Genomic DNA, 57,671 nt, shown 5'->3' on the forward strand with positions numbered 1-57,671 from the left:
ACCGGGCGTGCCCGCGCAGCCACGAGGCCATCGTCTTCTGCCCGTCGTGCTCCGCGGCGCCGGTGACCTCGCACTCCCGCACCACCCGCGCGACCAACCGGTTCTGCGCCACCAGCAGCACCCGCAGTTCCTCGAGCAGCTGCGGCCCGAACCGCCCCGACAGGTCCTCGTCGGCCAGCTCGTCCAGCGCAGCCGACAAGCGGCTCACCGCCCCGGATCCACCAGTCGAACGCATGTACGAATGATACCGCTGATCACCGTAGTCCGCAGCATGAATCCCCAGGTCAGGTGCTCGTCCACAACGCCCGTGACCGGGTTGACAGCTGAGGAGGGCGGCCCCATCGCGGGCCACGCCACGTCGGCCAGCTCACGGTGGGCAGCAGCTACCGACCGGGAACACATCCGGCCGCGAACGGGCTGATGGGTAGCGTGGCAGGCGTGAAGAAGGTGGCGGTGCTCGACTACGGGTCGGGCAACCTGCGGTCGGCCGAGCGTGCGCTGGCGCGGGTCGGTGCCGACGTGACGGTGACCTCCGACATGCAGACGGCCCTGGACGCCGACGGGCTCGTCGTCCCCGGTGTGGGTGCGTTCGCGGCCTGCATGACGGGGCTGGACGCCGTCCAGGGGCGCCGGATCATCGGCCGCCGCCTCGCCGGTGGCCGACCGGTGCTGGGCATCTGCGTCGGCATGCAGATCCTTTTCGAGCGCGGCGTCGAGCACGGTGTCGACGCCGAGGGCTGCGGTGAGTGGCCGGGCGTCGTGGAGCAGCTCGAGGCGCCGGTGCTGCCGCACATGGGCTGGAACTCGGTGCAGGCCGCCCCGGGCAGCACCCTGTTCGCCGGCATCGAGGACGAGCGCTTCTACTTCGTGCACTCCTACGGCGTGCGGGAGTTCACCCTCGGGGAGGACGGCGGCTCGTCGCCGCTCGCGAAGCCCAAGGTGACCTGGGCCGAGCACGGCGACCGGTTCGTGGCCGGGGTCGAGAACGCCGCGCTGTCGGCCACCCAGTTCCACCCGGAGAAGAGCGGCGACGCCGGCGCCCAGCTGCTGACCAACTGGCTCGGCACCCTGCGCTGAGCGGACCGCTCACCAGCGGCCGCGGTGCACCACCTCGTCCACCCCGCGCCGGCCGCGTCGCAGCGACGGCGACCTCCGGTCGTCCGTGCCGGGATAGCCGACGGACACGCAGCCGACCGGCCGGTACTCCGCCGGGATCCCGAACGCGGCCCGGACGGCGTCCAGCCGCTCGACCGGCACGCCGAAGAAGCACGCCCCCAGGCCCTCGTCGACCGCGGTGAGCAGCATCAGCAGGCTGGCCATCCCCGCGTCGACGTCCCAGTAGGGCACCGGCCAGCGGGCCTCGTCCCGGTCGGTCCACCCCTTGTCGGGCTCGGCGTAGCGCTCCAGGTAGGCGCTCTTGTTCGCCAGCGGCAGGATCAGCAGCGGCGCGCGGCGCATCCGGGTCAGCCAGGCGTCCGGGGCGCCCTCGCCGGCGGTCGCGGCCCAGAAGCTGTCCCGCTCCTCCGCGGTCTCCAGGACGACGAACGCCCAGCCCTGGCTGAAGCCGGCGGAGGGGGCGCGGATCGCGTGCTCGAGCAGCCGCTCCCGCACCTCGGGCGGCACGGGCCGGTCCGGGTCGTAGTCCCGGACCATGCGACGACGGCGGACGACCTCGGCGAACTCCACGCCCCCAGCCTGCCGCACCGGGGCGGTGGTCAGGCCGCCCGCCCGAGCCGGGCCAGCACACGGGTCGCGCGGTCGGCGTCCGCGGGGACGTCCAGGGCGGGCCGGCAGATGCCGTCCATGTGCAGGGCGGGGCCGAAGCCGTCCGCGCCGGCCTCGACCCGGTCCAGCTCCTCGTCGGTGAGCGCGGCGTCGGCCCCCACGGCGCGGGCGACGTCCCAGCGGTGCACGACCATGTCCCAGACGTAGAACCGCTCGAAGGTGGCGCCGACCGTGGTGGGCCCGAAGAAGCCGTCGAACCCGCGGGCGAGCACGGCGTCGTCGGACACCGCGCCGGCCACCCGCTCCGCGTGCGCCCGCCACGCGGCGGCCGGGTCGGCGGCTAGGTCCGGGGCCTCGCCCAGGTCGACGCCGTGCGTGGCGAGGAAGTCCCGCTGGGTCTCGATCACGTGCCCGACGACGTCGGCGGCGGTCCAGCCCTCGCAGGGAGACGGGCGGGTCCAGCCGGCCGGGGGGACGGTGTCGAGCAGGGCGGTGAGGGAGCGGTCGGCGGCCTGGAAGTCCGCAGCGGGAGAAGTCATGCCCCGGATCGTAGGGAGGTGCGGCAGGCTCGGTCTTGATGAAACCCGACAGCTCCCGGCCGATGGACCACATCGAGCGCGCGCACCTGGTGGAGCCCGGCGACGCCTCGCACGTCATCCACCGCTATCCCGCGGCGCCGGAGTTCGAGGGCCTGCTGCAGCGGTTCTGGATCCCGGTGTGGTCGGTGCCGCCCGGCCGAGAGGCGCCGCAGCGGGTGCTCCAGTACCCGGTCGCGCTGCTCGTCGTCGCCGGCGACTACGCCCGGTTCTACGGCGTCGTCTCCGGGCTGTCGACCACCACCCTGACCGGCGAGGGCTGGGCGGTGGGCGTGATGTGCGCGCCCGCGGCGGGCGCCCTGGTCGCCGGCGGGCCGATGAGCGGGTACACCGACCGGTACGTCGACGTCGCCGAGGTCCTGGGCGCCGAGGGCGAGCGGCTCGCTACCCGGGTCCGCGCCGCCATGGCCCGGGACGCGCACGACCCGGAGGCCCACGCCGCCGCGATGGCCGCCTTCGGCGACGCGCTGCGGCCGTTCCTCCCGGTCGACGACGACGGCCGGCTGGTCAACGAGGTGGTCGCCTTCGTGGAGGGCGACCGCGAGGTGGTCCGGGTCGCGCAGGTGTGCGAGCGCTTCGGCCTCGCCGAGCGGGCGCTGCAGCGGCTGGTGCACCGCCGGCTCGGGCTGACGCCGAAGTGGCTCATCCAGCGCCGCCGGCTGCAGGAGGCGGCCGAGCGGCTGCGTGGGAAGCCGGCCAGCATCGGCGAGGTGGCGGCGGTGCTCGGCTACGCCGACCAGGCGCACTTCACCCGCGACTTCGCCCGCGTGACCACCATGACGCCGGGGCAGTTCGCCGGCCGGCACGCCCGGGGGAGCTGACGCCGATCGCCGGAGGGCCCGTCCCTAGGCTGTCGGGGTGCCGAAGCTGCAGCTGCTCCCCGCCGTCGACGTCGCCGACGGGCAGGCCGTCCGTCTCGTCCAAGGGGAGGCCGGGAGCGAGACCTCCTACGGCGACCCGCTCGACGCCGCGATGCAGTGGCAGCGCGACGGCGCCGAGTGGGTGCACCTGGTCGACCTCGACGCCGCCTTCGGCCGCGGCAGCAACCGCGAGCTGCTGGCCCGCGTGGTCGGCGAGCTCGACGTCGACGTGGAGCTCTCCGGTGGCATCCGGGACGACGAGTCGCTGGCCGCGGCGCTGGCCACCGGCTGCCGTCGGGTCAACCTGGGCACCGCGGCGCTGGAGTCGCCCGAGTGGTGCGCGCGGGCGATCGCCGAGCACGGCGACCGGATCGCCGTCGGCCTCGACGTGCGCGGCACGCGGCTGGCCGCGCGCGGCTGGACCCAGGAGGGCGGCGAGCTCTACGAGACCCTCGCCCGCCTGGACGCCGAGGGCTGCGCCCGCTACGTGGTCACCGACATCACCAAGGACGGCACGCTGCGCGGGCCCAACCTCGACCTGCTCCGCGAGGTGTGCGCCGCCACCCCGCGCCCGGTGATCGCCTCCGGCGGCGTCAGCTCGCTGGCGGACATCCGCGCGCTGGCCGGCCTCACCGCGATCGGCGTCGAGGGCTCGATCGTGGGCAAGGCGCTCTACGCCGGCCAGTTCACGCTGCCGGAGGCTTTGGCGCTCACGGAGCAGTTGGCATGACGGTGCTGAACCTGGGCTCGGCCAACCCCTGGGAGCCGGTGGTCGGCTACAGCCGGATCGTCGTCCGCGGCGACACCGCCTGGGTCAGCGGGACGACGGCGATGGTCGACGGCGTCGTGACCTCCCCCGGAGACGCGGCGGCCCAGACCCGGCAGGTCCTGGCCACGATCGGGGCGTCGCTGCAGCGGGCCGGGTTCGGACTCGCCGACGTCGTCCGCACTCGGATGTACGTCACCGACATCAGCCGCTGGGAGGAGATCGGCCGGGTCCACGGCGAGGTCTTCGGCGACATCCGGCCGGCGTCGACGATGGTGGAGGTGTCGGCGCTCATCGACCCCGGGCTGCTGGTCGAGATCGAGGTCGACGCGGTGCGCGGGGTGCCGGCGTGAGTCTCGCCGTGCGTGTCATCCCCTGTCTGGACGTCGACGCCGGCCGGGTGGTCAAGGGCGTCAACTTCGTCGACCTGCGCGACGCCGGTGACCCGGTGGAGATGGCGCGCGTCTACGACGCCGAAGGCGCCGACGAGCTGACCTTCCTCGACATCACCGCGAGCTCCGGCAACCGGGCCACCACCTACGACGTGGTCAGCCGCACCGCGGAGAGCGTGTTCATCCCGCTCACCGTGGGCGGCGGCGTGCGCAGCCCCGACGACGTCGACCGGCTGCTGCGGGCCGGTGCGGACAAGGTCGCGGTCAACACCGCCGCGGTGGCCCGGCCCGAGCTGATCGCCGAGATCGCCGACCGCTTCGGCAACCAGGTGCTGGTGCTCTCCCTCGATGCCCGCCGCTGCCGGGACGGCGCGGAGACGGAGTCCGGCTTCGAGATCACCACGCACGGCGGGCGCCGCGGCACCGGCCTGGACGCCGTGGAGTGGTGCATCCGGGCCGCCCAACTCGGCGCCGGGGAGATCCTGCTGAACTCGATGGACGCCGACGGCACCCGCGCCGGCTTCGACACCGACCTGATCGCGCAGGTGCGGCGCGAGGTCTCGGTGCCGCTGATCGCCAGCGGGGGAGCGGGCGCGGTCGAGCACTTCCCGCCGGCGGTCGAGGCCGGCGCCGACGCGGTGCTCGCCGCGAGCGTCTTCCACTTCGGCGCGCTGCGGATCGGCGACGTGAAGGGCGCTCTCGCCGGCGCCGGCTACCCCGTGCGCCGGGAGGCCGACCACCCCGTGGGCGGCTAGCGCGGTGCAGCTGGAGCAGGGGGAACCGGCGGCCGGGCCGTGGCGGGTCGTGCCGCTCGGGGAGCTGGTCGAGCAGCTGCACGCCGCCGGGGACGTGTCCGGCCGGCCCCGCATCGTGGCGATCGACGGCCGCGGTGGAGCCGGCAAGAGCACTCTGGTGCAGCGTCTTCTGGCGCACGTGCCGAGGTCAGCCGTGGTGCACACCGACGACGTCGCCTGGCACCACTCCTTCTTCGACTGGGCCGGGGTGCTGGCCGAGCACGTGCTGGAGCCGCTCCGCCGGGGTGCGGGCGTCGACTTCCGCCCGCCGTCATGGGTGGAGCGGGGCCGTCCCGGCTCCGTCGTGGTGCCCGCCGGCCTGGAGACCGTGTGGGTCGAGGGCACCGGTGTGCTGCGGAGCGGGCTGGCGCCGCTGCTCGACGCGTCGGTGTGGGTCCAGGTCGACCGGCGGGACGCCGGACGCCGGCTGCTGGATCGGGACGGCGACTCGCCCGAGCAGCAGCGGCACGTCGAGGAGTGGCTGCGCGAGGAACACCCGTTCCTGCTGCGGGAGCAGCCGTGGAGCTCCGCCACGCTGGTGCTGGCGGGGAGCCCGGTCGTCGGGCACGTGCCCGACACCCACGTGGTGCTCGCACCACCCGTCGCGCCCTAGCGCGGTGAACCGCCGATCCAGGTGGCGGGAGCGCTCCCCGGCTCGGGGACGTAGGCGACGATGTGCAGGTCGGGGTGGTCCGACGGCACCAGGCGGTGGTGCTCGAAGTCCAGCACGCCGGCCGTCGGGTGCACGAACCGCCGCCGTCGGGAGGTGAAGCCCTCGACGGTCAGGTCCGCCCACTGCTCGCGGAACTCCGCGCTGGCCTCGCTGAGCCGGGCGATCAGCGCCGAGTGCGCGGCCGAGCCCAGCCGTGCGCCGGACTCCGCGCGGAACTCGGCCACGAAGTGCCGGCTGTCCGCCGTCCAGTCCGGGAGCATGTCGCGCAGGTGCGGATCGGTGAAGACCAGCCAGAGCAGGTTCCGGTCGGCCGGGTCCAGCGTGGTGATGCGCGAGTACAGCGCGGCGTAGGCGGCGTTCCAGCCGACGATGGTCCAGTCCGCGGCCACGGCGAAGGCCGGGAACGGCAGGCTGTTGAGCAGCCGCTGGGTGGACGGCGGCGCGACCTCCTGTACCTGGTCGGCGGCGTCCGGCGGTCGGGGGGAGTAGCCGCCGAGGGACAGCAGGTACGCCGCCTCGGACGCCGTCAGACGCAGCACGCGACCGAGCGCCTCGAGCACCTGCCGGGAGGGGTTGACGTCCCGCCCCTGCTCCAGCCAGGTGAGCCAGGTGACGCTGACCCCGGCAAGGGTCGAAACCTCCTCGCGGCGCAGGCCGCTGGTCCGCGCGCGTGGGGGAGTGGGCAGACCGAAGTCCTGCCGCGTCAGCGCCTGACGCCGGTTGCGCAGGAAGGTGCCCAGCTCCGTCCGCCGGGCCTGCTGGCTCACGGCCCCGAACCTAGTACCGCCGCTACTAGCAGTGGCAGCGTCTACCGCGCCGGCCGCCCCGGGTGGCTGACTGGTCCGCATGCCACCGCTGCGCTCCCGGACCGTCACCGCCGGCAGGAACATGGCCGGCGCCCGCGCGCTCCTGCGTGCCGCCGGCGTCGCGGCCGGCGACCTGGGCAAGCCGATCGTCGCCGTCGCGAACAGCTTCACCGAGTTCGTGCCCGGCCACACCCACCTGCAGCCGGTCGGCCGGATCGTCTCCGAGGCGATCTCCGCCGCGGGGGGCGTGCCCCGTGAGTTCAACACGATCGCCGTCGACGACGGCATCGCGATGGGACACGGCGGCATGCTCTACTCGCTGCCCTCGCGGGACCTGATCGCCGACTCGGTCGAGTACATGGTCCAGGCCCACTGCGCCGACGCGCTCGTCTGCATCTCCAACTGCGACAAGATCACCCCCGGCATGCTCATGGCCGCGCTGCGCCTGGACATCCCGACGGTCTTCGTCTCCGGCGGGCCCATGGAGGGCGGGACGGCCACCCTCGTCGACGGCACCGTGCGCACCGGCCTGAACCTGATCTCGGCCATCGCCGACTCCGCGAGCCCCGCGGTCTCCGACGAGGACCTCGGCCGGATCGAGGAGAACGCCTGCCCGACCTGCGGCTCGTGCTCGGGCATGTTCACCGCCAACTCGATGAACTGCCTGACCGAGGCCCTCGGTCTCGCCCTGCCGGGCAACGGCACCACCCTGGCGACGCACACCGCCCGCCGCGAGCTCTACGAGGCTGCCGGCACCACGGTCATGGAGCTGGTCCGCGCCCACTACGAGCGGGACGACGCCGCGGTGCTGCCGCGCGCGATCGCCGGCGTCGCCGCGTTCGAGAACGCCGTGGCGATGGACGTCGCGATGGGCGGCTCGTCGAACACGGTCCTGCACCTGCTCGCCGCCGCTTCCGAGGCCGAGCTGGACTTCACCCTCGACGACGTCGACCGGATCTCCCGCCGCACGCCCTGCCTGGCGAAGGTGGCGCCGAATGGCCCGTACCTGGTCGAGGACGTGCACCGCGCGGGCGGCATCCCCGCCATCCTCGGCGAGCTCGACCGGGCCGGGCTGCTGCGCCGCGACGTCCGCACGGTGCACTCCCCGGACCTGCGCAGCTGGCTGGACGACTGGGACGTCCGTGGCGGGCGGGCGACCCCCGAGGCGGTCGAGCTGTTCCACGCGGCGCCGGGCTGCCGGCGGTCGGCCACGGCGTTCTCCCAGTCCGAGCGCTGGGCGAGCCTCGACCTGGACGCGCAGCACGGCTGCATCCGCTCGGTCGCGGCCGCGTACAGCGCCGACGGCGGCCTGGCGGTGCTGCGCGGCAACCTGTCTCCCGACGGCTGCGTGGTCAAGACCGCCGGCGTCGACGAGTCGATCCTGCGGTTCAGCGGTCCGGCGGTGGTCGTGGAGTCGCAGGAGGAGGCGGTCGACGCCATCCTCGGCGGCCGCGTGCGGGCCGGTGCGGTCGTGGTGGTCCGCTACGAGGGACCGCGGGGCGGGCCGGGTATGCAGGAGATGCTCTACCCGACGTCGTTCCTGAAGGGTCGGGGCCTGGGCGCGGCCTGTGCGCTGGTCACCGACGGGCGCTTCTCGGGCGGCACGTCCGGCCTGTCGATCGGGCACGTCTCGCCGGAGGCGGCCGCGGGCGGCGTCATCGCCCTGGTCGAGGACGGCGACACCGTCGCGATCGACATCCCGGCGCGCAGCATCACCCTCGAGGTGACCGAGGCGGAGCTGACCACCCGGCGGGCTGCCCTGGAGGCTGCGGGCGGGTACCGGCCCCGGGACCGGCAGCGGGTGGTGTCCACGGCGCTGCGCGCCTACGCAGCCTTCGCCCAGTCGGCGGACAAGGGCGCCGTCCGCCTCGTTCCCTAGACCGTGGGCCGAAGCTGTGCCGCGCTCGGCAACGGTGGCCCTGAAGGCGGCTTTAGGGACAGTCGCGACCTGGCAATGCACGCGGACTGTAGGACCGCACGGACGCCGAAGCGGCGACCTTGACGTTGACCCTGTCGCGGTCGAACCCGGTGCACGGGTCCGCCGCCAAGGGCCCCGCGGAACGTCGCAGTGGCTGGTGGTTGGCGATAGCGCAGTCGGATAGTGGGCGGGAACGTCGCTGAGGCGCCGGCGGGGAGACGCTATGCACTGAGGTTGCACTCATAGGCCTGCGGTTATTGGCGACCCGCGAGCTTGGCGCCGATGAGCAATCGTACGCCCGAGGTGCGGCGCGGACTGCTTCGCGTCTTGCAGAGCAGGCACCCGCGAGGTGGCGATGCCTACGTGCGGAAGCCGGATTCGTTGTGGTTCGACGAGTCGTGCGGTTGCGGAAGTCTTGTTCCCCGCGTCCTCGGCCGCGGACGTCCAACGGCGAAGGGGGCTTTGACCGATGAGCTCTTAAGGAGGCGATTCATGCGGGATGGGTAGACAATCTGGAGTTCGAGGTAACGCCCTCTCCACCGCACCGTCCTAGACCAAAGAGGTGTCGCGGGCGTACGGCGTTCGGCGGCTCCCGTGGTTAACCAGCGTCCGGGCCCGACCGCGGGAGGCCGGGCGGCAAGTCGGGAACGACGATGTTGCGCACCGGGTCGGGTCTGAGGGACGGCGCGCGTCTCATTGGCCTGTTGTTGTCGGAATCGCGTTAGACGCCTGGTAAGCCACACCAGCGAAGAGATCTCCACGCTGAGCAACACCCCAGCGACTCCGGCTTTCGCTGCCCGAGTATCAGCGGCACCTGCCTGGTCGGCCAGTGCCCAGGCGCTCGCACTCGTTCCCGCCTCGGATGTCTCCACGCCGAGCGGTTCCATGCCTCTGGCATTCACACCACCGGAGGAGGCAAGGATGCTCGGTGGCGAGTCCCCTGGGATGACGAAACGCTGATTCACGATGACGTACTCCTGACCTATCTGGCCCTCCATCTCTCCACAAGCGATGTCTTGAGCATCGGTCGCCAGGTCCGCCGCGCTTTCACAGGGAGTGAGCGGTAGATATGCAGGAGTGGCAAGGGAAAAATCCGCTTCATCATCCGAGCTGTAGTAGCTATTAACGCGCGCGAACTTGACGCTTGAGTAGCCATCGGAGTCTTCCTCGAAGACTTGGGAGGTGTGCCCCCCGATTGAAACGACGGACTTCGCCAGGGACCCCTCCGCCACCTCGGCAAGGATATGTAGCGACCCTTCATCACTAACCGCATATGTCTCCGCCTGGGGGACGAAATACGCGGCGAGCGGATCCGACGCATCCACTTCGTCCGCAAGTGTCGCCGCGACGACATCGGCCAGGTCCACAGGCGCGGACCACGTCGTGCTCTCGTTGTCGTCTCGAACGACAAGGTCCCATATCGTGCCTGGCATGACTCTAACGTTCATAGCAATGTCTGTGCCACCATCATCGCCACGTTGAAAGGTCACATCAAGTCGCGGGCTTTGAGCTTCCCTTACCGGAGTGGCCGACGATTCCCAATCCGGAGGAAGTGTAGCGGCAAAGTAGATCCGCAGATTGTTCGCAGGTAGAGTCGGCCGGTGAGAAACGAACAGTGATGCGGTCCATGCGACCGCAACGATCAGAAGACCAATTGCAAGCGCCTCTGCGAGGGGGTTTGACGACACCACACGCCTGCGTTCACCGGGCATAGTGACCCCACGCTTCCACTACGCCGCGCGAGTGTCGGATGCCGGCCGCTGACGCGATGCGGGCCCCCCGAAGGCCTGCGGGCGCCAGACCGAGGCAGTGGGTCGAGTTACGCACCGAAGTTCCCGCCCCTTCTTCGAGACGTTGCTGGTCGGGCACCAGCCGGGCCCCGCCTCAAACATGTCGGCGGGTGTCCCATTGTGGGCCGCTCAGGGACGGAGACGGGTGCGGGCTGACACCCTTCTCCTTCGACACCGACCTCATCGCGCAGGTGCGCCGCGAGGTCTCGGTGCCGCTGATCACCAGCGGGGGAGCGGCCGCGGTCGAGGACTTCCCGCCCGCGGTCGAGGCCGGCGCGGACGCGGTGCTGGCGGCGAGCTTCTTCCACTTCGGCGCGCTGCGGATCGGCGACGTGAAGGGCGCTCTCGCCGGCACGAGCTACCCCTGCGCCGGGAGGCCGACCACCCGCTTCTCCGACCGGGCGCCTCAGCCGGCCGCCGGCCGTCGCGTGGCCAGCACCGTGCTCGCGCCCAGCACGAACAGCGACATGCCGGTCTGCACCCAGGTCCACCAGCCCACCGGCGTGTGACCGGCGAGCGGGCAGAGGATGGTCATCACGGCCATGCACCCGGCCGCCGCGATGCCGAACCGGGCCGCGTACCGGCTGCCCCGCCACAGCGCCGCGACGGCCAGCACGATCGTGACCACGGCCGCGATGTCGAAGGGCAGTTGCCAGAGCGGATAGGCCATGTCGTGGGCCGGCATCGGCTCCACGAGCGGGCAGGTCAGCCAGGCGAGGGCGAAGGCCCCCGCGAGCACCTGCTCGAGGGCCCGTCCGGGGCGCCCGTCCGGGGCAGTGCGCGCAACCGCCGTCCACCCGGCCCGGGGTACCGGCCCGTAGGGGGAGGGGACCGGCGCCGCGGCGTCGGTCGGCGGCGCGGGCCGGACCGGTTCGACCGGCGAGCTGCCGGCGAGGGGGACGGGGTCGGCGACGGACATGCGGTGCACCGTAGCCGGGCCACCGGACCCGAGCGTGTCGTTTTCGCGCGCGGTCACCCGCGCGGCGGGCAAGCCCTGAGGCCGGACGCCGGTGCGACGTCACGCAGGGGCGCCGAGCGGCGGGTGGTCGAGCACGCGTGGCCGGTACTCGACCAGCTGGATGCCGCCGTCGAAGGTGCGGTGGTCGATCATCTCGAGGGCGACGTCGGGGTAGCCGTCGTAGATGCGTTCCTCACCCGTGGCCCCGGTGATCACCGGGAACATCCCGACCCGGAAGCGGTCTACGAGCCCGGCGCGCAGCAGGGACCGGCACAGGCTGAGACTGCCGATCGTGCTCAGGAGCCCCTCGCCGTCCTCCTTCAGGGCGCGGACCGCGTCGACGGCGTCACCGCGGACGAGGGTGCAGTTGGCCCACGTCAGCGGCTCCTCGAGCGAGGAGGAGAACACCACCTTCGGGGCCTGGGTGAGCTCGTCGACGGACGCCTCCTCCTCGGGCCGGAACTCCTCCTGGCCGGGAGGCACCTCGCCGGCGGCGAAGCCCGACATCAGGCGGTAGGTGTTCGCTCCCATCAGGTACGTGGCCGCCGGCTGCTCGCCGAGCCAGGCGAGGTAGTCGGGCTCTCCAGGCCCCAGAACCCAGGCCAGCCCTCTCCCGATGCGTAGCCGTCGAGCGAGGTGATGAAGTCGACGAGAAGCTCCGACATGGCGCTGTCCTTTCCTCCGGTGTCAGGAGGTCGGACCGGCCGGGTGCCGCGAACTCATCGGCGCCGCCCGCTCGGGGACACCGCGCGGAGCGTCAGCCGGTGCGGGGCCGCCATGGCTGGTGCGTGTGCGCGAGCCAGACCATCTCCGGTTCGAGCCCGCGGATCATCAGCTGGCCCTCCGTCCGCGGCTCGTCGAGTTCGCCGAACCACACCGCCGCGTCGCCGGCGACGACGACCGGGCGCCCGCCGGTCTCGACGACGACCACCTGGGTGCCGGGCGTGTGGCCCGGTGCCGGAACGAGCCGGAGCCCGGGAAGGAGCTCGAGCTCGCCGTCGACCGGCACGTACCGCACCCCGGGCGCCTCCAGCCACTCGCGGATCGTGTAGTCGTCCTGGCTGCGCGCGTCGTCGAGCTCCCGACGCTGGACGTAGACGGGCCTGCCGGCGAAGAGGTGGTTCCCGCCGCAGTGGTCGGCGTGCAGATGGGTGTTGACGACCATGTCGATCCCGGCGGGGTCGACGTCCTGCTCGCTCCACGGGCGGAGGCGGGGACGCATGTCGGCGAGCAGCGGGTGCAGCTCCTTGATGCCGGTGTCGACCAGCACGCGCGCCTCGGGATGGTCGATGACGTGCACGTAGACCGGCATCACCTCGCCCTCGACGAGCAGGTCGGCGACCTGGACCGGCGTGACCGTGATGGACGGGAGCGCGTTCATGGGTGTCCAGACGGCCCGAGCAGTCCCGACTCATCGATCCGGTCAGGGAGCGCCCGGCGGCGAGGAGATCTCCACCCGTGCCACGTCACGCCGGCCCGCGGCCCACAGCATCAGCTCCAGCGGCTCGCCGGAGACGGTGCGCCCGCCGTCGCCGAGCCGCTTCTCCTCGCCGGGCACGTCGCTGCGGCGCAGCACCAGGCCGCGCCGACCGGCGGCGCGGCGGGCGTAGAGGCCGAGCCCCGCCCACAGCTGGTCCTGCTCGTCGCGGCGCAGCTCGCGCGGCTCCCAGCCGGGCTGGGCGCGGCGGACGTCCTCGTGGTGGATGGCGAACTCGGAGACGTTGAACGCCTTCGAGGCGGCCGGCAGCGTCATCGGCGACCACGACGGCGGCCCGCTGCGCACCTGGCCGACCACCTCCGCGTAGGGCGTCGATCCGCGCAGCCGGTCCTCCAGCCGGTGCGACCACCAGGCCAGCCGCGCACCGCCGGGCAGCATCTCCAGGCCGTAGCCGGGGAGGGCGTCGGGGCGCCGGTCGCGCACGGCCAGGTGCGCGGCGAGGTGGGCGGTGGTCCACCCCGCGCAGCAGGTCGGCGCGTCGGGCCCGAGCTCGTCGAGGAGATCGGCGAGCGCCGCGCGCTCGCGGTCCGGGAGAGGGAGGGAAGAGGCGCTCACCTCGCGTAGTTACCGAGGAAGCCCCGCGGGCGAAACCCGACCGGGCCTCTCCGGGCCCGATCGCTTAGCCCGTCTAACGACCCCGTGGCATGCTGGTCGCAGCTACGAACCCCGAGGAGCCCCGTGTCCCGCCGCCGAGACGCCGTCGTGCGCCGCGGGCTCCGCCACATCGGCCGGGCCGTGCGCGAGCAGCCGCGCATGTTCACCCTCGCGTTCCTCGCCAGCAGCCTCTACGGGGGCATGACGGTGGCCAGCGCGTACGTCATCGGTGAGGTCACCGACCGGGTGCTGCTGCCGGCGTTCGACGAGGGTGCCACGACCACGGCCGCGCTCACCCTGGCCTCGGTCGCCATCCTCGGCGTCGCCCTGCTGAAGATCGTCGGCATCCTGGGCCGCCGGCTGTTCGCCGGCATCATGAGCTACCGGCTGCAGGCGGAGTACCGCCGGCGCGTCACCGGGCAGTACCTCCGGCTCCCGCTGTCCTGGCACCAGCGCCACCCGACCGGGCAGCTGCTCTCCAACGCCAACTCCGACGTCGAGTCGGCCTGGTTCTTCGTCGCGCCGCTGCCCTTCGCCTGCGGCGCGCTGGTGATGATCGCGATCACCAGCGTGGCGCTCGTGCTCACCGATCCGCTGCTGGCGCTGGTCGGCCTGGTCGTCTTCCCGCTCGTGTTCGGCGCCAACATCGTCTACTCGCAGGTGATGAGCCCGCGGATGCAGCGGGCGCAGCAGCTGCGGGCCGAGGTCAGCGAGATCGCACACGAGAGCTTCGACGCCGCCCTCGTGGTCAAGACGCTGGGCCGTGAGGACACCGAGACCGAGCGCTTCACCGAGCGGGCTGAGGAGCTGCGCGACGGGCTGATCGCCGTCGGCCGGGTCCGCGGGATGTTTGACCCGCTGATGGAGGCCCTGCCCAACCTGGGCACGCTCGCCGTCCTGCTCATCGGCGCCGGCCGGGTCGCCGACGGCGCCGTCGACGCCGGCGACCTGGTCTCCATCGCCTACCTGTTCACCCTGCTCGCGCTGCCGATCCGGGCCATCGGCTGGGTGCTGGCCGACCTGCCGCGGGCCCTGGCCGGCTTCGACCGGGTCACCCCGGTGCTCGAGGCGACCGGCGAGACCCCGTACGGGCCCGATGCCGCCGTCGCCGCTGCCGGGGGCGCCGGGATCGGCGTGCGCGACGTCGGCTTCACCTTCGACGGGGTGTCCCGCCCGACCCTGCACCAGGTCACCTTCGACGTGCCGGCCGGCCGCACCGTGGCCGTGGTCGGGCCCACCGGCTCGGGCAAGTCCACCCTGGCCGGGCTGCTGGTGCGCCTGGTCGACCCCGCCGACGGGAGCGTGCTGCTCGACGGCGTCGACCTGCGCCGGCTGCGCGAGGGCGAGACGAGCGCCCAGGCGGCGTTCGTCGCGCAGAGCGCCTTCCTCTTCGACGACACCGTCCGCGGCAACGTCACCCTGGGCGCGCCGTTCTCCGACGACGAGGTGCAGGCGGCGCTGCGCGTGGCCGCCGCCGACGAGTTCGTCGGGGCGCTGCCCGAGGGCCTCGACACCCGCGTGGGGGAGCGCGGCGCCTCGCTGTCCGGCGGCCAGCGGCAGCGGCTGGCGCTGGCCCGCGCCGTGGTCCGCCGTCCCCGCCTGCTCGTGCTGGACGACGCCACGAGCGCCGTCGACCCCGCCGTCGAGGCCCGCATCCTCGACGCCCTGCGCGGCAGCGAGACGCCGACGACGGTCGTGGTGGTCGCCTACCGGCAGGCCACCATCGCCCTCGCCGACGAGGTGGTCTGGCTGGCCGACGGGCGGGCCGTCGCCCGGGGCACCCACGACGAGCTGCTCGCCCAGGTGTCCGGCTACGCGGCGCTGGTGCGCGCCTACTCCGAGGCCGAGGTGGCCGCGTGACCGGGTCGGCCCAGCACACCGCGCCGGCCCAGCGCACCGAGGGGGCGCTGGCGACCCTGCGCCGCGGGCTGCGGATGATGCCCGAGTTCCGGCGCGGGTTGCCGGTCACCTTCGCCCTGGCCCTGGTCGCGACCGCCGGCCGGGTGGTCGTCCCCATCGCCGTGCAGCAGGTCATCGACCGCGGGCTGACCCCCGGCGGGGCCGACCTGGAGCTGGTCACCTGGCTGATCGCCGGCTGCGCGCTGGTCGTGGTGCTTACGGCCGTCGCCGTCTACCGGATGAACGTGCGGCTGTTCCGGACGACGGAGACCGCGCTGGCCAACCTGCGCGCCCGCGCCTTCCGGCACGTGCACGACCTCTCGGTGCTGCACCAGCAGGGCGAGCGCCGTGGCTCCCTGGTCTCCCGGGTCACCAGCGACGTCGACCAGCTGTCGGTGTTCATGCAGTGGGGCGGCGTGCTCGGCCTCGTGAGCGTGGGACAGCTGTTCGTCGCCACCGTGGTCATGTTCGTCTACTCCTGGCAGCTGACCCTGCTGGTGCTCGTCTGCTTCGTGCCGCTGGTGTTCGCCGTCCGCTGGTTCGCCCAGCGGCTGGTGCGGGTCTACGGCGTGGTGCGGGAGCGGGTCGGCGACGTGCTGGCCGCGGTCGCCGAGTCGGTGGTCGGGGCTCCCACGGTGCGTGCCTACGGCGTGCGCGGGCGCACCGCCGCCCGGCTCGACGCCGCCATCGACCGGCACTACCGCGCCCAGGTCGAGGCCCAGAAGGTCACCGCCGCCGTCTTCGTCAGCGGCGAGTTCGTCGCGGCGCTGGCCAACGCGGCCGTGGTCGTCGTCGGGGTGCTGCTCGGCCTGGCCGGTGACATCACCGCCGGCACCCTGGTGGCCTTCCTGTTCCTGGTCACCCTCTTCGTGGCCCCGGTGCAGACCGCCAGCGAGGTGCTCAACGAGGCGCAGAACGCCGTCGCCGGCTTCCGCCGGGTGCTCGACGTGGTCGACACCGAGCCCGACGTCCGCGACCCCGCCGTCGCGACCCCCGGCCGGGTGCGGGCACTGCCGGAGGGGCCGCTCGGCGTCCGCTTCGAGGCGGTCACCTTCCGCTACGCACCCGGCGCCCGGGCGGCGCTGGACGGCGTCGACCTCACCATCGCGCCGCGCACGCGGGTGGCGATCGTGGGGGAGACCGGCTCGGGGAAAACGACGTTCGCCAAGCTGGTCACCCGGCTCATGGACCCGGTCGAAGGCACCGTGCTGCTCGGCTCCGACGCGGGCGGGTGGGTGCCGCTGGCCGACGTCGCCTTCGCCTCGCTGCGTGCGCGGGTGGTGATGGTGCCGCAGGACGGCTTCCTGTTCGACGCGACCGTCGCCGAGAACGTCCGGTACGGCCGGCCCGGCATGACCGACGCCGACGTCGTCGCCGCCTTCGACGACCTGGGGCTGGGGGACTGGCTGGCGGGGCTCCCCGAGGGGGCGGCCACCGCGGTCGGCCAGCGCGGCGAGTCGCTCTCGGCGGGCGAGCGGCAGCTGGTGGCCGTCGCCCGCGCCTACGTCGCGGACCCCGACCTGCTGGTGCTCGACGAGGCGACCAGCGCCGTCGACCCGGCCACCGAGCAGCGGCTGACCCGGGCGCTGGACCGGCTGACCGACGGGCGGACGACGCTGACCATCGCGCACCGGCTCTCCACCGCCGAGCGGGCCGACGAGGTGCTGGTCGTCGACGCCGGGCACGTGGTGCAGCGCGGTACGCACGCGGAGCTGGTCGACGCCGAGGGCCCCTACGCGCGGCTGCACGCCTCGTGGCGCCGCTCCTCGGCCGGCGAGCCCGAGCCGGTCATCGGCTGAGTTCCCGGGCCAGGCGAGCGGACGTCTCGGCCGTCGGCGGAGGGACTGACGGGTGCCGCGGCCGGAAGCGACCGCGTGCCCCCTTCACCGCGGTCGTCTACTGCACCCTCTGGGCGGTGCCGGCCTTGGCGAGCAGGGTCCGCAGCAGGTGCCGTTCGTCGGCGTCGAGAGCCACCATCACGGGGGAGGACTCGAGCATGGCCGCCTGCAGGGCGTCCCTGGTGCGCCTGCCGGCGTCGGTGAGTTCGAGCAGCTTGACGCGCCGGTCGCCCTCGCGGGTGGCTCGTGCGACCAGGCCGCGCCCCTCCAGCCGGTCGGCGATGCCCGTGACGTAGGAGGCGTCGCAGCGCAGGTGCTCCGCGAGGGAACGCATGGGAGCGGCCGCCTCCAGGGCCAGCAGCGCCCGCGCCTGTGCCGTCGTCAGCTCGAACGAGGCGGCGGCCGCCTCGAAGTTCGCGCGGGTCAGCTCGGTCACGTGCATGAGCAGGGCGGCGGTGTCCCGGGCCTCACCTGCCGGATGCCCGGTCGTCGCGTCCCGCGCAGTGCCCATGATCGCAGAGTACTCGACTCGGGAAACACTTGACGATGTCAAGCAACCGGTGGAGGCTTCCGACTGTTTAGCCAGTCAAGCTTCCAGGAGGCGAAGATGGTTCCCAACGCTCCCTCGGCAGACGAAGGCGACGCAGCGGTCGCACCCCCACCCCGGGGTGTCCACCGGCCGCCGGCTGGTCACGATCCGGCGCGTCCCCCGGGCGGCCCGGCCGCCACGGCTGCTGCTCCCTTGTCCGCCGCCGAGCTGGGCTTCCTCCGATCCGGGCGACTGCTGGGGCGCCTGGCCACCAGCGACGTCCACGGCCAGCCGCACGTGGTGCCGGTGGGCTGGCGCTACGACGAGCGGCTCGGCACGTTCGAGATCTCCGGCCGGGACTTCGCCGCCACCCGGAAGTACCGCAACGTCGTTGCCAACCCCAGGGCGGCGCTGGTCATCGACGACGTCCTGCCCCCGTGGCGCCCGCGCTGCGTCCACGTGCAGGGCCCCGCGCAGGCGGTCCCCGCCGACCTCGCCACCGGCGCCGAGGCCCTGATCCGGCTGACCCCCGCCAAGGTCACCTCCTGGGGGCTGGACGAGGAGGGGGCCTGACCGTCGGTTCCTGCGCGCGCCACCCCCTCGCCACCTCCCCGATCAAGGAGAACACCCATGGCTCCTCGCGTCGCCGTCATCTACTATTCCGCCACCGGGCACACCCACCGCCTTGCCGAGGCGCTGGCCGCGGGAGCGGCCGAGGCCGGGGCCGAGGTCCGCCTGCGCCGGGTGCGCGAGCTGGCCCCCCAGGCCGCGATCGCCGGCAACCCCGCCTGGCAGGAACACGTCGCGGCGGCCTCCGCCGTGCCGGAGGCCGCGCTGGAGGACCTGGAGTGGGCCGAAGGCCTGGCCTTCGGTTCGCCGACCCGGTACGGGATGATCGCCGCCCAGCTCAAGCAGTTCCTGGACATGACCGGCCCGCTGTGGCAGCAGGGCGAGCTCGCCGACAAGGTCGTCACCTCCTTCACCGGCGCCTCGACCGCTCATGGCGGCCACGAGACGACCCTGCTGTCGCTGAGCGCGGTCTACGCCCACTGGGGTGCGGTGATCGTCCCCCTCGGCTACACCGACCCGGCGGTGTTCGCCACCGGCAACCCCTACGGCTCGACCTGGCTGTCCGGCCGCGGGGAAGGGCCCGATCCGCTCACCCTGCGGGTCGCCGCGCACCAGGGGGCGCGCCTGGCGCGCTGGGCCGGCCGGGCCGTGCTCGACCCGGCGCCGGCCGATGCCCGAGCCGGTGCCTGAGCGGGCGAGCGGGCGCCGCCCGGCGACCACCACCGTGGTCGGGCACCAGCAAGGGGGCGACCGGGCGGACCCGGGGGGCTGGCCGCTGGTGGCCGCCGCGGGGCTGGCGGTGTTCATGGCCATGCTCGACACCTACGTCGTCACCGTGGCACTGCCCAGCATCGGCGGGTCCTTCGGCGTGGGACCCGCAGGGCTCCAGTGGGTCGTCCTCGCCTACTTCCTGCCGATGGCGGCACTGGCGCTGCCCACCGGCAGGTGGCTGGACGGCGCCGGGCACCGGGCGGCCTTCCTGCTCGCGGTGGGCGGCTTCGCCGCGGCCAGCCTCGCGTGCGCGCTGACCGGCTCGCTGGGTGTGCTGCTGATCGCCCGTGCGGCTCAGGGCGTCTTCGCCGCGATGCTCACCGCGCTGACCCCGGTGCTGGTCACCGTCGCGGTCCGTCCGGAGGTGCGCGGCCGGGCCATGAGCGTCGTCGCCACGCTCGGTCCGCTCGGGGCGTTGAGCGGGCCGGCGCTGGGCGGCTGGCTGACCGAGGCGGCCGGCTGGCGCGCGTTGTTCCTGATCAACGTGCCGATCGGCGCGGTGCTGGCGGTGCTCGCGGTGCGCGCGCTCCCGGCCGGGGCCCGGCTGCGGTGGCCCGGTCGGAGCTGGGTGGCTGAAGCGGTGCTGCTCGGCGGGGCGGTCCTCGCGGTGGTCGGCGCACTGACCCTGACCGTGCAGGCCGGAGCCGGATGGCTCGCGCTGACCGTGATCGCGGTGCCGCTGCTGGGGCTGTGGCGTCGCCTGCCCACCAGCGCCGCGCTGCTCGCCGTGGCCCGGGCCAGGCCGGTGCGTGGTGGTGTCCTCGCGCTGGCTCTGGCGTCCACCGGCACCAGCGCTGTGGTGTACCTCGTCCCCTTCTTCCTCACTCGCCAGGCCGGTACCTCGCCGGGCGGCATCGGCCTCGCCCTGGCGGCGCTGCCGCTGGCCATGGTGGTGCTGGGTCCCCTCGGCGGCCTCCTCGCCGACCGGGTGGGCGCCCACCGCGTCGCACTGGCCGGCGCTGTCGTCGTCGTCGCCGGGCTCGTCCTCCTCCTACCGCTGTCGACCGCCTGGGGCGCCGCGGACCTGGCCTGGCGCCTGGCGGTCGTCGGGGCCGGCATGGCGGTGTTCGTCGGTCCCAACCAGACGCGGATCATGAGCGCGGCCCCGCCGTCGTCGCTGGCCACCGCCGGCGGCGCCTCCGGGCTGGCCCGCAGCCTCGGGTTCGGCCTCGGGCCCGCGTTGGTCACCGCCGCCTGGGCCGGCGCGGGCTACACCCCGGCCGGCATGCGCCTGGCCGTCGTGCTGACCGCTGCCGCCGCGCTGGGCGCCGTCGTCGCGCTGGCCCTCACCGGTCCACGCTCGTCACGCCGGGCAACCGCCTTCCCCGGGCGCGCGAAGGATGCCGCATCGTGACGTGGTCCTCCGGTCGCGTCGCGGTCGGCCGCACCGGGCAGGTGGGCACCCCGACCACGGGGACCGGTCGGGGTGACACGTGGGCCCTCCGGATCCTGTTCGCCGCCAGTGCCGTCGGCGGCCTGGGCCAGTCCCTGGCCGGAGCGGCCGGCGCCCTGCTCGCCGTCCAGGTGAGTCGCTCCGAGGCGGTGGCCGGCCTGCCGCAGGCCGCCCTGGTCGCCGGTTCCGCCGGGGCCGCGCTGGGCCTGTCCCGGATCGCCGCTCGCCGCGGACGGCGGGCGTCCCTGGCCACCGGAGCCGGCGTCGCCCTGGCGGGCTGCGCCGCGGTGGTCGTCGCGGCCGCTGCCGCCAGCCTGCTCGGGCTCTTGGCCGGCAGCCTGCTGCTGGGAGCCGGCACCACCGCGGTCATGCTGGTCCGCTACGCCGCCGCCGACCTCGCCGGGGAGGGCTCGCGCGCCCGCGCCATGGCCTCGGTGCTGGTGGCCACCACCGTCGGTGCCGTCGTGGGCCCGAACCTGCTCGCACCCGCAGGCTCCCTGGCGATCTGGCTCGGCGTACCTGCCTTGAGCGGGGCCTACCTGCTGTCCGGCGCCGCCTTCGCCGTCGCCGGCCTCACCGTGATGGCCGGCCTGCCCGCTCCCGCCCGACCGGCAGCGCAGCCCGCCGCCGCGCTGCGCCCGCCGGACCGGCTCGGCCGGGACGGCGTGGTGGGTCTGGTGGTCCTGGGGATCGCCAATCTGGTGATGGTCGCGGTGATGACCATGGCGCCGGTCCAGCTGCACCACCTCGGCCACCCGATGACCTCGATCGGCGTGGTGGTCAGCGCGCACATCGCCGCCATGTTCGCCCCCTCCCCGCTCAGCGGAAGGCTCACCGACCGTCTCGGCGCTTCGCGGTCCGCCGGCATCGCCGGCATCTTGCTCGTCGCGGCCTCCCTCCTGGCAGTCGTCGGCGCGCACTCCCTGCCGGTGCTGGGTGCGGCGATGGTGCTGCTGGGTTCGGGGTGGAACCTGGCGCTGATCAGCGGCAGCGTGCTCCTCACCGCCGGCGCCCGCCCCGGCGACCGCCCCCGCCGAGAGGGGTGGGGCGAGGCAGGCATGGGCGTCGCCGCAGCGAGCGGCAGCGTGGCAGCCGGGCCCCTGACCGCAGGCGCCGGCTATGCGGCTCTCGCCGCCGCCGGTGCCGTCGTCGCCGCCTTCCTCCTTCCCGCCGTCCTCGCCCGGCCTCGCAGCCGGGCCGCGGAGTGACCCGTCCACCCGCGCAGGTCCCGCAGACGGGAGCGCGAGGTCACGGTCGACTGCCACCGATGTGCCCCGAGGGGTCTGCGGCCCGGTGACCGGATCGGTGGCCGGCGACGGGCGACCGACCACGCGTCACGCCTCGGGGGGGCGGCGCAACTCGCCAGCAGGGGGGACGCGCCGCGTCCACCGCGCCCGCTAGCGTCGCGCTGTGAGCACTGACACGCACACCCCCGAGGTCGACGTCGTCGTGGTGGGGGCGGGGCTCGCCGGCCTGGTCGCCACCGCCGAGCTGGCCGACGCCGGCAAGCGGGTGGTCCTGGTCGACCAGGAGCCCGAGGCGTCCCTGGGCGGGCAGGCGTGGTGGTCCTTCGGCGGGTTGTTCCTCGTCGACTCCCCGGAGCAGCGCCGGCTGCGGGTGCACGACTCCCTCGAGCTGGCCCGGCAGGACTGGTTCGGCACCGCCGGGTTCGACCGCGACACCGACCACTGGCCGCGGCGGTGGGCCGAGGCCTACCTGCAGTTCGCCGCCGGCGAGAAGCGCGCCTGGCTCAAGGAGCAGGGCGTCGGGTTCTTCCCGGTCGTCGGCTGGGCCGAGCGCGGCGGCTACACCGCCACCGGCCACGGCAACTCGGTGCCGCGGTTCCACATCGTGTGGGGCACCGGGCCGGGGATCGTCGCGCCGTTCGAGCGGCGGGTGCGGGCCGCGGTCGAGGCGGGCCTGGTGGACCTGCGCTTCCGGCACCGGGTGTCCGAGCTCGTGGTCACCGATGGCGCCGTGACCGGCGTGCGCGGCGCCGTCCTCGAGCCGAGCGACGTCGCCCGCGGCGAGGCCAGCTCGCGGTCCGAGGTCGGCGAGTTCGCGATCGCCGCGCAGGCCGTCGTCGTCACCTCCGGGGGGATCGGCGGCAACCACGACCTGGTGCGGAAGAACTGGCCGGCCCGGCTGGGGCCGGCGCCGCAGCGGCTGCTCTCCGGCGTCCCGGCGCACGTCGACGGGCTGATGCAGGAGGCCACCGTCGCCGCCGGCGCCAGCATGGTCAACGGCGACCGGATGTGGCACTACACCGAAGGCATCGCCAACCACTCCCCGGTGTGGGCCCGGCACGGCATCCGGATCCTGCCCGGGCCGTCGTCGCTGTGGCTCGACGCGACCGGCCAGCGGCTCCCCGTGCCGCTGTTCCCGGGCTTCGACACCCTCGGCACGCTGGCCCACATCGGGACGACCGGCCACGAGCACACCTGGTTCGTCGCCACCCACAAGATCGTCGAGAAGGAGTTCGCCCTCTCGGGCTCCGAGCAGAACCCCGATCTCACCGGCAAGGACGTCAAGCTGCTGATGGGCCGGGTCAAGGCCGGTGTGTCGGGCCCGGTCCAGGCGTTCCTGGACAAGGGGGAGGACTTCGTCGTCGCCCGCACCCTGCCCGAGCTGGTCGCCGGCATGAACCGCGTCACCGGCGGCACGCCGGAGCTCGACCTCGCGCAGGTGGAGCGGGAGATCGTGGCCCGCGACCGGGAGATCGCCCACCCGTTCACCAAGGACCTGCAGGTCACCGCCATCCGCGGCGCCCGCAACTACCTCGGCGACAAGCTCATCCGCGTCGCCCCGCCGCACCGCATCCTCGACCCCGAGGCCGGGCCGCTCATCGCCGTCCGGCTCAACGTGATCACCCGCAAGAGCCTCGGCGGCCTGGAGACCGACCTGTCCGGCCGCGTGCTGCGCCCCGGCGGCGAGGTCTTCCCGGGGCTGTACGCGGCCGGGGAGGTCGCCGGGTTCGGTGGCGGAGGCGTGCACGGCTACCGCTCGCTGGAGGGCACCTTCCTCGGCGGCTGCCTGTTCTCCGGGCGCACCGCCGGCCGGGCGCTGGCGGCGGCCCTGTGAGCAGTCCCTGGTCCGACCCCGGCACGCCGGCCGATCAGGGGCCGGCCTACGCCGGTCCGCCGCCCACGGCACCCCCGCCGTACGGGTACGCGGCACCCGGCCCCTACGGCCAGCCCCCGTACGGGCAGGGCTACTACGGGCCACCGCCCGGGTACGGGCCGCCGCCCTACGGCTACCCCGGCGGCTACCCGGCCGCGCCGTACCCGGGCGGTCCGCCGCGCCGACCCGGGCAGGTGGTCGGCGCCGCGGTGCTGGGCTTCGTCCAGGCGCTGCTGGTGCTCATCGCGTCGCTCTACGTCTGGTTCTTCGCCTCGATCGCCGAGCTGGCGATCGCCGAGAGCCCCACGGCCGCCCCGGCGCAGGCGTACGAGTTCGCGCGGGAAGGCACCGTCCTGGCGGTCGTGCAGCTGCTGTCCGTGGTCCTGCTCGTGGCGGCCGGCATCCTCGCCCTCACCCGCCGCGCCCGGTACGCCTGGGGGCTGCTGGTCGGGGCCCTCGTGGCGCAGCTCGGGCTGGCGGCGTACTGGTGGGCGCAGCTCAACGACCTGCTCGGCCCCGCGGCCGGGGCGCAGGACGTCACCGGGGTGCTGGCCGCGCTCAGCCTGTTCTTCTCGGCGGCGCCGCTGGTCGCCCTGGGGCTGGTCCTGCTCGGCGGCGGACGGCGGTGGTTCACCGCCCCGCAGGGCTGACCCGCGCGCACGGCACACTGGCGGGCATGTCCGCCCGTGTCCCCACCGGTTCCGCGCCGGGCCCCGAGGTCGCCGCGCTCCTGCGCCGCGACCCGGCCGGCCTGGTCGCCGCCGTCGTCCAGCAGCACGACACCCGCGAGGTGCTCATGGTCGCCTGGATGGACGACGAGGCGCTGCACCGCACCCTGACCACCGGCCGGGCCACCTACTGGTCGCGCAGCCGGCAGGAGTACTGGGTGAAGGGCGAGACCTCCGGCCACCGCCAGTGGGTGCGCGAGGTGCGCCTGGACTGCGACGGCGACGCGCTGCTGCTGCTGGTCGACCAGGAGGGCCCCGCCTGCCACACCGGCGAGCGCAGCTGCTTCCACCGCGAGCTGCCCGCCGTCCAGGGGAGCGCGGCGGGGGTGCCGTCGTGAGGTTCGGCGTCACCTCGCCGTCGCGCGCGGAGTTCGCGGCGCTCGACGGTGCGGTCGTCCCGGTCACCCGCCGGCTGCTCGCCGACGGCGAGACCGCCGTCGGCGTCTACCGCAAGTTGGCCGGCAACCGGCCCGGCACGGTGCTGCTGGAGTCGGCAGAGCAGGGCAAGCGCTGGGCGCGGTACAGCTTCGTCGGGGTGCGCAGCGCCGGCGTGCTCACCGAGGTCGACGGCCGCACCCGCTGGCTCGGCGACGAGGTCGCCGGGCTCGCCGACGACCTCCCGGCCGACCCGCTGCAGGCGGTGCGGGTGCTGGCCCGCCGGCTGCGCTCGCCGCGCACCGCGGGGCTGCCTCCGCTCACCGGCGGCCTCGTGGGCTACCTCGGGTACGACGTGGTGCGCCGGCTGGAACGGCTGCCGGAGACCAGCACCGACGACCTCGGCATGCCCGAGCTGGCGATGATGCTGGTGACCGACCTGGCCGTCCTCGACCACTCCGACGGCTCGGTGCTGCTCATCGCCAACGTCCTGCGCGGGGCGGCGGCGGGCGACGCCGGCTACGACGACGCGGTCGCCCGGCTGGACGCCATGGCCGCCGCCCTGGTGGCGCCCAGCGCCCCGGCGGTCGCGGTGTTCGAGGCCGCCGACGCGCCGCCGGTGCGGAGCAACCTGGAGCCGGGCGCCTACGCCGCCGGGGTCGAGGCCATCCGCGAGCACATCCGGGCCGGTGACGCCTTCCAGGTGGTGCTGGCGCAGCGGTTCGAGCTGGAGACGCAGGTCGAGGCGCTCGACCTGTACCGGGTGCTGCGGGCGACGAACCCCTCGCCGTACATGTACCTGCTGCGGTTCGCCGGTCGCGAGTCGCCGTTCGACGTCGTCGGCTCCTCGCCCGAGGCGCTGGTGACGGTCACCGGCTCCTCCGCGGTCGTGCACCCGCCGGCCGGCACCCGCCCGCGGGGGGCGACGCCCGAGGAGGACGTCCGGCTGGCCGACGGGCTGCTGGCCGACCCCAAGGAGCGCGCCGAGCACGTGATGCTGGTCGACCTCGCGCGCAACGACCTGGGCAGGGTCTGCGTGCCGGGCAGCGTGGAGGTGCCCGACTTCATGCGGGTCGAGCACTACAGCCACGTCATGCACCTGGTGTCGACCGTCGCCGGCGAGGTCAGCCCCGGGTGCGACGCCCTGGACGTCTTCGACGCCACGTTCCCCGCGGGCACCGTCTCCGGCGCGCCCAAGCCCAGCGCCATGACGATCATCGAGCGGCTGGAGCCGACGCGGCGGGCGCTGTACGCCGGCACCGTCGGCTACCTGGACGCCAGCGGGGACATGGACATGGCGATCGCCATCCGCACCGCCGTCCTGCACCAGGGGCGGGCCTACGTGCAGGCCGGCGCCGGGATCGTGGCCGACAGCGACCCGGCGACCGAGGAGGCCGAGACCCGGCACAAGGCCCGCGCCGTGCTCTCCGCGATCGCCACCGCCGAGGGCCTGCGGGAGCTGCGCGGTCCGGAGGGCGGGTGAGCGCCACCTCCCGACGGGAGCTGGCCACCGCGGTCGCAGGAGGGGTGGTCGCCGGCGCGCTGGCGCTCTCCGCCGCGGGCCAGCAGTGGGCCGGGGTGACCGTCGAGCGCCGGGCGCCGTTCCCCCCGGTCGCCGGCGCGCTGTCGGGCACCGACGCGGCCCCGCTGGTGCCCGCCGCCGGGCTCGTCCTGCTGGCCGCGGCGCTCGCGCTCCTCGCGGTGCGCGGCGCCGGCCGGATCGCGGTCGGCGTGGCCATGGCGGCGGCCGGGGTCGCGCTGCTGTGGGCCGGCGTGCGGGTGCTCGCCGGGGGAGTGGCCGACGCCGCGGCGGACCTGCCGGGTTTCTCCGGCGGCGACGTGACCTCGACGGCGGTCGACGTCACGGTGGGCTGGCCGGCCCTGGCCGTCGTCGCGGGCGTCCTGGCCGCAGCGGTCGGCGTGCTCGTGGCCGTCCGCGGGCGCTCCTGGCCGGGCATGGGGCAGCGGTACGAGCGCAGCTCCGCGCCGGCGCGGGAGCGGTCGGCGGAGGACCGCGCCGACGACGCGTGGAAGGCACTGGACCGGGGCGAGGACCCCACCGACCCGGCTCCCGGTGCACCGGTGGACCGGCGGGCGTAGTGGGACGGGCGGGAGCCGGAGGACCGGCCCCCGGGACCGGGCGGACCCGGCCCGCCTCTACAGTGGTCGCACCATCCGCCCGGTGCGGGATCGACGGACGAGAGGCAGCGGCGCGCATGAGCATCTCCGGGACCTCGGCCGAAGGCGCGGCCACGCCGTGACCGTCCTCGACGAGATCGTGGTCGGCGTCCGCGCCGATCTCGCCGCCCGGGAGGCCCTCCGGCCGCTCGAGGAGATCAAGGCCGCCGCCCGGGACGCCGCTCCCGCGCGCGACGCGCTGGCCGCCCTCCGGGCACCCGGGGTCGGGGTGATCGCCGAGGTGAAGCGACGCAGCCCCAGCAAGGGCGACCTGGCCGACATCGCCGATCCCGCGGCGCTGGCCCGCCAGTACGCCGCCGGTGGCGCCCGCGTCATCTCGGTGCTGACCGAGCGCCGGCGCTTCGGCGGCTCGCAGGCCGATCTCGCCGCGGTCCGGGCGGTCGTCGACGTCCCGGTGCTGTGCAAGGACTTCGTGGTCAGCAGCTACCAGGTGCACGAGGCGAGGGCGTACGGGGCTGACGTCGTCCTGCTGATCGTGGCCGCGCTCGAGCAGAACGTGCTGCTCGGGCTGCTGGAGCGGGTCGAGTCCCTCGGCATGACCGCCCTGGTCGAGGTGCACACCGAGGCGGAGGCCGACCGCGCGATGGCCGCCGGCGCGTCGGTCATCGGCGTCAACGCCCGTGACCTCACCACGCTGGAGGTGGACCGGTCGACGTTCGAGCGGATCGCCCCCGGGCTGCCGTCGGAGGTCGTGAAGGTCGCCGAGTCCGGTGTCCGCGGCCCGCACGACCTGATCAGCTACGCCGCCGCCGGGGCCGACGCCGTCCTCGTGGGGGAGGGCCTGGTCACCGCCGGCGACGCCCGCCAGGCCGTCGCCGACCTGGTGACCGCCGGCGCGCACCCGGCGACCCCGCGCACCACCCGCTGACCTCCCCGGGGGCGCCGCGGAAGCGCCCGACCACCCGTCCGGGGGTTCGTCGGCACGTCGGCCGCCACCCCTGCGCCACTCCCGGCGCCCGGCGCGGGACACTGGGCGCATGACGACGACCAGCCCCCCGCAGACCGGAGAACTCTCGCTCCCGGCGCGGCCGGGCTGGCCCGACTCGTCGGGGCACTTCGGGGCCTTCGGCGGCCGGTTCGTGCCCGAGGCGCTGATCGCCGCGCTCGACGAGCTGACCGAGGCCTACGAGGCGATGCGGGTCGACCCCGCTTTCCTCGCCGAGTTCGCCCGCCTGCAGCGCGACTACACCGGCCGGCCCAGCCCGGTCACCGAGGTGCCGAAGTTCGCCGAGCACTGCGGCGGCGCCAGCGTCCTGCTCAAGCGGGAGGACCTCAACCACACCGGCTCGCACAAGATCAACAACGTGCTGGGCCAGGCGCTCCTGACCAGGCGGATCGGCAAGCAGCGGGTCATCGCCGAGACCGGCGCCGGCCAGCACGGCGTGGCGACGGCGACCGCCGCGGCGCTCATGGGGCTGTCCTGCACCGTCTACATGGGCGAGGAGGACACCCGGCGCCAGGCGCTGAACGTGGCCCGCATGCGGCTGCTCGGCGCCGAGGTGATCCCGGTGACCACCGGTTCGCGCACCCTCAAGGACGCGATCAACGAGGCCTTCCGCGACTGGGTCACCAACGTGGAGACCACCAACTACGTGTTCGGCACCGTCGCCGGGCCGCACCCGTTCCCCGCGATGGTCCGCGACTTCCAGCGGGTCATCGGCGACGAGGCGCGCGTCCAGGTGCTGGAGCGGGAAGGGCGGCTCCCCGACGCCGTCCTGGCCTGCGTCGGTGGCGGCAGCAACGCGATCGGCATCTTCACCGCCTTCGTGCCCGACGAGGGCGTGCGGCTGGTCGGCCTGGAGGCCGGCGGCGACGGCGTCGACACCGACCGGCACGCGGCAACCATCACCGGCGGCTCGCCGGGCGTGCTGCACGGTGCGCGCTCGTACCTGCTCCAGGACGAGAACGGGCAGACGATCGAGTCGCACTCGATCAGCGCCGGCCTCGACTACCCCGGCGTCGGCCCGGAGCACTCCTACCTGCACGACATCGGCCGGGCGGAGTACCGGGCGGTCACCGACAGCGAGGCCATGGAGGCGTTCGCGCTGCTCTGCCGGACCGAGGGCATCATCCCGGCGATCGAGTCGGCGCACGCCCTCGCCGGGGCCATGAAGCTGGGGCAGGAGCTCGGGCCGGACACGCTGCTCCTGGTGAACCTCTCCGGGCGCGGTGACAAGGACGTCGAGACGGCGTCCCGGTGGTTCGGGCTGGGCGACCGCGAGGAGGTCGACCCGGGCCCGGGGCTGGACACCGACCAGCAGCCCACCGAGGGTGCGGTCAGCAACGACGAGGCCGTCGCCGGCCCGGAGGCGGGGGAGCAGGCATGAGCGGGCTCGCAGAGCGGATCTCCGCGGCGAAGGAGGAGGGGCGCGCGGCGCTCATCGCCTACCTGCCGGTGGGGTATCCCGACGTCGACGCCTCGATCGCGGCCATGGTGGCCATCGTCGAGGCCGGGGCCGACGCGATCGAGATCGGGGTGCCCTACAGCGACCCGGGCATCGACGGCCCGGTGATCCAGGAGGCCGTGGACGTCGCCGTGCGGGCCGGGGTGGGCATGCCCGACGTGCTGCGGGCCGTCCGGGCGGTGGCCGACGCCGGCGCCGTCCCCGTGGTGATGAGCTACTGGAACCCGATCGAGCGCTACGGCGTCGACCGGTTCGCGGCCGACCTGGCCGCCGCCGGGGGCGCGGGGGCGATCACCCCCGACCTGATCCCCGACGAAGCGGCCGGGTGGATCGCCGCCAGCGACCGGGAAGGCCTGGACCGGGTCTTCCTCGTCGCGCCGTCGTCGACCGACGCGCGGCTGCGCTCGACGGCCGACGCGAGCCGCGGGTTCGTGTACGTCGCCTCCACCATGGGCGTGACCGGTGCCCGCGACGAAGTGAGCGACGCGGCGCAGACGCTCGTGGCCCGGACGCGCGAGGCGCGGCCGGACATCGCCCTGTGCGTGGGTCTCGGGGTCTCCAACGGCGCCCAGGCCGCCGAGCTCGCCGCCTTCGCCGACGGCGTCATCGTCGGCTCGGCCTACGTGCGGGTGATGCTCGAGGGCCGTGGGGCCGACGGCGTCCGCGCGCTGACCGAGGACCTGGCCGCCGGTGTCCGCCGGGCGGGGGTGTCGGCATGACCGTGCTCGCGGCCATCCCGAGCCCCACCCAGGGCGTCTGGGAGCTCGGCCCCTTCCCCGTCCGCGCATACGCGCTCTGCATCATCGCCGGCATCGTGGCCGCCATCGTCATCACCGAGCGGCGCTGGGTGGCCCGCGGCGGCGCCCCGGGTGACGTGCTGGACATCGCCGTGTGGGCGGTGCCGTTCGGCATCGTCGGCGGCCGGATCTACCACGTGCTCTCCAGTCCGCGGCCGTACTTCGGCGAGAACGGCGACCCGCTGCGCGCCTTCGCCATCTGGGAGGGCGGGCTCGGGATCTGGGGGGCCATCGCCCTCGGGGCCGTCGGCGCCTGGATCGCCTGCCGTCGCCGCGGCATCCCGCTGCCCGCCTTCGGTGACGCGCTGGCCCCGGGTCTGCTGGTCGCGCAGGCGATCGGCCGGCTGGGCAACTGGTTCAACAACGAGCTCTACGGCGGCCCGACCGACCTGCCGTGGGCGCTGACCATCTACGAGTGGAGCGGTGGCGAGGCCGTCGTCGGCGCCGACGGGCAGCCGGTGGTGCTCGGCACCTTCCACCCGACGTTCCTCTACGAGCTGCTGTGGAACCTCGCCGCCGCGGCGTTCGTGATCTGGGCCGACCGCCGCTTCCGGCTCGGGCACGGGCGGGCCTTCGCCCTCTACGTCGCCTCCTACTGCGCCGGACGGCTCTGGATCGAGCTGATGCGGACCGATCCGGCCGAGACGTTCTTCGGCGTCCGCGTGAACGTCTTCACCTCGGTCGTCGTCGGGCTCCTCGCGGTGGCCTACTTCGTCTGGCAGCGCGGCCGGCCGCGGGAGGTCATCGACCGGGGCGCACGGGTCGCCGGCGCACCGCCGGAGGACCGGGCAGCCGAGCCCCCGGCCGAGACTTCGGTCACCCGCGTGGGTGAGGACGATCACCGCCCGCCGACGGCCTCCTGACGCCTCGCGAGCGCGCCGGTCCGGCCACCGTTCGCCGGTAAGCCGTCAGCCCGTCACGGATCGGCTTCGGTCGTGTCAGGACGGCGTTACCGCTGTGTACCCTTCGGGCTGACCCGCCAGCGATCCTGGCCGGGTCGTCGTGTCGGAACCGGGCCAGCGCTGCCCCGCGGACGACGGCTCCCCGGCACCACCGGGAAGCTCGCGCGCCACCGCGGCCGGTGCACCTGAGACCGGCCGGCACGCCGCGCTCCGCACCTGCCGCCATCTCCGCCGCCCTTGACCTCCGGCCCGGGCCCCGCCCCCCGTCCTCCCCGCGAGGGACGACGGTGCGCCGACGACGGGAGTGACATGACCGACCTTCCCGCCTCCGCCACCGCGGCAGCGCCCACCTCCGCGGCTCCCGCGGTCCCCTTCTCGGCCCTGCCCGCCCCGAGCGGGCTCTACGACCCGGCGAACGACAAGGACGCCTGCGGTGTCGCTTTCGTGGCCGACGCCCGCGGCCGCCGGAGCCGGCGCATCGTGCAGGCCGGGCTGACCGCCCTGCACAACCTCGACCACCGGGGTGCCGCGGGCTCCGAGCCCAACTCCGGCGACGGGGCCGGCATCCTGACCCAGATCCCCGACGGGCTCCTGCGCGCCGGCGTCGGCTTCGACCTGCCGCCGATGGGCGAGTACGCCGTCGGCATCGCGTTCATGCCGGTGGACGAGGCCGAGCGCGCCGCGCGCGTCGAGGACGTCGCCCGCCTCGCCGAGGAGGAGGGCCTGACCGTCCTCGGCTGGCGGGACGTGCCGGTCGACCCCGACGGCGCCGACCTCGGCCCGACCGCCCGCGCGGTCATGCCGCACTTCGCCCAGCTCTTCGTCGCCGAGACGATGGGCGGCCGGGCCGACGGGACCGCCTTCGGCGGCAACGTGGTCTGCAACGGCGTCACCCGCCTCGAGCGCCGCTCCTTCGTGCTGCGCAAGCGCGCCGAGCGCGCCGCCGTCGACGCCGGCAGCTCCCTCTACATCACCTCGCTCTCGTCGCGGACGATCACCTACAAGGGCATGCTGACCACCGACCAGCTGCCGCTGTTCTTCCCCGACCTGCGCGACGAGCGCTACGAGTCGGCGATCGCCCTGGTGCACAGCCGGTTCTCGACCAACACCTTCCCGAGCTGGCCGCTGGCCCACCCGTTCCGCTTCATCGCGCACAACGGCGAGATCAACACGATCAAGGGCAACCGCAACCGCATGCGGGCCCGCGAGGCCAAGCTCGAGACCGAGATGTTCGACGGCCCGGCCGGTCCCGCGTCCGAGCTCGGCCTGGAGCGGATCTTCCCGGTCACGGCCAGCGACTTCAGCGACTCGGCCACCTTCGACGAGGTGCTGGAGCTGCTGCACCTGTCGGGCCGCTCGCTGCCGCACGCCGTGCTGATGATGATCCCGGAGGCGTGGGAGAACCACGACGAGATGGACCCGGCCCGCCGGGCCTTCTACCGGTTCCACTCCTCGATCATGGAGCCGTGGGACGGGCCGGCCGCCGTCTGCTTCACCGACGGCACGCTGATCGGCGCGGTGCTGGACCGCAACGGGCTGCGCCCGGGCCGCTGGTGGCACACCAAGGACGACCTGGTGGTCATGGCCAGCGAGGTCGGCGTGCTCGACATCCCGGCCGCCGACGTCGTCGCCAAGGGCCGGCTGCAGCCGGGCCGGATGTTCCTCGTCGACACCGCCTCCGGGCGGATCGTCTCCGACGAGGACGTCAAGGGCGCCCTGGCCGCCGCACAGCCGTACGAGGACTGGCTGCACGCCGGCCTGGTGCACCTGCCAGCGCTGCCCGAGCGCCGCCGCTCGCGGCCCAGCCACGAGTCGGTCGTCCGCCGGCAGCTCCTCTTCGGCTACACCGAGGAGGACCTCCGCCTGCTGGTGACGCCGATGGCGGCCACCGCCGCCGAGCCGATCGGCTCGATGGGCACCGACACCCCCATCGCCTCGCTGTCGGACCGGTCCCGGCTGCTCTACGACTACTTCGGGCAGCTGTTCGCCCAGGTGACCAACCCGCCGCTGGACGCCATCCGCGAGGAGCTGGTCACCAGCCTGGGCCGCACCTTCGGCCCGGAGCAGAACCTGCTGGACGCCACCCCGGCGTCGTGCCGGCAGGTGCACCTGCCGTTCCCGGTCATCGACAACGACGAGCTCGCCAAGATCCTGCACATCGACGACGACGGCGACCTGCCCGGCTACGCCGCCGTCCGGATCACCGGGCACTTCGACGTCAAGGGCGGCGGGGCGGCGCTCGCCGAGGCCATCGAGCAGCTGCGGACGAAGGTCTCCAAGGCCATCTCCGCCGGCGCCCGGATCATCGTGCTGTCCGACCGCGACTGCGACGAGCAGCGCGCGCCGATCCCGTCGCTGCTCATGACCGCCGCCGTGCACCACCACCTGGTGCGGGAGAAGACCCGCATGGAGGTCGGGCTGGTCGTCGAGTCCGGCGACTGCCGCGAGGTGCACCACGTCGCGCTGCTGCTGGGTTACGGCGCCGCCGCGGTCAACCCCTACCTGGCGTTCGAGTCGATCGAGGACCTGATCCGCGACGGCGTGCTCACCGGCGTGGAGCCCGCGCAGGCCGTCCGCAACGTGGTCAAGGCGCTGGGCAAGGGCGTCCTCAAGGTCATGAGCAAGATGGGCATCAGCACCGTCGGCTCGTACACGATGGCGCAGATCTTCGAGGCCGTCGGCCTCTCCCAGGACCTGGTCGACGAGTACTTCACCGGCACCTCGTGCCCGCTGGGCGGGGTCGGCATCGACGTCCTCGCCGAGGAGGTGGCCATGCGCCACCGCCGCGCCTACCCGGAGAACCCCACCGAGCGGGCGCACCGCCGGCTGGAGACCGGTGGCGAGTACCAGTGGCGCCGCGAGGGCGAGGTGCACCTGTTCAACCCCGAGACGGTGTTCCTGCTCCAGCACGCCACCCGGGCGCGGCAGTACGACGTCTTCGAGAAGTACACGCAGACGGTCGACCAGATGTCGGAGAACGCCGCGACCCTGCGCGGCCTGTTCACCCTCCGGACCGGCGTGCGCCCCCCGGTGCCGATCGACGAGGTCGAGCCGGTCAGCGAGATCGTCAAGCGCTTCAACACCGGGGCGATGAGCTACGGCTCCATCTCCCAGGAGGCGCACGAGACGCTCGCGATCGCGATGAACCGGCTCGGCGGGCGGTCCAACACCGGGGAGGGCGGCGAGGACCCCGACCGGTTCCTGCCCGACCCCAACGGCGACCTGCGCCGCTCGGCGATCAAGCAGGTGGCGTCCGGCCGGTTCGGGGTCACCAGCGAGTACCTGGTCAACGCCGACGACATCCAGATCAAGATGGCGCAGGGCGCGAAGCCCGGCGAGGGTGGCCAGCTGCCCGGCGGCAAGGTCTACCCGTGGGTGGCGCGCACCCGGCACTCCACGCCGGGCGTCGGGCTGATCAGCCCGCCGCCGCACCACGACATCTACTCGATCGAGGACCTCAAGCAGCTCATCCACGACCTGAAGAACGCCAACAACGAGGCGCGGGTCCACGTCAAGCTGGTCGCCGAGGTCGGGGTCGGGACGGTCGCGGCCGGGGTCAGCAAGGCCCACGCCGACGTCGTCCTGATCTCCGGGTTCGACGGCGGCACGGGTGCTGCGCCGCTGACCTCGCTGAAGCACGCGGGTTCCCCGTGGGAGCTCGGGCTGGCCGAGACCCAGCAGACGCTGCTGGCCAACGGCCTGCGCGACCGCATCGTGGTGCAGGTCGACGGCCAGATGAAGACCGGCCGCGACGTGATCGTGGCGGCGCTGCTGGGCGCCGAGGAGTTCGGCTTCGCGACCGCGCCGCTGGTGGTGTCCGGCTGCGTGATGATGCGGGTCTGCCACCTGGACACCTGCCCGGTCGGCGTGGCCACCCAGAACCCGGAGCTGCGCAAGCGGTTCACCGGGCGGCCGGAGTTCGTCGTCACCTTCTTCGAGTTCCTCGCCGAGCAGGTGCGGCACTACCTGGCCGAGCTGGGCTTCCGGTCGATCGACGAGGCCGTCGGCCACGCCGAGCTGCTCGACACCCGGCAGGCCGTCGGGCACTGGAAGGCGCAGGGGCTGGACCTCTCGCCGGTGCTCGCCGTCCCCGAGCTGCCCGAGGGCACCCCCCGGCGGGCGGTCCGCGGCCAGGACCACGGTCTGGACGTCGCGCTGGACCAGACGCTGATCCAGCTCTGCGAGGGCGCCCTGCTCGACGCGCGGCCGGTCAGCCTGGAGCTGCCGGTGCGCAACGTCAACCGCACGGTGGGCACGATGCTCGGCTCGATGGTGACCCGCCGGTTCGGCGGCGAGGGGCTGCCCGACGGCACGATCGACCTCACCTTCGGTGGATCGGCCGGCCAGTCCTTCGGCGCGTTCGTGCCGCGCGGCATCACGATGCGGCTGTTCGGTGACGCCAACGACTACGTCGGCAAGGGGCTCTCCGGCGGCCGGATCGTCGTCCGGCCCTCGCGGGAGGCGTCCTTCGCCGCCGAGGACAACGTCATCGCCGGCAACGTGATCGGCTACGGCGCCACGAGCGGGGAGATCTTCCTGCGCGGCCGGGTGGGGGAGCGGTTCTGCGTCCGCAACTCCGGTGCCCTGGCCGTCGTCGAGGGCGTGGGCGACCACGCGCTCGAGTACATGACCGGTGGCCGGGCGGTCATCCTGGGGCAGACCGGCCGCAACATCGCGGCCGGCATGTCCGGCGGGATCGGCTACGTGCTCGACCTGGCCCGGCACCGGGTGAACACCGAGATGGTCGACGTCGAACCGCTGGACGGCGAGGCGGCGCAGTGGCTCCGGGACGTGCTCGTGCGGTACGCCGCCGACACCGAGTCGCCGGTGGCCGGCGCGCTGCTGGCCGACTGGGGCCGCTGGTCCGGGCAGTTCAGCGTGATCATGCCGCGGGACTACCGGCGGGCCCTGGAGGCCCGGCGGGCGGCCGAGGCCGCAGGCGTCGACGTGGATCGAGCTGTTATGGAGGCGGCACGTGGCTGACCAGACCGGTTTCCTCAAGTACGAGCGCGCCCTCCCGCCGCGCCGGCCCGTGGAGCTGCGGCTCCTGGACTGGAAGGACGTCTACACCCGGCGGGAGAACGGCGAGGACCCGCTGTTCCCGACGGCGGAGGTGCGCACCCAGGCGGCCCGCTGCATGGACTGCGGCATCCCGTTCTGCCACCACGCCTGCCCGGTGGCGAACCTCATCCCGGAGTGGAACGACCTGGCCCGCCGCGACGACTGGCAGGACGCGATCGAGCGGCTGCACGCCACCAACAACTTCCCGGAGTTCACCGGGAAGCTGTGCCCGGCGCCGTGCGAGGGCTCCTGCGTGCTCAACCTGCAGGAGTCCCCGGTCACGATCAAGCAGATCGAGTGGGAGATCATCGACCGGGCCTGGGACGAGGGCTGGGTGACCCCGCAGACCCCCGCCGAGCGCAGCGGCCGGAAGGTCGCCGTCATCGGCTCCGGCCCCGCCGGGCTGGCCGCCGCCCAGCAGCTCACCCGCGCCGGGCACGACGTCACCGTCTACGAGCGCGCCGACCGCGTCGGCGGGCTGCTCCGGTACGGCATCCCCGAGTTCAAGATGGAGAAGTCCGTCCTGGACCGGCGGCTGGACCAGATGCGCGGCGAGGGCACCCGGTTCGTCACCGGGGTCGAGGTGGGCGGCAGCGGCGAGGGCGACCTGTCGGTCGAGCAGCTGCGGGCGGACTTCGACGCCGTCGTGCTCGCCGGTGGTGCGACCGTCGGCCGGGACCTCCCCGCCCCCGGGCGGGAGCTGGCCGGCATCCACCTGGCCATGGAGTACCTGCCCTACGGCAACCGCCAGGCGCTCGGCGAGCTCGACGACCCGCCGATCAACGCGCACGGCAAGCACGTGGTGATCATCGGTGGCGGTGACACCGGGGCCGACTGCCTGGGCACCGCCCACCGGCAGGGCGCGGCCTCGGTGGCCCAGCTGGAGATCATGCCGGCGCCGCCGGACCGCCGTGACCAGGGCGCCAACCCGTGGCCGACCTACCCGATGATCATGCGGGTCTCCAGCGCGCACGAGGAGGGCGGGGAGCGGCTGTACTCGGTCAACACCGAGAAGTTCCTGGGCGACGACGCGGGCAACGTCCGCGCGCTGCTGCTGCACGAGGTGGAGCGGGTCGACGGCCGCTTCCAGAAGATCGAGGGCACCGAGCGCGAGCTGCCGGCCGACCTGGTCTTCCTGGCCATGGGCTTCACCGGCGCGCAACGGGAGGGCCTGGTGGACACCCTGGGCGTCGAGGTCGACGGGCGGGGCAACGTCACCCGTGACGACGACTTCATGTCCACGGTGCCGGGCGTCTTCGTGGCCGGCGACATGGGCCGTGGCCAGTCGCTCATCGTGTGGGCCATCGCCGAGGGGCGGGCCGCCGCGGCGGCGGCCGACACCTGGCTGACCGGCGAGTCCATGCTGCCGCGCCCGGTGACCCCCACCGCCGTCGCCCTGCGCTGACACCGCGCTCCTCCGGACCGCACCGCTGAAACACTGCGGTCCTCCGGACCGCACCGCGGCCAGGAGCCGTCCCCGACCGACGCGGAGCCCTTCCCCGTGTCCCGGTCGGGGACCCTCCGGGCCCCGCGACCGATCCACCACCCCGGGGCGGGACCCGCCGACACGCCGGTCCCGCCCCGCCACGGAGTTCGTCGTGGCACTAGCGTTATCGCCATGTCCCGCCGCGCGAAGATCGTCTGCACCCTGGGTCCGGCCACCAGCTCCGCCGAGCAGGTCACCGCCCTCGTCGAGTCGGGCATGGACGTCGCCCGCCTCAACTTCAGCCACGGTTCGCACGAGGACCACGCGGTCGCCTACGGCCGGGTGCGGGAGGCCTCGGACCGCATCGGCCACGCGGTCGCCATCCTGGCCGACCTGCAGGGCCCCAAGATCCGCCTCGGCACCTTCGCCGACGGCCCGGTCATGTGGGTCACCGGCAGCCAGATCTGCATCACCGTCGAGGACGTCGCCGGAACCGCGGAGCGGGTGTCCACCACCTACAAGGACCTCGCCAACGACGTCCGCGTCGGCGACCGGCTGCTGGTCGACGACGGCAACCTGTCGCTCAGCGTCGTCCGGGTCGACGGCCCCGACGTCTTCTGCCTCGTCGTCGAGGGCGGCAAGGTCTCCAACAACAAGGGGCTGTCGCTGCCCGGCGTCGCCGTCAGTGTGCCGGCGCTCTCGGACAAGGACGAGCGCGACCTGCGCTTCGCCCTGCACCTGGGCGTCGACTTCATCGCGCTGTCCTTCGTGCGCTCGCCCACCGACGTCGCCCTTGTGCGCGACATCATGCGGCAGGAGGACATCTACGTCCCGGTCATCGCCAAGCTGGAGAAGCCCGAGGCGGTGCGCAACCTCGACGCGATCGTGGAGGCCTTCGACGGCATCATGGTCGCCCGCGGCGACCTCGGCGTGGAGCTGCCGCTGGAGCAGGTGCCGCTGGTGCAGAAGCGGGCGATCCAGGCGGCCCGCGAGCGCAACAAGCCGGTGATCGTCGCGACCCAGATGCTCGAGTCGATGATCGTCAACTCCCGGCCCACCCGCGCCGAGGCCTCGGACGTCGCCAACGCGGTGCTCGACGGCGCCGACGCGGTGATGCTGTCGGGGGAGACCTCGGTGGGGCAGTACCCCATCGGCGCCGTCCGCACGATGGACCGGATCATCAGCGCCGTCGAGGGCGACCACCTGTGGGTGCCCGAGGTGGCGCGCCGGTCGCGGTCCCGGTCCGGGGCCATCGTCCGCGCCGCCCGGGACATCGGGGAGTCCCTCGACGTCAAGGCGCTGGCGACCTTCACGCAGACCGGTGAGACGGCCCGCCGGCTGGCCGCCCTGCACCCCCGGCAGCCCCTGCTGGCGTTCACGGTGGACGCCCGGGTGCGCAGCCTCCTCGCCCTGTCCTGGGGCGTGGAGACCTTCCTCGTGCCCGCCGTCGAGCACACCGACGACATGGTCGAGCAGGTGGACTTCTCGCTGCTGTCGATCGGCCGGCTCCAGGTGGGCGACCGGGTCGTCGTGGTCGCGGGCAGCCCGCCCAACACCGTCGGCTCGACCAACCTCATCCGCGTCCACGAGGTGGGTACCGACTCGTGACCGAGGCGACCGCCGGCAGCCAGGCGGCGTCGCTCATGACGGTGCTGGACCTCGAGCAGCGCGACACCGACCTGTACGTCGGCCAGACCCCGCGCAGCCCGCTCCAGCGGATCTTCGGCGGACAGGTGGCCGGGCAGGCGCTGATGGCGGCCACCCGGACGCTGCCGGAGGGGCGCGCGGTGCACTCGCTGCACTCCTACTTCCTGCGGCCCGGCGATCCGCACGAGGAGATCCGCTACGCCGTGGACCGGATCCGGGACGGGCGCACCTTCACTACCCGCCGGGTCGTGGCATGGCAGCGCCGCAAGGGTGCCGACGTCGCGATCTTCTCGCTGACGGCCGACGCCTCGGCGCCGCAGCCTGCGGTGGCCGAGCACGCCCGGCCGCTGCCCGACGTCCCCGCGCCCGAGGAGCTGCCGACCCTCGCCGAGCTGGTCGCGCCCTACGGGGAGCAGGCCTCGGCGGCGCTGGCGATCAGCCGGGCGGTGGAGCAGCGGCTGATGGAGGACCCGTTCAACCGCGAGCCCAAGGTTCCGCCGCGCACGAAGACTTACGCCTGGATGCGGGTGGCCGGCCGGCTGCCGGAGGACGACGCCGTGCACGCCGCGGCGCTCACCTTCGTCAGCGACCTGACGCTGCTGTCGGCAGGGCTGGCCCGCCTCGGCGGCGGCTGGGGCGGGCGCTACGTGGGCGCGAGCCTCGACCACGCGGTCTGGTTCCACCAGCCGGTGCGCGCCGACCAGTGGTTCCTGTACGAGACCGACAGCCCGGCCGCCTCGGCCGGGCGCGCGCTCTGCTTCGGTGACATCTGGGCCGCCGACGGCACCCACGTGGCGACCGTCGCCCAGCAGGGCCTCATCCGCTCCCTGGAGCGCTGAACGACCTGCCGGGCGACGCCGCGGCGTCTCAGGCCGGGTGCTCCGCGCCCTCCGCGGTGGCGTCCTCCGCGCCGGCGTCCGGCGCCGGCTCCGCGACGGGCTCCTGCGCCGGCTCCGCCGGCGGCTGCTCGGCCTGCTCGCGCGCCGCCCGGTCGGCCTCGGCCTGCTGGCGCTCGGCCTCCGCGCGCCGGCGCTCGGCGGCGCGCGCCGCGGCCTGCTCGGCCGCCTGCGCCGCGAAGTCGGCGGCCAGCCAGTCGTGGCCCTCGACCAGCAGCGCCCAGACCCGCTGCACGTGGGCCCGGGTGGTCGCGGGGGAGCCGATGGAGACGCGCAGCACCACCTCGCGGCGGACCGTGGTGTGCGTCAGGAAGACCTCACCGCCGTCGTTGAGCCGGTCGAGCAGCGTCATGGTGGCGACGTCGGCGTCCACCCCCTCGGGCCAGCGGGGGCGCAGGCAGACCAGCGCGAGGGGGTGCGGCGTCACGACGTCGAACCGCTCGTCGGCGTCGGCCCACCCGGCCAGCTCCTGGGCGAGGGCGACGTGGCCGCGGATGTGCGCCCGCAGGCCCTCCGCGCCGTACCAGCGGACGACGAACCACAGCTTGAGGGCGCGGAAGCGACGTCCCAGCTCGATCTGCCAGTCGCGGTAGTCGACGACGGCCCCGGCGTCGGTGGCGGCGTTGCGCAGGTAGTCCGGGAGGATGGCGAGCGCGCCGGTGAGCGCCGCCCGGTCGGCGACCCAGAACAGGGTGGCGTCGAAGCCGGTGAGCAGCCACTTGTGCGCGTCGGTGGTGTAGCTGTCGGCCCACTCGACGCCGGCCTGCAGCTCGCGCAGCTCGGGCGCCACCGCGCTCACCCCGGCGTAGGCGGCGTCGACGTGCAGCCACACGCCGTACCTCTGGCAGATCGGGCCGATCGCGGCCAGCGGGTCGACCGCCGTGGTCGACGTCGTGCCCACCGTCGCGCACACCAGCACGGGCCGGTGGCCCCGGGCGGTGTCGCGCTCCAGCCGGGCGGCGAGCGCGCCGGGGTTCATGGCGAGGTCGCCGTCCACCTCCACGATCCGCACCGCGTCGGTGCCGAGACCGGCGATGCGGACGGCCTTCTCCATCGACGAGTGCGTCTCGCTGGAGACGTACACAGTGGCGCGGTCGGGCTGGACGCCCTGTCGCACGGTGGCCCCGCCGCTGGACCGGTGCAGCGCGGCCAGGAGTGCGACCAGGTTGGCCCCGGAGCTGGAGTCCTGGACCACCCCGCCACCGGTGCCGGTCGAGCGGAAGGACTCCGGCAGGCCGAGGAGCTCGGCGAACCAGTCCATGACGTGCTGCTCGAGCTCGGTCGCCGCGGGGCTGGTCACCCACGACATGCCTTGGACGCCCAGCCCGGCGGACACCAGGTCGCCCAGCACGGACGGCCCGGAGGTGTTGGCGGGGAAGTAGCCGAAGAAGCCGGGGTGCTGCCAGTGGGTCAGGCCCGGGACGACCACGCGGTCGAGATCGGCGAGCACGGCGGAGAACGGCTCGCCCTGCTCCGGCGCGGCGTCCGGGAGCGCGGCACGGACGTCGCCGGGGGAGACCTGGGACCGCACGGGGAGCGTGCCGACCCGGCTCCAGTAGTCGGCGATCCAGTCGACCACCTCGTGGCCGTGGCGCCGGAACTGCTCGGGGGTCATGTGCGGAGCGGGCTCGGTCACGGTGCCACCGTATTGCGTCCGCTCCGCCGGGCTCCGGTGGCTCCCGGAGCGGTGGCCGCCCGGTTCAGCGCCGGGGGATGGTGAGCTCGCGCAGCGGCTGCCCGCCGTCGACGAACAGCCGGGCACCGGGCGCGGTCGCCGCGCCGAGCCGGCGGAGCACCACGGCCCCCGCCGCGGGGTGCCGGCCGTCCAGCGCGCCGACCCGGACCGCGAAGACGACGTCGAACGGTTCGTCCTCCGGGGTCAGGACGAAGTCCTCGGCGGCGACGTGGCGCAGGCGCAGCCGTCCCGTGGCGAGGTGGCCGGCCGACGCGGCGGCCGCCTGGGCGATCGCCGCCGCGGACCGGTCGATCGCGAGCACGTGACCGGTGACGAGCCGGTCGGCGACGGCGCGCGCTGCGGCCCCGGGGCCGCAGCCGATCTCCAGGACCCGGGAGTGCGGCTCGAGCGGGAGGGCGGTCACGACGGCGGCCAGGCGGGCCGACAGGCCGGAGGGCACGGGCCGCAGGCTAGCGCGTCGCTGCGTCCACTGAGGTGCCCCCGGTGCGACTCGAACGCACACTGCGCGGGTTGTGAATCGCTCGACCGCTTCCTGAGGTGCCCCCGGTGCGACTCGAACGCACACTGCGCGGGTTTTGAATCCGCTCCCTCTGCCGATTGGGGTACGGGGGCGCGCCGGTGGTGCCGGCCGCCCGAGCAGCCTAGCCGGGCGGTGCTCCCCGGCCGACGTCGCTAGGCTCTGCTGCCGTGACCAGCGAGCCGATCCGCGTCCTGATCGCCGAGGACGAGGCGCTGATCCGCCTCGACCTCAAGGAGATGCTCGAGGAGGAGGGGTACACGGTCGTCGCCGAGGTCGGCGACGGCCAGCAGGCGGTCGACCGGGCCGAGGAGCTGCGGCCCGACCTCGTCATCCTCGACATCCAGATGCCGGTGCTGGACGGGCTGTCGGCGGCGGAGCGGATCGCGTCGTCCCGGACGGCGCCGGTGATCGTGCTGACCGCGTTCAGCCAGCGGGAGCTGGTGGAGCGGGCCCGGGACGCCGGGGCGATGGCCTACCTGGTGAAGCCCTTCTCGAAGAACGACCTGGTGCCGGCGATCGAGGTGGCCCGCGGGCGGTTCGCGGAGATGACCGCCCTCGACGGCGAGGTGCGCACCCTCGAGGAGCGGCTGGAGACGCGCAAGGTCGTCGAGCGGGCGAAGGGCCGGCTGATGGCCGACCACGGGATGACCGAGGCCGATGCGTTCCGGTGGATCCAGCGCACCGCGATGAACCAGCGGTCGAGCATGAAGGCCCTCGCCGAGGCGGTGCTCGAGGGCGCCGTCACCCCGGAGGGCAGCTCCGCCTGACCGATCCGGCGGATTTCCCGGCGTGTCGTGCGCCCGCCCACGGGTGGATGGCCAGGTCACGACCTCATCACTATCCCCGCGCAGCCGGGTGCATCGCTCCGATCGGCGGCTAGGTTCTGCGCACCGATCGGCGTCCGGTCGGCGGTCGTCGCGTACGCGCGCCGGCGCCGGACGCACTGATGACACTGGGAGTTGCTTGATGCGCACTGGCACAACTGCCCGCGGCATCGCCGTCACCGGTGCCGCCCTGCTGGCGCTGACCGCCTGCGGCGGCGGCGACGAGGGGACCACCCCGGCCGCTGAAGGTGGCGGCGGCGACGGCGAGAAGCAGGTCAACGTCTACGGCACCGACGGCAACATGGGCAACGCCCTGGGTGAGTCGTTCACGGAGGAGGGCGCGCTCGCCGGCATGCGGGGAACCACGCCGCTGACCGAGCTGGGGTCGGAGTTCACCGACCGCCTCCTCGAGATCGACCCGGCGCTCGAGGACTTCAACTACGCCGGTGAGACCTACGACGCGATCATGATCTCGGCGATCGCCTCGATGCTGGCCGGCAGCACCGACCCTGCCGTGTTCGCGCCGTACATCAACGGCGTCACCTTCGGTGGCGAGACCTGCGAGACGTTCACCGACTGCAAGGCGATCGTCGACGGGGGCGGCAACCCCGACTACGACGGCATCTCCGGCCCGCTGGCCTTCGCCGAAGCGGGCGAGCCGTCGGTCGCCAGCTTCGGCATCCTGCAGTTCGGCCCGGACAACGCGATCGCCTCCGACGAGACGGACTTCGTGCTCGCCGGCGACGAGGCCAACGCCGCCTCGGACGAGGGTCCGGCGCCCGCGGCGCCGGGAGCGACCTCCGACGACCCGCTGGTCATCGGCACGCTCCTGCCGCAGACCGGCGACCTCGCGTTCCTCGGCCCCCCGGAGATCGCCGGCGCCGACCTGGCCGTCCAGGAGATCAACGAGGCCGGTGGCGTGCTCGGCCAGCCGGTGCAGCTGATCCAGCGCGACTCCGGTGACACCTCCACCGACATCGCGACCCAGTCGGTCGACGCCCTCCTGCAGGAGAACGTCGACGTCATCGTCGGTGCGGCCTCCTCGGCCGTGACCCGCACGGTCATCGACAAGGTCACCGGTGCCGGCGTCGTGCAGATCTCGCCCGCCAACACGTCGGACGAGTTCACCACCTACAACGACAACGGTCTGTACTTCCGAACCGCGCCGCCGGACACGCTGCAGTCGCGGGCGCTGGCCGACCTGATCATCGAGGACGGCGCCAACACCGTCGGCATCCTGGCCCGGAACGACTCCTACGGCACCGGCCTGGCCGAGAACACCGTCGAGAACCTCGTCTCCAGCGGTCTCGCCGAGGACAGCATCGAGCTGGTCATCTACGACCCCACGGCGGCGAACTTCGACGCCGAGGTGCAGCAGATGGTCGACCTCAACCCCGACGCGGTCGTGGTGATCGGCTTCGAGGAGTCGGCCCGCATCATCGACGGGCTCAACGCAGAGGGCGTCGGCCCCGCGCGGAACTGACCCGGCCGGCGGGTCGCTGATCCGCTGACCGCCCACCAGGGGCCCGGCACCGTCATGGTGCCGGGCCCCTGTTGCTGTGCCCGGGCCGCCGACCGTCCGCCCCCGACGTCTTCCCGTCGCCATCCCGCTGCCTTCGGGCGGCCTCTCAGCAGCCTCCTGGCGGCAGCCCGGGCGGGGGGTGGGGGTCCGGCCACCCGTCGCGCCGGTCCGAGCTCTCGGCGACCGGTACCGGGCGCCGGGTGGGTGGCGCGCAACGGCCGACGGGGGCACGAGAACGGCGCCGGCACCCGTGAGGGGTGCCGGCGCCGTGGTCGCGCGGTACGGGGGCTCAGTGCGCCTTGGCCAGCGTCCCCAGGTAGAGCTCGATGACCTTCGGGTCGTGCATGAGCGACTCGCCGGTCGCGGTGTAGGCGTTGCGGCCCTGGTCGAGCACGTAGCCGCGGTCGCAGATCTGCAGGCAGCGCCGGGCGTTCTGCTCGACCATGATGATCGAGACGCCGGTGGCGTTGATCCGCCGGCAGCGGATGAACACCTCGTCCTGGTAGGCGGGGGACAGGCCCGCCGACGGCTCGTCGAGCAGCAGCACCGACGGCTCCATCATGAGCGCGCGGCCCATGGCCACCATCTGCCGCTCGCCACCGGACAGCGAGCCGGCCTTGATCTTGCGGCGCTCACCGAGCATCGGGAACAGGTCCGCGACGTAGTCGAACCGCTCCTTGAACACCTTGGGCCGCAGGTAGGCGCCCATCTCCATGTTCTCCTCGATCGTGAGCGAGGGGAACACGTTGTTGTTCTGCGGCACGTAGCCGACCCCGAGGGACACCAGCCGGTGCGCGGGTGCCGACGTGATGTCCTCCCCGCGGAGGGTCACCGCGCCGGAGCGGACCGGGATCAGCCCGAACAGCGTCTTGAGCAGGGTCGACTTGCCGGCCCCGTTGGGCCCGATGATGCCGACCAGCTCACCGTCGTGCAGGTAGAAGTCGCAGCCGTTGAGGATGTTGACCCCGGGGACGTAGCCGGCGACGAGCTCGTCGGCGCGCACGAGCGCCCCTTCGGCCAGCCGGACGTGCTCGCCGCGGGTGGCGGCCAGCTCGGCCGGGGAGACCCCGTCCGCGCCGGTGATGGCCCGTTCGTCCGGTGTTCCGCCGTCGCCGCCGGACCCCACCTGGAAGAGCGGGTCTTCGCTGGCCGGGTTGTCCATCGTGCTCATCGGGCGGTGCCTCCGGAGTCGGAGCGGGGAGCGCGGGCCGCCCCGCCGTCGGCGTCGCGGGCGATGATCGCGTCGGCCTCGGCCAGCTGGCGGTCCTCGTCCTCGATGGTGAGAGCGGCGTCGTGGTGGGCGCCGAGGTAGGCGTCGACCACGGCCTTGTTCTGGCTGATCGACTCGGGCGGGCCCTCGGCGATCACGTTGCCGGCGGCCATCACCACGACCCAGTCGCTGATGTCCCGGACGACGTCCATGTCGTGCTCGACGAAGATCACCGTCATGCCCTCCTCGCGGAGGTCCTTGACGTGCCCGAGCAGGCTCTGGGTGAGCGCGGGGTTCACCCCGGCCATCGGCTCGTCGAGCATGACGACCTTCGGGTCGCTCATCAGCGCGCGGGCCATCTCCAGCAGCTTGCGCTGGCCGCCGGAGAGGGTGCCGGCGAAGTCGTCCTTCTTGGCGTCGAGCTTGAACCGCCGCAGCAGCTCGAGGGCCTTCTCGGTGTTCTCCCGCTCCTGCTTCCGCCACAGGCCGGGCACCAGGGCGGAGAAGAAGCGCTCGCCCTTCTGCCCCTGGGCGCCGAGCAGCATGTTCTGCAGCACGGTGAGTCGGGACAGCGCCTTGGTCAGCTGGAAGGTGCGGACCACGCCCAGCCGGGCCACCTGGTGCGAGGCGAGCTTGCCCAGCGGGCGGCCGTCGAAGGACCAGGTCCCGCCGTCGGGCTGGTCGAACCCGGTGAGCAGGTTGAACAGCGTCGTCTTCCCGGCCCCGTTGGGGCCGATGAGCCCGGTGATGCCGCCGCGCTGGATCTCCAGGTGGTCGACCGACACCGCGGTCAGGCCACCGAAGGTGCGGGTGACGCCGTCCACGACGATGGCCGGGTCGGGCTTGGCGACGCCGACCTCCCACGGGAGGTCGCGCAGCGCCGCCTGGGCCAGCCGCTGGGGCGGCCCCCCGGCGCGGCCCGTCGCGGACAGGGCGTGCGCGCCGGTGGCCGGCGTGGGCTCAGCGGGCATCGAGCATCACCTCTCGTCGGTCACCGAAGATGCCCTGCGGCCGGAACACCAGCAGCAGGATCAGCCCGAGACCGATGATGACGAAACGGATCTGCGCGACGTCGGTCGTCGTGAGCAGGCCGTCGGGGATGACGCCGTTCTCCGTCAGGCTGCGCAGGCCGGAGTCGGCGAACTGGATGATGAAGTACATCAGCATGGCGCCGATGACGGGACCGAGCACCCGGGCCGCGCCGCCCAGGATGAGGGCCGCGTAGGCGAGGAACGTGTTGGCGTTCTGGTACTGGTCCGGGGTGGTCGAGCCGGTGCCGACGGCGTAGATCATCCCGCCGAGGGCGCCGAAGACACCGCCGAGGACGAGCGCCTGCATCTTGTAGACGTAGACGTTCTTGCCCAGGGCGCGGACGGCGTCCTCGTCCTCGCGGATGGACCGCACGACGCGGCCCCACGGGCTGCGCACCAGGGCCCAGACCAGCAGCGACGCCAGGGCGACCAGGGTCCAGCCGACCGCGGTGACCCACAGGTCCGCGCCGCTCCAGAAGGTGCCCAGCAGCCGGTAGCGGCGGCCGGTGTCCCAGGGCGCGAGCTCGACGAAGCCGCTGTTGAAGCCGGAGATGCCCCGGGAGCCGTTGGTGACCGGGGTGGCCGAGACCGACCGGAAGAGCAGCCGCAGGCCCTCGGCGGCGGCGATCGTCGCGATCGCCAGGTAGTCGGCCCGCAGCCGCAGCGTGGGCAGACCCAGCAGCAGGGCGAGGACGACCGCGGCCAGCAGCCCGATCAGGACCCCGACCCAGAAGTTCAGCCCCCACTGGCTCACCGAGATGGCGATGCCGTAGCCGCCGAGCAGGGCGAAGGCGATCTGGCCGAAGTTGAGCAGCCCGGTGTAGCCGAACTGCATGTTGATGCCGATGGCCAGGAGGGCCAGGAAGACGGCCTGGAAGCCGATCCCCGCCTTCAGGGCGATCGCCAGTGCGTCGATGATCTCGCCCATTGCTCAGCCCACCCGAACCCGACTGCCGAGGATGCCCTGCGGCCGCACCATGAGGATGACGATCAGCAGTAGCAGCCCGCCGACGTACTTGATGTCGTTGGGGACGACGAGCGTGGACATCTGCACGAAGACGCCCACGACGATGCTCCCCACCAGCGCGCCGTACGCGGTGCCCAGCCCGCCCAGGGTGACCCCGGCGAACATCAGCAGCAGCAGGCGGAAGCCCATGTCCCACTGCACCTCGTCGGACAGGCCGAGGAGGACCCCGCCCAGGGCGGCCAGCGCGCCACCCATCATCCAGACGACGAGGATCACCCGGTTGACGTCGATGCCCGAGGACGCTGCCAGGTCGCGGTTGTCCGCGACCGCGCGCATGGCCTTGCCGATCTTCGTCCGCTGCAGCATCAGCGCCACCAGCAGGAGCACGACCAGCGCGACGAAGATCGAGTACAGGTCCTTGTCGGTCAGCGTGAACGGGCCGTAGTCGACCGCCCGCTGGCCCCGGTAGTCGGCGTAGGCCTCGGAGCTGCCACCGAAGATGATCTGGTAGCCGTAGCGCAGCAGCAGCGACAGGCCGATCGAGATGACCAGCGCCGCGACCAGCCCGGTGCCGCGCCGCCGCAGCGGGCGCCACAGCAGCCGCTCGTTCAGCGCACCGATGCCGGCGCCGATCACCATCGCCAGCAACGCGGCGGGGATCAGCGGGACGCCGCCGTCGACGTTGATGAAGTACGCGACGATCGCCCCGATGGTCACCAGCTCGCCGTGGGCGAAGTTGGTCAGGCCGGTCGTGCCGAAGATCAGCGAGAGCCCGACGGCGGCCATGGCGATCAGCAGCCCGAAGCGGAAGCCGTCGACGAGCAGCTGGACCCACCGGACGTTGCCGCCACCGGAGTTCCGGCTGCCGTCGTCCAGGCCGATGATGACGCCCTGGTTGCGGCCGGGGTCCACGGTCACGGTCCGGCTGTTGCCCGAGTTGAACTCGACGCCCTCGGGCAGCGAGTCCTCGGGAACGGTCACCGTGTACTGGCCGGGACCGGGCAGCTCGACGGCGAACCGCCCGTTGTCGTCGGTCTCGTCGGTGCCCACCTCGTCCCCGTCCGGGGTGGTGACGACGACCTCGACACCCGAGATGGGGCCGCTGACACTGGTGCGGAGCGTGCCGGAGACCTGCTCGGCGGCGTCCTCGGCCGCGTGTGCGGCGCCCGGGGCCAGCGCGGCGAGGCCCGCGGTGAAGAGGACCACCAGGAGCAGCCGCAGCGCGGTCAGCCCTCTGGGCGGTGGCCCACCGGCCGGCGTCCGAGCCCCCGCGCGTGCGGGCCTGCTTCGTCGACCGTGCCGGCGGACACGGTCCGTCGGGTGCGTCACTCGACCTCCTCGGCGGATTCGTTGAGGAGGGAACCTAACGCAGTTCTCCGGGCCAGCTGTCCCCGTGCACCCAGACGTGACCTTTCTGCGACACGCCGAGGAGCCGAGCGGTCGCCGGCTCAGGCCTTCCTCGACGCGTTGAGCGACATGCAGGTGAGCCGCGCGGTGGCGGTCTGGTTGCCCTGCTCGTCGCTGATCTGGATGAGGAACGTCGACAGGGTCCGGCCCCGGCGCACCGGCGTGCAGACGGCCGTCACCTGGCCCGACGTCGCGGCCCGCAGGTAGCTGACGTTCAGCTCGATGCCGACGACCTGCCGCTCCGGCCCGGCGCCCACGGCCGCGGCCATGGAGCCGATCGTCTCGGCCAGGGTGCAGGTGGCCCCGCCGTGGAGCAGGCCGAAGGGCTGCTCGTTGCCGGCCACCGGCATGGTCGCGACCATCCGGTCGGGATTCCAGTCGGTGATCTGCACGCCGACCTTGTCGTCGAGCGGGCTGGTCAGGCCGTCGGGCAGCCAGGCGGGGGGAGGGGTGCTCACGGCTGGCACGGTAGCCAGCCGTCGCGCGGTCGTCCTGTCGGGGAGCAGCCCTAGGATCGGCGGTGATGTCCGCTCCGGTGAGTACCCCCAGCGCCCCGCCGTCCGCCGACCCCACCAGCACGGGTCCGCGCCCGCGGCTGCTGCTGCTCGACGGGCACTCCCTGGCCTACCGCGCCTTCTTCGCCCTGCCGGTGGAGAACTTCTCCACGACCACGGGGCAGCCGACCAACGCGGTCTACGGCTTCACCTCGATGCTGATCAACATCCTGCGCGACGAGCAGCCCACCCATCTCGCGGTGGCGTTCGACGTCGGGCGGAAGACCTTCCGCAGCGAGATCTACGCCGAGTACAAGGCCAACCGGTCGGAGAGCCCCACCGACTTCCGCGGGCAGGTCAGCCTGGTCCAGGAGGTGCTCGGCGCCCTCCGGGTGCCGGTCATCACCGCCGAGGGCTACGAGGCCGACGACGTCATCGCCACGCTCACCGTGCAGGCGGTCGAGCAGGGGATGGACGTCCTGATCGCCACCGGCGACCGTGACGCGCTCCAGCTGGTCAACGAGCACGTCACCGTGCTGTACCCGCGCAAGGGCGTCTCGGACATGACCCGGTTCACGCCGGAGGAGGTCGAGGCGAAGTACAACCTCACCCCGGCGCAGTACCCGGACTTCGCGGCGCTGCGGGGCGACCCGAGCGACAACCTGCCGAGCATCCCGAGCGTGGGGGAGAAGACCGCCGCCAAGTGGGTGCGCGAGTACGGCTCCCTGGACGCGCTGGTCGACCAGGTGGACACGGTCAAGGGCAAGGTGGGGGAGAAGTTGCGCGAGCACCTCTCCTCGGTGCTGCAGAACCGGCGGCTCACCGAGCTCGACCGGTCGGTGAGCCTCGAGCTGGGCCCGCAGGACCTCGCCGTCCAGGCCTGGGACCGCAACGAGGTGCACACCCTCTTCGACAACCTGCAGTTCCGGGTGCTGCGGGAGCGGCTGTTCGCCACCCTCACCAGCGCCGAGCCCGAGGTGGAGGGCGGCTTCGAGGTCGACCTCGACGAGCTCACCCGCGGGGAGCTGGGGGAGTGGCTGGACACCCACGCCCGCACCGGGCGGACCGGCGTCATCTTCCGTGGCGCGTGGGGTCGCGGCGCCGGCGAGCTGACCGGCATCGGGCTGGCGGCCGGCGACGGCCACGCCACCTTCGTCGACGTGGGCCCGGAGCTCGACGTCGCCGACGAGCAGGCGCTGGCCGCCTGGCTCGCCGACCCGGCGGCCGGGAAGGTGGTGCACGAGGTCAAGGGCCCGCTGCTGGCCATCTGGGCGCGCGGCTGGGAGCTGCAGGGGATCGTCAGCGACACCGCGCTCGCCGCGTACCTGGCGATGCCGGGGCAGCGGTCGTTCGACCTCGGCGACCTCGCCGTCCGCTACCTGCGGCGCGAGCTCAAGGACACCGCGGAGCCCGAGGGTCAGCTGACCCTGGACGGCCTCGGTCCGAGCGAGGACGACGTCGCCCGGGAGGCGGCGCACGCCGACGTCCTCAAGGCCGTCGCCGTGAACGACCTCTCCGACGCGCTGCAGACGGTGCTCGGCCAGCGCGGGGGCGACCACCTGCTGGGCGAGATCGAGCTGCCGCTCACCCGGGTGCTCGCGGCCATGGAGTACCGGGGCATCGCCGCCGACGTGGACTTCCTGCGCGAGCTGCAGCGCGAGTTCGCCGACGGCGTCGCCGCGGCGGCGGCCGAGTGCTACGCGGTGATCGGCCGCGAGGTGAACCTCGGCTCGCCCAAGCAGCTCCAGGCGGTGCTGTTCGACGAGCTGGGCCTGCCCAAGACGAAGAAGAACAAGACCGGGTACACCACCGACGCCGACGCGCTCACCTCGCTGCTCGCCTCGACGGGGCACCCGTTCCTCGAGCACCTGCTGCGGCACCGCGACGTAACCCGGCTGCGCACGGTCATCGACGGGCTCATCCCGATGGTCGACGACGCGGGGCGCATCCACACGACGTTCCAGCAGACGATCGCCGCGACCGGCCGGCTCTCCTCGACCGATCCCAACCTGCAGAACATCCCGATCCGCACCGCGGAGGGCCGCCGGATCCGGCAGGCGTTCGTGGTCGGGCAGGGCTACGAGTCGCTGATGACGGCCGACTACAGCCAGATCGAGATGCGGATCATGGCCCACCTCTCCGGCGACGAGGGCCTCATCGAGGCGTTCATGTCCGGGGAGGACCTGCACTCCTTCGTCGCCTCCCGGGCCTTCGACATCCCGATCTCCGAGGTCGACCCGGAGATGCGCCGCCGCATCAAGGCGATGAGCTACGGCCTGGCCTACGGGCTCTCCGCCTACGGGCTGTCCGGGCAGCTGCGCATCTCCGTCGAGGAGGCGCGCGAGCAGATGCACGCCTACTTCGAGCGCTTCGGCGGCATCCGCGACTACCTCGACGGCGTGGTGGACGACGCCCGACAGACGGGCTACACCGAGACCACGCTGGGCCGGCGGCGGTACCTGCCCGACCTGACCAGCGACAACGGCCAGCGCCGGCAGATGGCCGAGCGGATGGCGCTCAACGCGCCCATCCAGGGCTCGGCCGCCGACGTCATCAAGGTGGCCATGCTCGGCGTGGAGAAGGCGATCACCGCCGAAGGGCTGCGCTCCCGGATGCTGCTGCAGGTGCACGACGAGCTCGTGCTCGAGGTCGCGCCGGGGGAGCGGGAGGTGCTGGAGGCGCTGGTCCGCCGGGAGATGGCCGGGGCTGCGCAGCTGTCGGTGCCGCTGGAGGTCTCGGTCGGCTTCGGGCGGACCTGGGACGAAGCCGCCCACTGACGGAGGCGCCCCGGCCCGGGTGGCCCTGCGTTACAGCGTGTTGTCGATCCGGCCCGATGGGCCCGGCGGATGTGTCAGCCGCCGCTCGGGCGTCCACACACGGGTCCATGAGCACCCCACCGCCGTCCGGTCCGAACCGTCCCGCTGTCCCTGACTGGCTGGCGCGGTCCTCGGCCGTCGGTGGCCGGCTGCTCGTCCTCGCGGTCCTCGTCTGGCTGCTGGCCGGCCTCGCGGTCAAGGTGACGCTGCCGCTGGTGGCTGTCCTGATCGCGCTGCTCGTCGCCGGCGTCCTGGCACCGCTCGTCGAGTGGTCGCACGGTCGTGGAGCGCCGCGCTGGCTGGCGGCCGGCGGGGCGGTGCTGCTCCTGGTCGGCGTCCTCGGCGGCGCGCTCCTGGCCCTCGGCGCGCGTATCGCCGGCCAGCTGCCGCGCTTGCGGGAGCAGTTCCAGCAGGTCTCCGACGATTTGTCCCAGCGCTTCGGCGTCGAGCTGCCGGCCTTGGGCTCGTCCGGAGGCGGTGGCGGCGGCTCCGGCGGGGGGACCAGCGCCGGTGACCTGCTCGGCCCGGCGCGCACGGTGCTCGAGGTCGTGATCGCCGCCTTTCTCGTCGTGGCGCTCGCCTACCTCTTCCTGCACGGCGGGCCGGGAATCTGGCGGTGGCTGCTGGAGAAGTTCGGCGGCCGGCTGCGCGAGGACGTCGATGCTGCCGGGCGGGCGGCCTGGACCACCGCCGGCGGCTACGTCCGCGGCCTGACGATCGTCGCGGTGTTCGACGCCGTGGGCATCGGCGTCGGCCTGCTCCTGCTCGGCGTCCCGCTCGCGCTGACCCTCGCGGCGCTGCAGTTCCTGGCGTCCTACATCCCCACGATCGGGGCGTTCGTCGCCGGCCTGGTCGCGGTGGTGGTCGGCTACGCGTCCGGCGGGTTCGTCACCGCCGCCCTCGTCCTCGGCCTGGTGGTCGTCGTGCAGCAGCTCGGCAACTCCTTCGTGGAGCCCTACGTCATGCGCAATCGGCTGCCGCTGAACGCCGCGACGGTGCTCATCGCGGTCACCGTCGGCGGCGTCCTGTGGGGGATCGCCGGGCGCTGCTGTTCGTGCCCCTCACCGCGGCGCTCTCGGCCGCCGGGCACGAGCTGTGGGTGCGGCACGGCTCCCGACCCATCGCGGGGGGCTGAGCCTCTACCTGAGCTTCAGGGTCGGGTGCACACCAGGACGAGCGTCCCGGGGACGAGGGCGCCGCGCTCGGGGGACCACTGCCCCCAGTTCTCGGTGCGCCCCGGCGTCCACTCCGGCTCGACCAGGTCGGTGAGCACGAGACCCGCCCCGACGACGGCCCGCACCCAGTCGCCGACCGTCCGGTGGTGCTCGACGTACACCGTGGCGCCGGCGGAGTCGGTCTCGACGTACGGCGTCCGGTCGAAGTAGGAGGAGACGATCCGCAGGTCGTCGGGGTCGGGGGAGTCGGGGAACGGCCAGCGCATCGGGTGGTTCACCGACGCCACGAACCGCCCGCCCGGCCGGAGCACCCGCGCCACCTCGCGCAGCGCGCCCTCGACGTCGGCGACGAAGGGCAGCCCGCCGAACGCCGAGCAGGCGAGGTCGACGCTCGCGTCGGCGAGGGGCAGCGCGCCGGCGCCGGCCTGCAGCAGGGGCACGGCGAGGCCGGTGCTCCGGTTGAGCTCCGCCGCCCGCGCGAGCATGCCCGCGGAGAGGTCGAGGGCGACGACGTCGGCCCCGGCCGAGCGCAGCCAGCGCGCGCACGGGGCCGATCCGCAGCCGATCTCCAGCACCCGCCGCCCGGCCACCTCGCCCAGGAGGTGGGCGTCGGCCTCCCGCAGCCCCTCGGGGCACCACAGGAAGTCCACATCGCCCAGGTCGCGGCCGTGCTCGGCCAGGTAGGCGGGGGCGGCGGCGTCCCACCAGCGGCGGTTGGCGCGGGCGGACTCCGCGTCCCCGGCGGGCCGCCGGGCGACGCCGCCGGCGGCCGGGTAGCCGTCGCTGTCGAGCGGCAGCGGGGCGGAGGCGGAGGGGTGGGTCATGACACGCCGATCGTGACACGCCGCCGCCCGGAGAGCGGATCCACCCAGGTGGACCCGGGCGTCCCGACGTCCGTACCATGGAGGGGCGCCAGAGGTCTGACGTGCTCATCCCCGCGCAGGGGGCGGGCCTCGCCGGTTCTCACCGCTGTTCCTCCCCGCGGTCGTCCGGCCGTGGGTGTCCTGTCCCTACGCATAAACCGTCCGGAGCAACCAACCACATGACCTCCACTCAGGTCCGTCCTTCCAGCACCCCCCAGGTCGCCATCAACGACATCGGCACCGCCGAGGACTTCCTCGCGGCGATCGACCAGACGATCAAGTACTTCAACGATGGCGACATCGTCGAGGGCGTCATCGTCAAGGTGGACCGGGACGAGGTGCTGCTGGACATCGGCTACAAGACCGAGGGCGTCATCCCCTCGCGCGAGCTGTCCATCAAGCACGACGTCGACCCCAACGAGGTCGTCAAGGTCGGCGACGAGGTGGAAGCCCTGGTTCTCCAGAAGGAGGACAAGGAAGGGCGGCTGATCCTCTCCAAGAAGCGCGCGCAGTACGAGCGCGCCTGGGGCACGATCGAGGCCAAGAAGGAAGCCGACGAGGTCGTCACCGGCACCGTCATCGAGGTCGTCAAGGGTGGTCTCATCCTGGACATCGGCCTGCGCGGGTTCCTCCCGGCGTCGCTGGTCGAGATGCGTCGCGTCCGCGACCTGCAGCCCTACGTGGGCCGCGAGCTCGAGGCGAAGATCATCGAGCTCGACAAGAACCGCAACAACGTCGTCCTCTCCCGTCGCCAGTGGCTGGAGCAGACCCAGTCCGAGGTCCGCAGCGAGTTCCTCAACAAGCTCGCCAAGGGCCAGGTGCGCTCGGGTGTCGTCTCTTCGATCGTCAACTTCGGTGCGTTCGTCGACCTGGGTGGCGTGGACGGCCTCGTGCACGTCTCCGAGCTGTCCTGGAAGCACATCGACCACCCGTCTGAGGTCGTCGAGGTCGGCCAGGAGGTCACCGTCGAGGTCCTCGACGTCGACCTGGACCGCGAGCGGGTCTCCCTGTCGCTGAAGGCGACGCAGGAGGACCCGTGGCGTCAGTTCGCCCGCACGCACCAGATCGGGCAGGTCGTCCCCGGCAAGGTCACCAAGCTGGTTCCCTTCGGTGCGTTCGTGCGCGTCGACGAGGGTATCGAGGGCCTGGTGCACATCTCCGAGCTGGCCGAGCGCCACGTGGAGATCCCGGAGCAGGTCGTGCAGGTCGGCGACGAGATCCTGGTCAAGGTCATCGACATCGACCTGGACCGCCGCCGCATCTCGCTGTCGCTCAAGCAGGCCAACGAGGGCGTCGTCGGCGACGAGGACCAGTTCGACCCGGCCGCCTACGGCATGGCCGCGTCCTACGACGAGCAGGGCAACTACATCTACCCGGAGGGCTTCGACTCCGAGACCGGTGAGTGGCTCGAGGGCTACGATGAGGCCCGCGAGACGTGGGAGAAGCAGTACGCCGAGGCGCAGGCCCGCTTCGAGGCGCACCGCAAGCAGATCGCCGCGGCCAAGGAGGCCGACGCCGAGGCGGCTGCCGGCGGCAGCTACTCCAGTGACGACGCTGCTGGTCCGGACGCCCCGGCCAGCACCGGCGGCACCCTGGCCAGCGACGAGGCGCTCGCGGCGCTCCGTGCCAAGCTGGCCGGCGGCGAGTGACCTGAGGGTCTGACCCGCCAGCTCTGCACGACGGAGGCCCAGGACCGATCCGGTCCTGGGCCTCCGCCGTTCCCGGGGAACGGGTGCCCGGGCACGACGAAGGGCCCGTGGACGACGTCCACGGGCCCTTCGGAATGCGTGTGGGCAGCCAGGTGCCGGGCGCGAGGCGCTCCGGCGGGCCGATCGAGGTCGCCGTCCGCGGACGGCGACGGCTCAGAGGCTGAGGATGATGGCGAACGCGGTGCGGGGGCGGCCGCCGGAGCCCGCGAGGAAGCTCCAGGTGTGGCGTCCGGTGGTCGGCGTCTGGAACATCCAGCGCAGCAGCGAGCTGCGGTGGGCGACGGCGGGCCGCTGGAACGCCATCCGGTCGCGGACGGCGGGGATGTCGGCGCAGCGCACGCCCGAGGCAGCGCCGAGCCGGTGCCGTCCGGCGGCGCGGGAGGACGGGGATGCAGCGGGCGTGTGACGGGACATGTTCTCGATCTGCCTCTCTCGGCGGGGAAGTTCGCCGGGGCAGACGTTAACGATGGGACTCGTGTGACTGGTGCGACGCGCCGGGAGCTCCGCCCTCGTGTTACCTCTCCGTGATCTCCAGGCGGGCGGTCGCTACTGTCCGTGCGTGCTGAGGATCGGACTGACCGGCGGGATCGGCTCGGGGAAGAGCACCGTTGCGCGGCTGCTGGCCGAGCGGGGGGCGCTGGTCGTGGACGCCGACCGGATCGCCCGTGAGGTGCTCGAGCCGGGTGCCCCCGGCCTCGCCGCGGTGGCGGCCGAGTTCGGGCCCGGGGTGCTGGCCGGGGACGGCGCGCTGGACCGCGCCGCCCTCGCCCGCATCGTCTTCGCCGACGAGGGCGCCCGCCGGCGGCTCGACGCCCTGGTGCACCCGCTCGTCCGCCGTCGCTCCGCCGAGATCGTCGCCGCCGCCCCGCCGGACGCCGTCGTGGTCAACGACGTGCCCCTGCTGGTGGAGACCGGTCAGGCGAGCTCCTACGACCTCGTCCTGGTCGTCGAGACCGATCCCGAGATCCGGGTGGCCAGGCTGATCGGGCGCGGTCTGCCCGAGGACGACGCGCGAGCGCGGATCGCAGCGCAGGCCAGCGACGAGCAGCGGCGGGCCGTCGCGGACGTGGTGCTCCACAACGACGGGGAGCCCGAGCGCCTGGCCGAACAGGTGGCGCAGGTCTGGGCCGAGCGGATCGCACCGTCCCGCTGAGCCGGCCAGGGCCCGGAGACGACGAGAACCCGGAGACGACGGGAGCCCCAGGTCGGTGACCTGGGGCTCGTCGTTCTGTGGGCGATACTGGGATCGAACCAGTGACCTCTTCCGTGTCAGGGAAGCGCGCTACCGCTGCGCCAATCGCCCGTTCCGGCCTTGCGGCTGGACCCACCTCCGCGCTCGTGCTCCGCAGAGGAGACGAGGTGGAGACGGGATTTGAACCCGTGTAGACGGCTTTGCAGGCCGTTGCCTCGCCTCTCGGCCACTCCACCGCACGCGGGCACCAGTCTCTCGACCGGTGCCCGAGGTTCCGAGCGGATGACGGGATTCGAACCCGCGACCCTCACCTTGGCAA

Annotated in this window: 50 protein-coding genes, 4 tRNA genes and 2 pseudogenes (1 of these 56 running past the window's edge); 33 read left to right on the forward strand and 23 right to left on the reverse strand. The window is 73.5% G+C overall.

Annotation, left to right across the window (positions count from 1 at the left end; translation table 11 throughout):
* Positions 1–208, reverse strand: a pseudogene (locus BD833_RS17210) (endonuclease); the annotation flags it as partial.
* Between the two features lie 230 nt (positions 209–438).
* Here BD833_RS17210 and hisH point away from each other — a divergent pair.
* Complete coding sequence (hisH, locus tag BD833_RS17215) at positions 439–1,077, forward strand: imidazole glycerol phosphate synthase subunit HisH (protein WP_243737749.1); 639 nt, start codon at positions 439–441, stop codon at positions 1,075–1,077.
* A 9-nt stretch (positions 1,078–1,086) separates the two neighbouring features.
* On the opposite strand, the gene BD833_RS17220 is transcribed toward hisH, so the two are convergent.
* On the reverse strand, positions 1,087–1,686 hold the full coding sequence (locus BD833_RS17220) for a nitroreductase family protein (protein WP_166534389.1): 600 nt from the start codon (positions 1,684–1,686) through the stop codon (positions 1,087–1,089).
* 29 nt (positions 1,687–1,715) lie between these two features.
* Positions 1,716–2,264, reverse strand: coding sequence for a TIGR03086 family metal-binding protein (locus BD833_RS17225; RefSeq protein WP_166534390.1), 549 nt, complete (start codon positions 2,262–2,264; stop codon positions 1,716–1,718).
* A gap of 38 nt (positions 2,265–2,302) precedes the next feature.
* Between BD833_RS17225 and BD833_RS17230 the strand changes: the two genes are divergently transcribed.
* The 5 genes from BD833_RS17230 to BD833_RS17250 are packed head-to-tail and all read left to right on the forward strand — an operon-like array spanning position 2,303 to position 5,746.
* The gene (locus BD833_RS17230; RefSeq protein WP_166534391.1) at positions 2,303–3,142 is read left to right on the forward strand and encodes a helix-turn-helix domain-containing protein; all 840 of its coding nucleotides are present in this window, start codon (positions 2,303–2,305) and stop codon (positions 3,140–3,142) included.
* Between the two features lie 37 nt (positions 3,143–3,179).
* Entirely contained in the window at positions 3,180–3,911 is a 732-nt protein-coding gene (gene priA, locus BD833_RS17235; RefSeq protein ID WP_166534392.1) for a bifunctional 1-(5-phosphoribosyl)-5-((5-phosphoribosylamino)methylideneamino)imidazole-4-carboxamide isomerase/phosphoribosylanthranilate isomerase PriA, read from the forward strand.
* On the forward strand, positions 3,908–4,300 hold the full coding sequence (locus BD833_RS17240; protein ID WP_166534393.1) for a RidA family protein: 393 nt from the start codon (positions 3,908–3,910) through the stop codon (positions 4,298–4,300). The genes priA and BD833_RS17240 overlap by 4 nt, the downstream gene beginning before the upstream one ends.
* Positions 4,297–5,094 (forward strand): imidazole glycerol phosphate synthase subunit HisF, encoded by a 798-nt coding sequence (gene hisF / locus BD833_RS17245; protein ID WP_166534394.1) that lies wholly within the window; start codon positions 4,297–4,299, stop codon positions 5,092–5,094. Before BD833_RS17240 ends, hisF begins: the two co-directional genes overlap by 4 nt.
* 4 nt (positions 5,095–5,098) lie before the next feature.
* Positions 5,099–5,746, forward strand: a complete 648-nt coding sequence (locus BD833_RS17250; protein ID WP_208092736.1) for a uridine kinase family protein — start codon at positions 5,099–5,101, stop codon at positions 5,744–5,746.
* Here BD833_RS17250 and BD833_RS17255 read toward each other — a convergent pair.
* Entirely contained in the window at positions 5,743–6,573 is an 831-nt protein-coding gene (locus BD833_RS17255) for a helix-turn-helix transcriptional regulator (RefSeq protein WP_243737750.1), read from the reverse strand. The genes BD833_RS17250 and BD833_RS17255 overlap by 4 nt on opposite strands.
* A 79-nt stretch (positions 6,574–6,652) precedes the next feature.
* Here BD833_RS17255 and ilvD point away from each other — a divergent pair, with 79 nt between their 5' ends.
* Both ilvD and BD833_RS17265 read left to right on the forward strand, forming a co-directional pair.
* The gene (gene ilvD, locus BD833_RS17260; RefSeq protein WP_166534396.1) at positions 6,653–8,491 is read left to right on the forward strand and encodes a dihydroxy-acid dehydratase; all 1,839 of its coding nucleotides are present in this window, start codon (positions 6,653–6,655) and stop codon (positions 8,489–8,491) included.
* A 1,939-nt stretch (positions 8,492–10,430) separates the two neighbouring features.
* Complete coding sequence (locus BD833_RS17265; protein ID WP_243737751.1) at positions 10,431–10,829, forward strand: HisA/HisF-related TIM barrel protein; 399 nt, start codon at positions 10,431–10,433, stop codon at positions 10,827–10,829.
* Here BD833_RS17265 and BD833_RS17270 read toward each other — a convergent pair.
* The 5 genes from BD833_RS17270 to BD833_RS17285 all read right to left on the reverse strand — a co-directional run bounded on the left by BD833_RS17270 (position 10,727) and on the right by BD833_RS17285 (position 13,331).
* On the reverse strand, positions 10,727–11,239 hold the full coding sequence (locus BD833_RS17270) for a 7TM diverse intracellular signaling domain-containing protein (RefSeq protein WP_166534398.1): 513 nt from the start codon (positions 11,237–11,239) through the stop codon (positions 10,727–10,729). The genes BD833_RS17265 and BD833_RS17270 overlap by 103 nt on opposite strands.
* Before the next feature lie 99 nt (positions 11,240–11,338).
* Positions 11,339–11,809: a dihydrofolate reductase family protein gene (locus BD833_RS17275; protein WP_243737752.1), complete on the reverse strand. Its 471-nt coding sequence runs from the start codon at positions 11,807–11,809 to the stop codon at positions 11,339–11,341.
* Positions 11,809–11,943, reverse strand: a complete 135-nt coding sequence (locus BD833_RS23310; RefSeq protein WP_279536025.1) for a hypothetical protein — start codon at positions 11,941–11,943, stop codon at positions 11,809–11,811. The genes BD833_RS17275 and BD833_RS23310 overlap by 1 nt, the downstream gene beginning before the upstream one ends.
* A 92-nt stretch (positions 11,944–12,035) precedes the next feature.
* The gene (locus tag BD833_RS17280) at positions 12,036–12,659 is read right to left on the reverse strand and encodes an MBL fold metallo-hydrolase (RefSeq protein WP_166534399.1); all 624 of its coding nucleotides are present in this window, start codon (positions 12,657–12,659) and stop codon (positions 12,036–12,038) included.
* A gap of 42 nt (positions 12,660–12,701) precedes the next feature.
* Positions 12,702–13,331 carry a TIGR03085 family metal-binding protein gene (locus BD833_RS17285; RefSeq protein WP_166534400.1) on the reverse strand — a complete coding sequence of 210 codons (630 nt, stop codon included), beginning with the start codon at positions 13,329–13,331 and terminating at the stop codon, positions 12,702–12,704.
* A 123-nt stretch (positions 13,332–13,454) separates the two neighbouring features.
* On the opposite strand from BD833_RS17285, the gene BD833_RS17290 reads away from it, so the two are divergent.
* Positions 13,455–15,230, forward strand: coding sequence for an ABC transporter ATP-binding protein (locus tag BD833_RS17290; RefSeq protein WP_208092737.1), 1,776 nt, complete (start codon positions 13,455–13,457; stop codon positions 15,228–15,230).
* Positions 15,227–17,068, forward strand: a complete 1,842-nt coding sequence (locus BD833_RS17295; protein WP_166534401.1) for an ABC transporter ATP-binding protein — start codon at positions 15,227–15,229, stop codon at positions 17,066–17,068. The genes BD833_RS17290 and BD833_RS17295 overlap by 4 nt, the downstream gene beginning before the upstream one ends.
* A gap of 97 nt (positions 17,069–17,165) precedes the next feature.
* On the opposite strand, the gene BD833_RS17300 is transcribed toward BD833_RS17295, so the two are convergent.
* On the reverse strand, positions 17,166–17,618 hold the full coding sequence (locus tag BD833_RS17300; protein ID WP_166534402.1) for a MarR family winged helix-turn-helix transcriptional regulator: 453 nt from the start codon (positions 17,616–17,618) through the stop codon (positions 17,166–17,168).
* A gap of 231 nt (positions 17,619–17,849) precedes the next feature.
* Here BD833_RS17300 and BD833_RS17305 point away from each other — a divergent pair, with 231 nt between their 5' ends.
* The 17 genes from BD833_RS17305 to BD833_RS17385 all read left to right on the forward strand — a co-directional run bounded on the left by BD833_RS17305 (position 17,850) and on the right by BD833_RS17385 (position 39,869).
* Positions 17,850–18,209, forward strand: a complete 360-nt coding sequence (locus BD833_RS17305; protein WP_243737753.1) for a PPOX class F420-dependent oxidoreductase — start codon at positions 17,850–17,852, stop codon at positions 18,207–18,209.
* 57 nt (positions 18,210–18,266) lie between these two features.
* A complete protein-coding gene (wrbA, locus tag BD833_RS17310; protein WP_166534404.1) occupies positions 18,267–18,896 on the forward strand; it encodes an NAD(P)H:quinone oxidoreductase in 630 nt (209 codons plus the stop codon).
* The gene (locus BD833_RS17315) at positions 18,889–20,331 is read left to right on the forward strand and encodes an MFS transporter (RefSeq protein ID WP_166534405.1); all 1,443 of its coding nucleotides are present in this window, start codon (positions 18,889–18,891) and stop codon (positions 20,329–20,331) included. Before wrbA ends, BD833_RS17315 begins: the two co-directional genes overlap by 8 nt.
* Positions 20,328–21,578: an MFS transporter gene (locus BD833_RS17320; protein WP_166534406.1), complete on the forward strand. Its 1,251-nt coding sequence runs from the start codon at positions 20,328–20,330 to the stop codon at positions 21,576–21,578. The genes BD833_RS17315 and BD833_RS17320 overlap by 4 nt, the downstream gene beginning before the upstream one ends.
* A gap of 202 nt (positions 21,579–21,780) precedes the next feature.
* Positions 21,781–23,451: an FAD-binding dehydrogenase gene (locus BD833_RS17325; protein ID WP_166534407.1), complete on the forward strand. Its 1,671-nt coding sequence runs from the start codon at positions 21,781–21,783 to the stop codon at positions 23,449–23,451.
* Positions 23,448–24,140 (forward strand): hypothetical protein, encoded by a 693-nt coding sequence (locus BD833_RS17330; RefSeq protein WP_166534387.1) that lies wholly within the window; start codon positions 23,448–23,450, stop codon positions 24,138–24,140. The genes BD833_RS17325 and BD833_RS17330 overlap by 4 nt, the downstream gene beginning before the upstream one ends.
* 26 nt (positions 24,141–24,166) lie before the next feature.
* Positions 24,167–24,556, forward strand: coding sequence for a phosphoribosyl-AMP cyclohydrolase (gene hisI, locus BD833_RS17335; RefSeq protein ID WP_166534408.1), 390 nt, complete (start codon positions 24,167–24,169; stop codon positions 24,554–24,556).
* Entirely contained in the window at positions 24,553–26,076 is a 1,524-nt protein-coding gene (locus BD833_RS17340; RefSeq protein WP_166534409.1) for an anthranilate synthase component I, read from the forward strand. The genes hisI and BD833_RS17340 overlap by 4 nt, the downstream gene beginning before the upstream one ends.
* Positions 26,073–26,693 carry a Trp biosynthesis-associated membrane protein gene (locus BD833_RS17345; RefSeq protein WP_166534410.1) on the forward strand — a complete coding sequence of 207 codons (621 nt, stop codon included), beginning with the start codon at positions 26,073–26,075 and terminating at the stop codon, positions 26,691–26,693. Before BD833_RS17340 ends, BD833_RS17345 begins: the two co-directional genes overlap by 4 nt.
* Before the next feature lie 157 nt (positions 26,694–26,850).
* Positions 26,851–27,660 (forward strand): indole-3-glycerol phosphate synthase TrpC, encoded by an 810-nt coding sequence (gene trpC / locus BD833_RS17350; protein WP_166534411.1) that lies wholly within the window; start codon positions 26,851–26,853, stop codon positions 27,658–27,660.
* A gap of 109 nt (positions 27,661–27,769) precedes the next feature.
* A complete protein-coding gene (gene trpB / locus BD833_RS17355) occupies positions 27,770–29,119 on the forward strand; it encodes a tryptophan synthase subunit beta (RefSeq protein WP_166534412.1) in 1,350 nt (449 codons plus the stop codon).
* A complete protein-coding gene (gene trpA, locus BD833_RS17360; protein WP_166534413.1) occupies positions 29,116–29,916 on the forward strand; it encodes a tryptophan synthase subunit alpha in 801 nt (266 codons plus the stop codon). The genes trpB and trpA overlap by 4 nt, the downstream gene beginning before the upstream one ends.
* Positions 29,913–30,857 carry a prolipoprotein diacylglyceryl transferase gene (lgt, locus tag BD833_RS17365; protein WP_243737754.1) on the forward strand — a complete coding sequence of 315 codons (945 nt, stop codon included), beginning with the start codon at positions 29,913–29,915 and terminating at the stop codon, positions 30,855–30,857. Before trpA ends, lgt begins: the two co-directional genes overlap by 4 nt.
* A 348-nt stretch (positions 30,858–31,205) precedes the next feature.
* The gene (gene gltB, locus BD833_RS17370) at positions 31,206–35,879 is read left to right on the forward strand and encodes a glutamate synthase large subunit (protein ID WP_166534414.1); all 4,674 of its coding nucleotides are present in this window, start codon (positions 31,206–31,208) and stop codon (positions 35,877–35,879) included.
* Positions 35,872–37,362: a glutamate synthase subunit beta gene (locus tag BD833_RS17375; protein ID WP_166534415.1), complete on the forward strand. Its 1,491-nt coding sequence runs from the start codon at positions 35,872–35,874 to the stop codon at positions 37,360–37,362. Before gltB ends, BD833_RS17375 begins: the two co-directional genes overlap by 8 nt.
* 213 nt (positions 37,363–37,575) lie before the next feature.
* Positions 37,576–38,991 (forward strand): pyruvate kinase, encoded by a 1,416-nt coding sequence (pyk, locus tag BD833_RS17380; protein ID WP_166534416.1) that lies wholly within the window; start codon positions 37,576–37,578, stop codon positions 38,989–38,991.
* Entirely contained in the window at positions 38,988–39,869 is an 882-nt protein-coding gene (locus BD833_RS17385) for an acyl-CoA thioesterase (RefSeq protein ID WP_243737755.1), read from the forward strand. Before pyk ends, BD833_RS17385 begins: the two co-directional genes overlap by 4 nt.
* Before the next feature lie 28 nt (positions 39,870–39,897).
* Here the strand turns inward: BD833_RS17385 and BD833_RS17390 are convergent, their stop codons facing one another.
* The 3 genes from BD833_RS17390 to BD833_RS17400 all read right to left on the reverse strand — a co-directional run bounded on the left by BD833_RS17390 (position 39,898) and on the right by BD833_RS17400 (position 42,234).
* A complete protein-coding gene (locus BD833_RS17390; protein ID WP_243737756.1) occupies positions 39,898–41,562 on the reverse strand; it encodes an aminotransferase class V-fold PLP-dependent enzyme in 1,665 nt (554 codons plus the stop codon).
* 64 nt (positions 41,563–41,626) lie between these two features.
* Positions 41,627–42,061 (reverse strand): SAM-dependent methyltransferase, encoded by a 435-nt coding sequence (locus tag BD833_RS17395; RefSeq protein WP_166534417.1) that lies wholly within the window; start codon positions 42,059–42,061, stop codon positions 41,627–41,629.
* A 99-nt stretch (positions 42,062–42,160) separates the two neighbouring features.
* Positions 42,161–42,234 (reverse strand) — tRNA-Leu (locus tag BD833_RS17400).
* 75 nt (positions 42,235–42,309) lie between these two features.
* Here BD833_RS17400 and BD833_RS17405 point away from each other — a divergent pair.
* Entirely contained in the window at positions 42,310–42,909 is a 600-nt protein-coding gene (locus BD833_RS17405; protein ID WP_166534418.1) for an ANTAR domain-containing response regulator, read from the forward strand.
* Between the two features lie 199 nt (positions 42,910–43,108).
* A complete protein-coding gene (locus tag BD833_RS17410; RefSeq protein WP_166534419.1) occupies positions 43,109–44,449 on the forward strand; it encodes an ABC transporter substrate-binding protein in 1,341 nt (446 codons plus the stop codon).
* A 328-nt stretch (positions 44,450–44,777) separates the two neighbouring features.
* Here the strand turns inward: BD833_RS17410 and BD833_RS17415 are convergent, their stop codons facing one another.
* The 5 genes from BD833_RS17415 to BD833_RS17435 all read right to left on the reverse strand — a co-directional run bounded on the left by BD833_RS17415 (position 44,778) and on the right by BD833_RS17435 (position 49,561).
* Complete coding sequence (locus BD833_RS17415; RefSeq protein WP_208092739.1) at positions 44,778–45,659, reverse strand: ABC transporter ATP-binding protein; 882 nt, start codon at positions 45,657–45,659, stop codon at positions 44,778–44,780.
* Complete coding sequence (locus BD833_RS17420) at positions 45,656–46,669, reverse strand: ABC transporter ATP-binding protein (RefSeq protein WP_208092740.1); 1,014 nt, start codon at positions 46,667–46,669, stop codon at positions 45,656–45,658. Before BD833_RS17420 ends, BD833_RS17415 begins: the two co-directional genes overlap by 4 nt.
* A complete protein-coding gene (locus BD833_RS17425) occupies positions 46,659–47,657 on the reverse strand; it encodes a branched-chain amino acid ABC transporter permease (RefSeq protein WP_166534420.1) in 999 nt (332 codons plus the stop codon). Before BD833_RS17425 ends, BD833_RS17420 begins: the two co-directional genes overlap by 11 nt.
* 3 nt (positions 47,658–47,660) lie before the next feature.
* Entirely contained in the window at positions 47,661–48,902 is a 1,242-nt protein-coding gene (locus BD833_RS17430) for a branched-chain amino acid ABC transporter permease (protein WP_243737757.1), read from the reverse strand.
* Between the two features lie 242 nt (positions 48,903–49,144).
* Positions 49,145–49,561: a PaaI family thioesterase gene (locus BD833_RS17435; RefSeq protein ID WP_166534421.1), complete on the reverse strand. Its 417-nt coding sequence runs from the start codon at positions 49,559–49,561 to the stop codon at positions 49,145–49,147.
* Between the two features lie 65 nt (positions 49,562–49,626).
* On the opposite strand from BD833_RS17435, the gene polA reads away from it, so the two are divergent.
* Positions 49,627–52,374, forward strand: a complete 2,748-nt coding sequence (gene polA / locus BD833_RS17440) for a DNA polymerase I (RefSeq protein ID WP_166534422.1) — start codon at positions 49,627–49,629, stop codon at positions 52,372–52,374.
* 107 nt (positions 52,375–52,481) lie between these two features.
* Positions 52,482–53,444, forward strand: a pseudogene (locus BD833_RS23065) (AI-2E family transporter); the annotation flags it as partial.
* Between the two features lie 119 nt (positions 53,445–53,563).
* On the opposite strand, the gene BD833_RS17445 reads toward BD833_RS23065, so the two are convergent.
* Positions 53,564–54,412 carry a class I SAM-dependent methyltransferase gene (locus tag BD833_RS17445; protein WP_166534423.1) on the reverse strand — a complete coding sequence of 283 codons (849 nt, stop codon included), beginning with the start codon at positions 54,410–54,412 and terminating at the stop codon, positions 53,564–53,566.
* Between the two features lie 218 nt (positions 54,413–54,630).
* Between BD833_RS17445 and rpsA the strand changes: the two genes are divergently transcribed.
* Positions 54,631–56,100, forward strand: coding sequence for a 30S ribosomal protein S1 (gene rpsA / locus BD833_RS17450; RefSeq protein WP_166534424.1), 1,470 nt, complete (start codon positions 54,631–54,633; stop codon positions 56,098–56,100).
* Between the two features lie 213 nt (positions 56,101–56,313).
* Here the strand turns inward: rpsA and BD833_RS17455 are convergent, their stop codons facing one another.
* Positions 56,314–56,499, reverse strand: coding sequence for a hypothetical protein (locus tag BD833_RS17455; RefSeq protein WP_166534425.1), 186 nt, complete (start codon positions 56,497–56,499; stop codon positions 56,314–56,316).
* Positions 56,500–56,719: 220 nt separating this feature from the next.
* Here BD833_RS17455 and coaE point away from each other — a divergent pair, with 220 nt between their 5' ends.
* Positions 56,720–57,313 carry a dephospho-CoA kinase gene (gene coaE / locus BD833_RS17460; RefSeq protein WP_166534426.1) on the forward strand — a complete coding sequence of 198 codons (594 nt, stop codon included), beginning with the start codon at positions 56,720–56,722 and terminating at the stop codon, positions 57,311–57,313.
* A gap of 78 nt (positions 57,314–57,391) precedes the next feature.
* On the opposite strand, the gene BD833_RS17465 is transcribed toward coaE, so the two are convergent.
* From BD833_RS17465 to BD833_RS17475, 3 genes are all read right to left on the reverse strand, one after another.
* Positions 57,392–57,463: transfer RNA gene (locus tag BD833_RS17465), tRNA-Val, on the reverse strand.
* Positions 57,464–57,517: 54 nt separating this feature from the next.
* A tRNA-Cys gene (locus tag BD833_RS17470) sits at positions 57,518–57,588 on the reverse strand.
* Between the two features lie 41 nt (positions 57,589–57,629).
* Positions 57,630–57,671: transfer RNA gene (locus BD833_RS17475), tRNA-Gly, on the reverse strand; it runs 30 nt beyond the window's last position.

The sequence above is a fragment of the Blastococcus xanthinilyticus genome, from assembly GCF_008124835.1.
GTDB classification, from domain to species: domain Bacteria; phylum Actinomycetota; class Actinomycetes; order Mycobacteriales; family Geodermatophilaceae; genus Blastococcus; species Blastococcus xanthinilyticus.

Bases quoted from the DNA above. Each gene is read 5' to 3' on its own strand.
- BD833_RS17225 (WP_166534390.1), bottom strand. From the start codon at position 2,264: ATGACTTCTCCCGCTGCGGACTTCCAGGCCGCCGACCGCTCCCTCACC.
- BD833_RS17230 (WP_166534391.1), top strand. From the start codon at position 2,303: ATGAAACCCGACAGCTCCCGGCCGATGGACCACATCGAGCGCGCGCAC.
- BD833_RS17240 (WP_166534393.1), top strand. From the start codon at position 3,908: ATGACGGTGCTGAACCTGGGCTCGGCCAACCCCTGGGAGCCGGTGGTC.
- ilvD (WP_166534396.1), top strand. From the start codon at position 6,653: ATGCCACCGCTGCGCTCCCGGACCGTCACCGCCGGCAGGAACATGGCC.
- BD833_RS17270 (WP_166534398.1), bottom strand. From the start codon at position 11,239: ATGTCCGTCGCCGACCCCGTCCCCCTCGCCGGCAGCTCGCCGGTCGAA.
- BD833_RS17275 (WP_243737752.1), bottom strand. From the start codon at position 11,809: ATGGGAGCGAACACCTACCGCCTGATGTCGGGCTTCGCCGCCGGCGAG.
- BD833_RS23310 (WP_279536025.1), bottom strand. From the start codon at position 11,943: ATGTCGGAGCTTCTCGTCGACTTCATCACCTCGCTCGACGGCTACGCA.
- BD833_RS17280 (WP_166534399.1), bottom strand. From the start codon at position 12,659: ATGAACGCGCTCCCGTCCATCACGGTCACGCCGGTCCAGGTCGCCGAC.
- BD833_RS17300 (WP_166534402.1), bottom strand. From the start codon at position 17,618: ATGGGCACTGCGCGGGACGCGACGACCGGGCATCCGGCAGGTGAGGCC.
- wrbA (WP_166534404.1), top strand. From the start codon at position 18,267: ATGGCTCCTCGCGTCGCCGTCATCTACTATTCCGCCACCGGGCACACC.
- hisI (WP_166534408.1), top strand. From the start codon at position 24,167: ATGTCCGCCCGTGTCCCCACCGGTTCCGCGCCGGGCCCCGAGGTCGCC.
- trpB (WP_166534412.1), top strand. From the start codon at position 27,770: ATGACGACGACCAGCCCCCCGCAGACCGGAGAACTCTCGCTCCCGGCG.
- trpA (WP_166534413.1), top strand. From the start codon at position 29,116: ATGAGCGGGCTCGCAGAGCGGATCTCCGCGGCGAAGGAGGAGGGGCGC.
- lgt (WP_243737754.1), top strand. From the start codon at position 29,913: ATGACCGTGCTCGCGGCCATCCCGAGCCCCACCCAGGGCGTCTGGGAG.
- gltB (WP_166534414.1), top strand. From the start codon at position 31,206: ATGACCGACCTTCCCGCCTCCGCCACCGCGGCAGCGCCCACCTCCGCG.
- pyk (WP_166534416.1), top strand. From the start codon at position 37,576: ATGTCCCGCCGCGCGAAGATCGTCTGCACCCTGGGTCCGGCCACCAGC.
- BD833_RS17410 (WP_166534419.1), top strand. From the start codon at position 43,109: ATGCGCACTGGCACAACTGCCCGCGGCATCGCCGTCACCGGTGCCGCC.
- BD833_RS17415 (WP_208092739.1), bottom strand. From the start codon at position 45,659: ATGAGCACGATGGACAACCCGGCCAGCGAAGACCCGCTCTTCCAGGTG.
- BD833_RS17420 (WP_208092740.1), bottom strand. From the start codon at position 46,669: ATGCCCGCTGAGCCCACGCCGGCCACCGGCGCGCACGCCCTGTCCGCG.
- BD833_RS17425 (WP_166534420.1), bottom strand. From the start codon at position 47,657: ATGGGCGAGATCATCGACGCACTGGCGATCGCCCTGAAGGCGGGGATC.
- polA (WP_166534422.1), top strand. From the start codon at position 49,627: ATGTCCGCTCCGGTGAGTACCCCCAGCGCCCCGCCGTCCGCCGACCCC.
- BD833_RS17445 (WP_166534423.1), bottom strand. From the start codon at position 54,412: ATGACCCACCCCTCCGCCTCCGCCCCGCTGCCGCTCGACAGCGACGGC.
- rpsA (WP_166534424.1), top strand. From the start codon at position 54,631: ATGACCTCCACTCAGGTCCGTCCTTCCAGCACCCCCCAGGTCGCCATC.